The organism is uncultured Aquimarina sp. (assembly GCF_947495315.1).
Taxonomy (GTDB): Bacteria; Bacteroidota; Bacteroidia; order Flavobacteriales; family Flavobacteriaceae; genus Aquimarina.
The window spans coordinates 1-57,671 of the sequence record NZ_CANLYD010000025.1 but is presented as its reverse complement, the minus strand read 5'-3'; the positions used below and the strand labels follow the sequence as shown (position 1 = coordinate 57,671).

Genomic DNA, 57,671 nt, shown 5'->3' with positions numbered 1-57,671 from the left:
CATTATTAAAGATCGTAGAACTCCAGAAATATCAAATATAACAGATCCTACAACAGGTTTTGTTTTAGAAAAGTACACTAACGTAACAACTACTGGTGAAACCGGAACTGATGCTGGCAACGAATTTTCTGATGTAGATTTCCCTATGTTTAGATTAGCTGATGTGTATCTAATGTATGCGGAAGCAAATCTGAGAGGTGGTGGTGGTGATCCTAATACCGCTTTAGGATATATCAATGATCTTAGAAATAGAAGTAATGCTGCAACTGTTTCTTCCGCAGATGTTGATCTTGATTTTATCATTGACGAACGAGCAAGAGAATTGTATTGGGAAGGACACAGAAGACAAGATCTTGTGCGTTTTGGATTATTCTCTGGTGGTGGATACAACTGGGCACTTAAAGGAAATTCTCAAAATGGAATTGCGATTCCTGCATTTAGAGATCTATTTCCTGTTCCTGATGCAGCTAGAGCTGCCAATCAAAATCTAGGTCAAAATCCTGGTTATTAATTATTAAACTCAATTTTTAAAAATATAAGCAACATGAAAAAAATATCAATAATAGTGATGGCATTAGTAGCCTTAATTGGGTTCAATGCTTGTACTGACGACGACGCATTAGTATTTACAGCGCAAGACCCTGTAGAGGCAATTACATTTACAAATTCTGTTTCTTCAGAATATGTATTAACAATAGAAGCATCAAACAATACTGCAGAAAGATTTGTATGGCAATCTCCTGATTTTGGAGTAGACACTGCTATTACTTACGCCCTTCAAGGTTCTGGTGAATCTACATTCGAAACTTTTACTGGTTTAGGAACTACTGCTGCTAATGATATCCCTGTAACGGTACAACAATTATTTGACTTAGCAGCAACTGCTGGTCTTGATAATGACCCGTTGACCTCTCAGGTAGATGCAGATGGAAACCCAATTCTTGATAGTGATGGAGATCCTGTTCCTAATAATGCTGGTGAACTGTTTTTTAGATTAGTAGCTTCTGTGGGAACAACAGATGGTGGCCCTTCTACTATTTCTGACATACTACCTATTAATGTTTTCTTACCAGAACCTGTTATAGAGGAAGTAGAATTCCCTAAATTATATGTAGTTGGAAGCTTCTTAGAAGCAAGTGGATATGGTCCAAACTGGACTGCTTCTGAAAATGCGCCAGCTATTATGGCTAGAGATGAAGAAGATACACAATATGAAGGTTTTGTATTCTTTAATGATGCAGGTGCTAATTATAAATTCTTACCTACAACGACTAGTTTTGATGGAGATTATGGTGATGCTGGAGCTAGTGATGGATCTTACACTGAGATTTTAGTTCAAGAAGGAGAAGTAAACTGTGGTTTACCTGCCGGTTCTGTTGCTGGGTATTATTTAGTAAGAGCTAATCTTACTGATGTAGATAACATCACGTATAGTGTAGAACCTGCAGAATGGGCCTTAGTTGGTGGTGCTACTCCACTTGGATGGCCAGCTGGAGGAACTGAAGGTGTACCTGGAAACGATCACGATATGACATATGATGCTACAACGCAAGTATGGACGATCACCATTAATCTTACTGCTGGAGAATTTAAGTTTAGAGCAAATGATGATTGGGCATTAAACTTAGGAGGAGATGCTGGAAACGATGGATCTATGGACTTTAACGGACCTAATTTATCCGTGGATGCTGATGGTACGTATGTGGTTACTCTTGATTTGAGTAACCCAAGAGGATATTCTTATTCCGCAGTATTGCAATAATCAAAAATAAATACGAAAAGGCTGTTATATCTAATAACAGCCTTTTTACTTTAAATACATAACGTCATGAAAAAATTTACTTTAGTATTTGTGTTCTTTCTAGGACTGATGATGTCCTATGCACAGCAGCAAAATGCAACTTTTACCATTGACCCTCCAGCGTTTAATGAGGGTGATGAGATTACCATTACAGTATCTGGAGTGGATCTTAGTGTTTGGGGAGCAACAGACTTGTATCTATGGGCTTGGTACTTTGATAGTCCAACCGCTACTGCAGCTATCAATTCTCCTAATAATGGGGACTGGACAGACTCATCGAATAGTGCACAACCGCAGATCTTTACTGACAACGGAAATGGCACATACTCTATCACCCTAACACCTACAATCTTTTATGGTGCTACAGGGATTGACCGTATCGGTATGTTAGCCAAAGCTCAAGATGGTACAGGAGATAATAAAACTCAAGACAATATAGTCGACGTTGGTATCTTTCAGCTGGCTTTAGATGCACCTACAGAATCTGTAAGCATTATTGATAGTGGAAATGACTTAACAATTACTGCAACTACAACTTTAAATGCAGACTTCGAACTTTATGCTAATGGTGTTTCTGTTGACACACAAAACGGAATAACAAACTATACGACTAACTATACGATTACGGAAAGTATAGACTTCGAACTTGTAGCTACAGAATCAGGAACTTCTAATTCCTTATCCGAAACTTTCTCTGCTATTACAACTCCTGTGAACAATGAAGCGCCAGTACCTGCAGGAATGAAAGACGGATTAAATTTAGATGGTACTTCTGCCACTTTAGTGCTATATGCACCTGGAAAAAACTTTGTTCACGTAAAAGGAAATTTTAACGGAAATGACTGGGCTCTTGACAATACTTACTTGTTAAATAAAGATAGTGCTCAAGATCGATTCTGGATTACAATAGACAACTTACCAAATAATGCTGATATCTTATATCAATATGTGGTAGACGCATCCATCTCTGTTGCTGACCCCTACGCTACATTAATATTATCTGAATTTAACGATGGATTTATTGATGCTACTACTTTTCCAAATTTACCAAGCTATCCGGCAGGGAAAACGAATGATGCCGTATCTTGGTTTAAAACAAGTGAAGCTGAATATGTATGGCAAACAACCGATTTCCAGAGACCTGAAGTTACTGATTTAGTAATCTATGAGTTATTAATTAGAGATTTTGATGCATTACATTCTTTTGATTCAGTTAAAGCAAGACTTGATTATTTGCAAGACTTAGGAATTAATGCTATTGAATTGATGCCTGTTTCAGAATTTGATGGAAACAATAGCTGGGGGTATAACCCATCTTTCCATATGGCATTAGATAAATATTATGGTACTCCTACAGCATTTAAACAATTTGTAGATGAATGTCACGCCAGAGGAATCGCGATAATATTGGATGTTGTCTATAACCATGCTTCTGGTCAAAACCCATATTACAGAATGTGGAATACATCTGGTGGCGGTTATGGTGGGCAAGCAAGTGCAGATAGCCCATTCTTTAACCAGACAGCAACGCATTCTTTTAGTGTGTTTAATGATTTTGATCATAGTAAACAGGCTACACAAGATTATGTAAAAAGAACTGTTGAGTATTGGATTGAAGAATATAACATAGATGGTTTTAGATGGGACCTAACCAAAGGATTTACTCAAAACTGTACAGCCTCTGATGATTCTTGTACGAATGCTTTTCAGCAAGACAGAGTTGATATTCTAAAAGAATATGCTGATTATCAATGGGCTGTTAATCCTGATTTTTATGTCATTTTTGAACATTTAGGACGTATTACCGAAGAAAAGGAATGGGCTGATTACCGGGCTAATGAAGGTAAAGGTATATTACTTTGGAACAAACAAACCGATCCTTACAATGAATCTACAATGGGCTACCATGACGGTGGTAAATCCAATTTTTCAGGAGTATCCTATAAAGTAAAAGGTTTTGACGGTCCTTCTGCAATTTCTTATATGGAAAGTCACGATGAAGAGCGATTGATGTATAAAAATGTTCAATTTGGTAATGACACCAGTGCTCCTGCATATGATGTTACAGAATTATCAACCGCTTTAGATAGAGTAGAACTTGCCGGAGCATTTTACTTTACCATTCCAGGTCCAAAAATGATTTGGCAATTTGGTGAATTAGGATATGGTTTTAGTATCAACCGATGTGAGGACGGATCCATTGATAATGGATGTAGAACAAATCCTAAGCCTATTCGTTGGGATTATCTCAACGTTACTGACAGAACAGATGTCTATGATCTATATACTAAGTTAATTAGATTAAAGTTAAATGATAAAATATTCAAAACCGATAATTTCACCTTATCCGTTTCCTCAACTGCAGATAAGAAAATTCATTTAACCGATGATACCGCAACCGGAGATGAGATAAAACATGTAACTATCATTGGTAATTTTGATGTTGATCCGTTAGATATTGATCCAGAATTTCAAGAAATAGGTACTTGGTATGATTTATTAAGTGATACTGGAGAAACAATTGATGTAACAGATGTAAACGCTCTTATCACATTACAGCCGGGTGAGTTTAAGATATTCGGAAATCAAGAATCTGTTACTTTAGGTATCGAAGATGTTATTAAAGGTGCTAGTTTTGATGCATATCCTAATCCAGCACAAACAGCTTTTAGTATTAATGAATCGGTACAAAAAGTATCTGTGTACACCATTACAGGAGCATTAGCCAAAAAATTCGAAGGTGATTTCCAACCAGGAACAAGTTTCGAAATTGGAGAATTATCCAGAGGATTATACTTAGTACAAATCCAAAACGAAAAAGGAATAGCCACTACTAAACTTAGTTTAAACTAAAGTTCTAGAACTTTAGTTATTCTTATTTAAAGGGAGTTTCTGCGGAATACTCCCTTTTTATTTTTAGAAATTTTGAATTATTATATTAAATTTTATAGTATACAGTAAAACTCCTTACAATATAAATTTAAAGAAGAATGTTTGTTTTTTAAAACACTTAATAGAGTATTATTAATTCTAGTCATAAGTTTTAATTATATCTAAAACTACATTGAGGATTTATTCTTAAATAAAACACAAAAATATTGTTTTATCAACACTATAACGTTGTAGTTAGCACAATACCGATAATCAAATCTTTAGATTAACTATCTTATTAAAAATCTTAAAATCTTTATATAATGAAAAAAGACATTTTAAAAAACATTAGAAAAATTGTGCTAACGAAAAAGGAAAAACAAACAATTGTGGGTGGTTATGATGGCCCTTTTACAGGTAATTGCTCTTTTATTTGTTGTGGAGGCAGCCAAAATCAATTGAATCGGATTTCAAATCCTTGTGACTCTAGACCATTATATGTTTATAGACCTAATCCTAGTCTACATTGTGTATCTACCTGTTAAGGTAATTATTAATTAAAACGTATTAAAGGCTGTTTTCTAATAATCAGCCTTTTTTAATTCTTCCTTATGAGAATATAAATTTATACCAGTTGTCATTTGAATTTAATGTAAAAGCAAATTCAAACAACAGCTGGTATTATCGTTTCCAACACAATGATCATATATCGAAATATTCCAATTCGAATTATAAAAAGGAATCGTTACGAATTAATTTTCAACTATTCCGTCTAAGAGCCTACTTTATATGATATCCTTCCAGATTAAGTTCAAAATAATAGACTCGAAATCTTTCTATCTAAAAAAATACCGTCTATAAAGTATCCCCTTTCTTTCTTAAAACCTCAATATTATTAATCGCATGATAAGAACTTTTAAAAATTTATTCAATAAAAAAAAATATAACCCTATACAACCAAGTGATCTTATTATTGGAAATAATAACATCATCGAAAAACAAAGTGATTATCTATTTCATCTCAATATCACTATAAATGGCAATAATAATAAGATATTGATCAAAAATGATTGTAACATTTCGAATATTATTATCAATATTCAGGGAGACAATCATTACTTAGAAATAGGATCAGGATGTAGAATAAGTGGTGGGATGTTTTGGTTAGAGCATACTAATTGTAAAATTATCATAGGAGCAAAAACTACTATTGAATGGGCACATATAGCAGCTACAGAAGATGATAGCAGTATTGTAATTGGGGAAGATTGTATGTTCTCCGATAACATTTCTATACGTACAAGTGATTCTCATAGCATAATTGATCTAGAGAGCAACAAAAGGATTAATCAAGCAAAAAGCATTAACATTGGAAATCATGTATGGCTTGGAGCACATGTCAAAATTCTTAAAGGTGCTAACATAGGTAATAATAGTGTTATAAGCATGGGTGCAATAGTCACAAAACGTATTTCTAATAATTCAATAGCAGCAGGAATTCCTGCTAAAGTTATCAAATTAAACACCGATTGGATAAGAGATTTATTATAATTTTCTTAAAAAAATCATAAAGTGATATTTATTATCAACACTACAACGTTTACGTGATATTTCCCCACGTAACGTATTACCGTTTAATCGTATTATAGAGTAATAGTTTGTTATACAAATCATTATTAATTTAAAAAACAATGTAATTATGAAAAAAGACATTTTGAAAAAGATCAAAGCGTCAGTACTTTCTAAGAAAGAAACTAAAACTATCGTGGGAGGATATGACGGATCCTTTGGTGCTGGAAATTGTTCATTTATTATATGCGGAGGTTCACAAAACCAAGGAGCTCCAGCTTATAAGCCAGGTTGCCCAACTCTTAATCCAGGAACGGCTGGTCAGAGACTTTATGTTTATAGACCAAACCCTTCATTATTCTGTTGGGGATAATTAAAATGTATCAAAAAGCAAAGGCTCTTCTGTTGAGGGGTCTTTAGTTTTTAAAAAAGATAAAAGCGTACAAGCATCAGCAAGAAAATAAAAAAATGAAGGTAATACAAAGTTTCTGGTCAAAACCAAGTAATAACAAATCTGAAGATCCTAACTCAAGATATAAAGGTGGATGGCTTCATCAAAAATATGCCTTTTACAGTCAAGCTCTAAGCTGTCTTACTTTTAAACAATTTTATGATCAAGTAGAGTTGTATACCGATACAGACGGTAAACACCTATTGATAGATGTTTTAGACATTCCATATACCAATGTACATATCACTCTTAATCAAATAGATAAATACAATTCTAAATTATGGGCTTTAGGAAAAATATTTACATATGCAGAACAGAACGAACCGTTTATGCATTGTGATTCTGATGTGTTTATTTGGAAAAAATTACCCGAACTTCTTACTACTTCTCCGCTATTTGCTCAAAATGTTGAGATAAATTTTCCAGCGTATGAGGAAGCTCTCAATGATGTTTTTATCAATTTTGATTGGATTCCCACAGAGTTAATCAATTCATTATACAAAAATAAAGAAATACACGCGCTCAATGCGGGAATAATTGGAGGGCAAGAAATTGACTTTTTTAAAAAACTAAAAGAACAAGTTCTTCAATTCATAGAAAAAAATGAACATTTACTTGATAAAATTGATGTAGGGATTTTCAATACTATATTTGAACAGCAATTGGGGTTCGCTATTGCTGAAAAAAACAATATTCCCGTGTCTTATTATTTAGAAAATGTTGATTCTGACTTTTCAAAAGTGATTAATTTCCATACAGTCCCTTTTCAATCTCAATATGTACATTGTATCGGATACGCTAAAAAATCATTTTTTGCTTGTGAACAAGTTGAGGCTAGATTAAAATATCATTTCCCAGAATTTTATAGAGCACTTAATAATAGACTCGCTGCATATTTTGATAAAAACTCCTTTGAGAGTGATATAAGTCCCAGAAGAATGGATTTTCTATTTAATATGTATGATTGGTTGTCTAATAAATCTATTGATGATATTAGCAATACAAATTTTAAACTGAATCCTTCTTGTAAAATAATTGAAGAAAATAACGCCTATTTTCTAGAACATATAATACCACAAACAAATAATCTGCAGCGACAAGAACTTAAAGATTGGAATATCATCTTGTTGTATTTTGAAGAACCTACAACTATTAATCAGTTATATAAAGACTTGTCTGAAGATGAATCTTTTCTTGAAAATACTAATAAAGAAGAATTGAAAGATAAACTTATTTCCTTTATTATGGATAAAACAATGTTATTAGAAATTCTACAGCCCATAATCTAAGTATCCACAAATTCAAACTCTTTCCATTTTGAAAGACTCCGTAATACATCTATTATAAAAGCGCTTAAAAAGCATAAAACATTAATTGATGAAGCCAAATCTTCCAGCTCCGAAAAACGAGTCTTATTTGTTAAAATTTTGTGAATTAGATCTATTACAAACTACAATTTATCAACACGAAAACGTAATAGTGAGGTGATGCCATAAAAAAAGCAGGTTGTTCTTATATTTTTCTCATAATTTCAAGTAACAAACAGAAAAAATCCCAGTTTTTATAAAACTATCACCACACAATCCGTAATATTTTATGAGTAAAATTAAATAATAATCATTTGGCATTCAATTTAGTTTGTAGTTGCAAATGCAAATTGATAAGAATAATAAATGTTTAGGTTGCGCAACCGCAGACCGATTGAGGGTTAATGTCTGAAAATTATGACTTCTCATCAAACAAAAAGCGGATACCGAAAAGCTAATGAGTAGGTGAACAATTAAATTTTATCAAAATGAAAAAAAAGTTTTTATCAAAAATCAAAGATGCTCGATTATTGAGTAAAGAAGAAAGCAAATCAATCTCTGGAGGGTATGGTGGTTATGAAATTGTGACCTGTGGATTACCTCGATGCGTTCATGGATGGTATCCCTTAAATATAGGTTGCGATATTCCTGCCTATATGGGATCAATTGGTGGAGGTAGATATGGAAAATGTCTTTCATATTAAGTCAACATTTTAAATACATATGAGCATAAAAATCATTCAAAGTTTTTGGTCTAAACCTTTTTTAGAACAAAACTATGACGAAAGTGCTAGATTTAAGGCGGGTTGGTCCAGTACCAACCTGTTTTTTTATAGCACGCTATTGAGTTGTTTGACTTTTAAAAAACAATATGGAAATGTAGTAATGTATACCGATGACTACGGAAACGAATTATTGAAAGAAAAACTACAAATCCCATATACATCAGTTAGCACAAAATTAGAGCGTTTACATCATTATCCCGCTGGTCTATGGGCATTAGGTAAGATCTTATCATACTCCATGCAGGATCAACCGTTTCTTCATGTCGATACCGATGTGTTTATATGGAACCGTTTTCCTGAATCATTTGTTAGCAAAGATATTTGTTTTCAGAATTTGGAGTTTAATTTTCCAAGATACAAAGAGGTGTTAGATGTAATATTGCATGAATTTGTAAATGTACCCAATACCTTGAGTAAAGAATACCTGAAAAACGGAAATATCAATGCATTTAATGCAGGGGTGATCGGAGGGAACAATACCTCCTTTTTTAAGGAACTTTCAAAAATAGTTTTCTCATTTATTGATGATAATCGGTCGAACTTAAGCAAAATAGATCTCGGTATTTTTAATATGGTTTATGAGCAAATGCTAGGAATGAATCTAGCTATTGAAAATAATTTAAGCACCAATGCTCTTTATGATGAAATGAATGCTTCTTTTTCTAAAGTAATGAGATTTCAGCTTATCCCAGAAAAAGAATATTATATTCATACCGTGGGACATGGCAAAAAGTCACCTGTGACCCAAGAACAAATTGAAGCGAGGCTTCGATATGAATTTCCTGACGAGTTTCATAAACTAAACGAATCCTTAAAAAGGAACGGGTTATTTGATGGCGAATATAAAGGTATTAGTGAAAAACGTTTCTGCTATCTGGAAAAGAACTTCGATTGGTTAAAAAACGCATCCTGGGATGAGAAAATGAATACTAAATTTATCATAAACAAGAGTGTTACCTTTAAAGAAAATGAAAATAACGATGTAATATTATATTACAATTCTCCTCAAGACTTAAAAAACACCTCCATTAAAGTGGAGGATTGGGACTTTTTCCTTTTCTACTTCGAAGAAGAGAATACCATTAAAGATGCCGCGTCCGAAGCCTACGCAGAAGAATCTATTTCTTCTCAAATGGATAAAAAAGAGCTAGAAGAACGATTATTTTCTCTGGTTATGGATCGATGTATGTACAATGAAATCCTATTGCCTGAATTTGTATAACAAACACTTAATCAAATTTCACAACCAATACTATTATAATTAATTCGCTTTAATGAAAGATTCTGTTATCTACTTATTATACAAACTCTTAAAAAAGAACAAAATTGCTATAGATGAAGAAGAGGTTAAGTTTCAACTATTAAGTCATCCCACCTACCCAAGCCTGCATTCAATTACGGGGGTTCTCGATCATTTTGCTATAGAAAATATTGCAGCCAAGATTCCTACAGATAGTGAAACCTTATCACAATTAAACTCGTATACTCTTACTCAAATTAGAAACGAAACTGGAGAGCATTTTGTTATTTTTATCAAGAAAAAAAATACAATCAATCTCATTTTTAGTAGAGAATATAAGCAAACACTTTCTATAGAAGAATTTCTAAAAGTCTGGACTGGCGTTATTCTTATTATTGATCCCAATGAAAATAGTAAAACTAATACCTCTAACAAAGAACCTAAATACCGTACCGCAGTAAGCTTTTTTTTAGTAATAATTTTACTGGGATCATTTCTCTTGTTAAAACCCGAATTAACAGCTTTCATCCATTATTTATTGTCATTTTCAGGTCTGCTATTTAGCGCATTAATAGTATCAAAAGAACTTGGTATACAATCTAGCACGGTTAATAAATTCTGTAATAAAGAGCAAAAAAACATCGACTGCGACGCTGTCTTAAATTCTAAAGGAGCTACTTTGTTTAATAAATTAAAACTTAGTGATATTTCGATAGTATATTTTGGCACCCTAATTATTTCTTCTTTATTAATATTGCTTAATGACAATAGTAGTATTGACCTTATATATTTAATTTCTATTAGCGCAATCCCATTTACAGTATATTCCATTTTTTATCAATATAAAATTATAAAAAACTGGTGTTTATTATGTATATCTATCTCTCTTATTTTATGGTTGCAAGCAATAACAATATATTTTACAAATTTTGATATTAAAGAACTAACATTTGATAGCTATTCTTTCGGCTTTACTTTAATATCTTTTTTATTAATCTCAACCGCATGGTCTTACGTAATACCATTACTAAAAAACGAGATAGCATCCAGAAAATTAAAAATCGAACATTTCAAGTTTAAAAGAAACTATACTCTTTTTAACACACTGCTTTCAGAATCCGAAATACTACCAACTAAATTAATAGATAAAAAAGAAATAATTCTGGGTAACAAAACCGAAAAACCGGAACTATCAATTACAGTAATCACAAATCCTTTGTGTGGTCATTGTAAAGAAGTCCACTTATTAATCGATAACATATTGAAAAACTATAAAAAAGAAGTTCAAATCATTGTACGTTTTAATATACCGAACATTCATTCAGAGAATGAAAGCACAAAAATAGCAGCACGTCTTACTGAATTATTTAACGATGAAGGAGAAGAAAGATGCAAACTTGCTATGAGCAAGATTTACCTGTCTAGTGCACCTAATGATTGGCTAAAAACGTATGGGAATTTCAGTAATGACAATTACCTAAACTTGCTTAAAAAACAGCATCAATGGTGCGTGAGTTATGATAAAAACTTTACTCCCGAAATATTATTAAACGGGAAATCTTATCCTAATGCGTATAATAGAAAAGAATTACTTTTCTTTGTAGAAGATCTCATTACACAAAATTAAAACTCTGAATGCCAAAATTTCCTTTTTATAAACAAGCTGAATCCAAAGATTGTGGACCCACTTGTATTAAAATCATAGCTAAACATTACGGAAAAGTACTGAATACGCAGAAGCTTAGATCCCTAAGTGAAACGACCAGAGAAGGGAGTTCCTTACTTGGCCTAAGCGAAGCTGTAGAAAGTATTGGATTTAGATCGTTAGGTGTAAAGCTATCTTTAAAACAATTATTAGAAGTCCCACTGCCTTGTATTGTTCATTGGAACAAAGTACATTATGTGGTAGTTTATAAAATCAAGACCACCAGGAAAGATGGTATGACGATTTATGTATCAGATCCAGCTCATGGTTTGATCACTTATACTAAGGAGGAATTTATAAAAGCCTGGATCGGTAATAATGCGGATCAAACTACAGAAGAAGGTGTTGCATTATTGGTAGAACCTACTCCAAAATTTTATAATGACAACCTAGATGAAAAAGATGAAGAATTTGGGTTTAAATTTATTTCTAAATACGTTTTTAAATACAAAAAGTTCATCTTTCAACTTATACTAGGTTTAACTGCTGGTAGTTTATTACAGCTTATTACGCCATTCCTAACCCAAAGTATTGTTGATGTAGGTATAGAAAATGAAGATATTGATTTCGTATATTTAGTATTAATTGCGCAACTATCATTGTTTATCGGACGAACATTAATTGATGTTTTAAGAAGCTGGATTCTATTGCATTTAAGTACCAGAATTAACATCTCACTGATTTCAGATTTTTTTATAAAATTAATGAACCTGCCTATCTCCTATTTTGACGTAAAAATGACTGGAGATTTATTACAGCGAATCAATGACCATAAAAGAATCGAGCAAATACTCACCATGTCTTCACTAAATGTGCTGTTTTCAATGGTGAACTTAATCGTATTTAGCATCGTTCTTATTTATTATAGTTTTTCCATATTTACCGTTTTTGCCATTGGTAGTTTGTTTTATTTTGCTTGGATTTTAATATTTTTCAAAAAACGTAAAAAACTTGATTATAAGCGTTTCTCTCAGATAAGTGAAGAACAAAGTAAAGTTATTGAATTAGTTAATGGTATGCAGGAGATTAAACTCCATAATGCAGAAAAAAGAAAGCGGTGGAATTGGGAGTTTGTACAGGCTAAACTTTTTAAAATATCAATAGAAAATCTTGCTTTAGAGCAATATCAGAGTGTAGGTTCTGCTTTTATCAATGAACTAAAAAATATATTGATCACTGTTCTTTCTGCGATACTAGTAATCGATGGAGAGATCACGCTAGGTATGATGTTAGCAATTACATCTATTGTAGGACAATTAAATGCTCCTATAACACAGTTGATTAACTTTCTTAGAGAATTACAAGATGCTCAGATCTCATTAGAACGTCTCGGAGAGATTCATAATAAAGAAGATGAAGAAAAGACGGGTGATGAAAAGCTTAGGGATATCCCGGAAAATTCTGGTTTTGATATCAAAAATCTAAGTTTTAGGTATGTAGGATCTGATAAGCCTGTATTACAAAATTTGGATTTATCGATTCCTGCGAACAAAATAACGGCAGTTGTTGGTGTCAGTGGTAGTGGAAAAACTACACTTATGAAACTGTTGCTAAAGTTTTATGAACCTGATGAAGGACAGATATTCATCAGTTCTCATGATTTACAGAATGTATCACAAAAAGCTTGGAGAGATCAATTTGGAGTTGTTATGCAAGAAGGATATATCTTTAATGATACGATTGCTAATAACATTGCAGTAGGAGAAGACTATGTGGACAAGAAAAAATTAGCTCATGCAGTGGATGTCGCCAACATTAAGGAATTTGTTGAGTCACTGCCTTTGTCTTATAACACAAAAATAGGAATGGAAGGCGTAGGACTTAGTACAGGTCAGAAACAACGATTATTTATTGCTCGTGCGGTGTATAAAAACCCTAAATTCTTATTTTTCGATGAAGCTACATCTGCTCTGGATGCAAATAATGAAAAGGTAATCATGGAAAAATTGGATACCTTTTTTAAAGATAAAACGGTTATGGTAATAGCGCATCGGTTAAGTACCGTTAAAAATGCTGATCAGATTGTAGTATTAGATAAAGGAGAAATTATAGAAGTTGGAAATCACGAATCGTTGATTAAAGAAAAAGGAAGCTATTATAATTTGGTTAAAAATCAATTAGAACTTGGTAAGTAGTGAGTAGTGAGTAGTGAGTAGTGAGTAGTGAGTAGTGAAAATTAGATTATTTTATTGAAAACAAGCAGTAATTCATAATTCGTAATTACACAAAAAAAATGCCAGATAATTTAGACGATATACAATTAAGAAGCGAGGAAGTTCAGGAAATCTTAACTCGCGTACCACATTGGATGATTCGATGGGGAAACTTGTTAATATTAGTATTAATATTGTTATTACTGTTTCTTTCTTGGATGCTTAAATACCCAGATACAATACCTGCAGAAGCCATTATAACAACAGAGGTTCCATTACAAAAAGAGCAAGCAAATGTTAGTGAAAAGATAGAGGCTATTTTAGTAAAAGAAGGTGATACAGTTCCAGAAGGAACTCCTTTAGCTATTCTTCGAAATACGGCAAACTATCTCGATGTATTTAGTCTTAAAAGAGTAATTGATACCATCACTCTTAATAATCGACAAATTGATTTTCCTTTTGATCAAATGCCACCAATACTGGCACTAGGAGATATACAAACAAGTTATGCTACTTTCGAGAATAGTTATATAGAATATAGTTTAAATAGAGAATTAAAACCATTTTCTGATGAAAACATCGCTAATCAGATATCCTTGTCAGAGCTATATAGAAGGCAAGAAGGTATCTTAAGTCAGAAAAAAATTGAAGGAAGTGCACTAAACTTCAAGAAAAAAGATTTTGCAAGACAACAGGAGTTATATGATAAAGGTAGTATTTCTCAACAAGAATTTGAACAAGCAAAAATTGAGTACTTGCAGTTTGAGAATAACTATAAAAACTATGACACACAACTTTCTCAGATTAAGGAGAGTATTAGTAATGCTCAGAAGACATCAAAGGGTACAGAATTTAATCAACAAAGAGAAGAAATAAGTTTACGTAATAAGGTGATACAATCTTTTGATCAATTGAAAAAAAGTATAAAAGATTGGGAATTAAGATATCTGTTACAATCCGATATAGAAGGAAGAGTTTCTTTTTCTAATTATCGTTTTGAAAATGAAAATGTAACTGCCGGCGATATTGTTTTTATAGTAATCCCAATTCAGGAATCTTCTTCATATGTTGCGAAGATAAAAGCACCAACTCAAAATTCCGGGAAAATAAAATTAGGACAAAAAGCCAATATCAAATTAGCAAATTTTCCAGATGATGAATTTGGAATGTTACAAGGAACGGTAAATTATATATCAATGTTACCAGATAAAGATGGATTATATCTGATCGACGTAAAGCTACCTAAAAAACTGATCACAACTTACAAAAAAGAAATCCCTTTTCAGCAAGAAATGAGAGGTTCTGTAGAAATTATAACTGAAGATCTAAGACTTATAGAAAGATTCTTTTATCAATTTAGGAGTTTAATGGATAAATAAAATTATGCAGCCTTAGGCAAAGAAATATAGAAAGTACTACCTTTTCCAAGGGTGCTTTCTACTTTTATTTCACCTTGATTAAGTTCTATTAATTCTTTACATATTCTAAGTCCAAGACCGGTGCCTGTTTCATTCTCCGTTCCATTAGTTGTAAATGTATCTTCTGCAAATAGTTTATTGAGATTAGATGGATCAATACCGACTCCAGTATCTTCAAAACAAATTTCGTAGTGATCTTCTTTTTCTCTGGATACTAAGGCTATAGAATCACCAGGATTACAAAACTTAATGGCATTAGCAATTAGATTCTGAGCCACAATCCCAAACATATCTTTATCCGCAAAAATCATAGTGGAATCCAACTTATTAATAAGCTTAATATCTTTTTTCTCAGCTTTGGGTTTAAAAAAAGTGAATTTATTACTGATTACTTCTGTTATATCAAAAGTAGTTGGCTTAGCATTTAACTCTCTCATTTGTGATTTTGACCAATTCAGTAAGTTATTCAACAAAATAGACGTTTGATGGGTTCTATTAGCTAATAATGGAACAATTTCTCTAAACTCTTCTGTAGAAATTACATCTTCCTTCATTAAGTTTAGACTACCTTCCAGTCCGTGTATTTCATTTTTTAGATCATGAGAAATAATAGAAAATAATTTATTTTTAACCTGATTTGATTCGTTAAGCTCTTTGATATACCTCTTTCTCTCTTTTCTGGTTTTGATAAACAGCATCATAAAAACCAGTATAACTGCTATTACGGTCAAACTAATAAAGGTAAATAATCTATACCTGAACAATTCTTCCTTGGTTCTTTGTTCTCTTTTTTCTTGCTCATCGATTAGCTTAAGCTGCTTTAATTCTGCTTCATATCTTGACTTCACATTTTCAACTTTCTGTGTAGTACTTTCATACATTTTCTTGTCCGAAAGTTGTTGATACTCTTTCTGCCATTTTATAGCATCTAGTAGATTACCTCTAGTAGAATCCAACTTAAAGGAATATTTATAGTTTTTTAATATTAATGATGTCACATTAGATTTTACAAGATTTTCTCTTGCTGCTTTTAATAATTTTTCGGCTTTTTTATACTGGCCTTCTTCTAATGCAATAATTCCCAACTGTTGTTTTGCATTTACAACTATTAGTTTATAATTAGCTTGACTACCAACACATAAGGTAGTGTCATAATATTTTTTTGCAGCCTCATATTCTTTACCATACATTGTGGCCTTCGCCATAATACTATATGATTGAGCAGTATGTTTTAAGTCATTTTCCGCTTTGTTAATTTTCATGGCTTCCTGTAGAATTTTCTTTGCTTCTGAAAGCTTCCCTCCTTCTGTATATAGCAAGGCTAGATTATTCATAACCATACCTACACCGTCTATTTTTAGATTTTTGCGGGTATCAATAGATTTTAAATAAAACTTTTCGGCATTTGGTATATCTTTAAGTTCTTTATAAATGATTGCTAGGTTGTTATAGATACCTGATAACCCAACACTATCATTTAATTGTTCCCTATATAGTTTAGCTTCCATAAGGTAAGCGGCTGCTTTCTCAAGATTTCCTTTATTTTGTTCGATTATAAATCTATCATTACTTACAGTCCCTAAACCATCTTTATCATCGATTTTTTTGAAATTATATATTGCTTTTTCGAAACTTTTACTGGATTCTATATTTCTTTGAGTCCGATCATAGATAACTCCCTTTAATCTGTAGACAAGACCTAATCCTCTTGTGTAACCAATATCGCTTGCCAACATTATGAGCTGATCCGCTATAGGTTCTACCCTGTCAAATTGGTCCTCATTCACGAACTGTTGTAAATCTCTAACTGATTTATTAAACAATGTTGTATCGTTTAATGTCCTTATTTTGGAAAGGTCAACTCCTGTTATTTGGCTTTGGGAAAAACCAAAGAAGCTCGTCCAACAGAGAACTAGTACTGTATAAATTGTTTTGTTCATATGCTTTATTTTGGGGATAAAAACAGATAAAAATCAAATATAATCCACAAAATACATTATTTCAATTAAAAAACAATCAAAAAGTAGTATTATTCTTACTTTTATTTATGGAATTACCATAAAAAACTCAATTCAGGGTATAAAAAAGCCTTTCTGGTGATGAAAGGCTCATAGTTTACTGTTACGAAATAAAAGCTCTGCCATTAAGAACTTTCTTCTTTCTTAGAGGAATTACTTTTTATTTCTACCCATTCATTCACTAGGTCTTCTAAAATGGTAAGTGGCACCGCTCCATTGGTTAAAATAACATCATGGAATTCTTTAATATCAAATAATTCATTACCAAGTTTTGATCTGGACGCTTCTCTTAATTCCAGAATCTTATTCATTCCTATTTTATAAGCTGTAGCCTGACCAGGAATTACGATATGCCTTTCTACCATTTTTATAGCGTCGCTCTCCGCATTTGGTGTATTATCCGTATAATATTTAATTCCTTCTTCTCTTGTCCACTTTTTAACATGGATACCCGTATCCACCACCAATCTACATGCTCTCCATAACTCCATCGCTAATCTCCCAAAATCCGAATACGGACTATTATAAAGTCCTATTTCTTTTGGTAAAAACTCATTATACAATCCCCACCCTTCTACATAAGCTTGATATCCTCCAAATTTTCTAAACTTTGGTATATCCTCTAGTTCTTGCGCGATAGAAATTTGCATATGGTGTCCTGGTATTCCCTCGTGATATGCCAGAGCTTCCATTTGATATTTTGGCATAGCCTTCATATCATACAAATTGGCATAATAGGTCCCTGGTCTAGAACCATCTGGAGTTCCTTTCTGATAAAAAGCTTTTCCAGCACTCTTCTCTCTAAAAGGTTCTACCGCTTTTACTATAATATCCGCCTTTGGTTTCGTGATGAAAAGCTCATCTATTCTGGATTTCATATTATCTATCAATCCTACAGCTCTTTTTAGATAGGCTGCCTTACCTTCTTCATCATTTGAATAATAAAACCTTTCATCTTCTTTCATAAACTTAAAGAAGTCTTGTAACGTACCTTCATATTTAAGCTCCGTCATAATATCCTTCATTTCCTTATGAATCCTAGTAACCTCATCAAGTCCTAATTGATGAATTTGTTCCGCAGTCATGTCGGTCGTTGTAGTACGCTTTAAGGCAGTATTATAAAATGCATTCCCTTTCGGGAATTTCCAAGCACCATCATCAACTGTAGCTCTTTGTTGTTGATCCTCCAGTATTTCGATTAATTTATCGTATCCTGGTTTTACAGCTTCCAGTAGTGCTTTTTCAGCCTGAGAAACCAATACTGTTTTTTCATCATCTGAAAGTTCTAGCTTTTCAACTTTACCTTTAAAATCAGATAATAATGTGCTCTCTTTATTAGATTCATCAAAAGGTTTTCCGGTTATTAAATTCCGGCTATCATTGAGTACTTTGGCAAAAACAAACTTGGGAGGAACAATACCATTCTTCTCTCTGATCTTTATATTTCCCACAAGTTGACCAAATAACTCATCCATTCCTTCTAATCTTGAAACATAGGCCTCAGCATCACTTTTACTTTCGATACGATGCATATTTATCAAAAACGCCGGAATCTCTGCCTGCATTCCGTGCATTTGATTTACAGGATAGTTATAAAAACGATATTGAAAATCTTCTATAGTATTTTCCAAATTAATTTTCATTAACTTAAAACTTAACAAAGTAGCTCTATTGAGCTTAGAAATATTCACAGAATCCTTTAGGTACCTCAGTCGCTTTTTTGCTTTTTCCAGATCTTGAACTTCCTTTTTTGATGAAATATTATCCCATTTACCATAATCTTCAGTTTTAACTCCTAAATAGGTCTGCGTCATAGGAGAATCAGCAACTTCTTCCTGAAACTGGGCTTCAAACCAATCATTAAGTTTCTTTGAATGTACTTCTATTTGTTCTTCATTAGAGATAACAGTTTCGCTTTTTTCATTCTCATTTTTACAACTAAAAAATATAAATAGAGAGAAAATAAATACGATGCTTAATTTTACATTATTCATCTTTTTCAGGGTATTAAGGTTCGTTAGTTTAGTTTATTTCAAAACAGAAATTTCGATTGATGAATCATCAAATACTTTATGAGTTTGTTTTTTAAAATCAGATGCTTTTGCTATAAAAATATTAGGGACAAACGTTTGTGGGTTTAAATCTATATAAGGAAACCAGGTACTCTGCACCTGAATTTGGATTTTATGTCCTTTCATAAACGTATGGTGCACATCCTGAAGTTTAATAGTCACATCTGTTTTCTGATTAGGCACAAAAGGTTCTGGGTTACTGAAACTATTTCTAAATCTCCCTCTTAGTACTTCACTTCGAACCATCATATGGTAATTAGACATTTTTAGATATGCCTGAGTTTCTTCTGTATCTTCTGCATCAGGAGGATACACATCGATCAATTTCACCACCCAATCAGCAGCTGTTCCCGTGGTAGCAACTTTTAATTTTGCCAAAACTTCACCAGAAAGCGTCATATCTTCTGTGAGTACAGAAGTTTCATACACCAATACATCGGGACGTCTTGCGGCAAAACGCTGATCATCTGTCATGTATTTTCTTGGTGTAAATACCATTTTTATATCCTCTGTGTATGGAACAGGCTTTTTTGGATCGCTAATAAATTCTGAAAACCCTTTCCCTGCACTTTCTGTTAAGTCATCACCTGACAAATACATTGTTTTCTTTTCTGCATTTTTTGGTGGCCAACTATCATAGGTATTCCATTCCTTTTTTCCTGTATCAAAAATCTGAATTTCAGAAAGCCCTGTGTTCTTACCACCATCTCCTTTTAGGAAATGATTAAAGAATTTTGTTTCTATATTTCTTTGGAAATTGAGTGAAATATCGTCTCCAAAATATACGTTCCCAATAGCCTGACGTTTTTTATTTCTTGCCCAATCTCCGTGACTCCAAGGTCCAAAGACCATGATGTTATAATTCTCACTATTGTTTTCTATTTTTTCATACGTTTCGAAAGGTCCATACAAGTCCTCTGCATCAAACAACCCTCCTACTACCATCACTGCTGGTTTAATATCTTTAAGATGCTGTATGATTCCTCTTTTTTGCCAAAAATCATCATAATTAGGATGTTCTTTTAATTGTGTCCAGAAAACATTATCCTCTTTATAATATTGATCCAACGTACTAAGCGGGCCGGCATCTAGGAAAAATTGATATTGGTCTTTAGTTTTTAGTTCTGGAAACGTGTACCAACTTTCTTTTACTGGTTCTGTTTTTTCATAACCAAATACTGCTGTAGCTCTCCAATAGCTTAATAAATATGCTCCATTATGATGAAAATCATCAAAAAAGAAATCTCCAATACAGGCTTGCGGAGAAACTGCTTTTAATGCAGGATGTGAATCTAATAAAGAATAGGTAGCATAAAAACCTGGATACGAAATACCCCAAACTCCTACTTTTCCATTCGTGTTTTCTACATTATTCACTAACCATTCGATAGTATCATACGTATCGCTTGCCTCATCAAACTGCTTATCTTTTTTATTAGGTATATAGGCTCTCATATTATCATACACTCCTTCACTCATCCAGCGTCCGCGTACATCTTGGTATACTATAATATTACCTTCTTTCATCAGAAACTCATTAGGGCCAATTTTAGATCGAAACTCGCCTTCTCCGTATGGACGAGAACTATAAGGAGTTCTTTGCATTAGGATGGGATACTCTTTACTGGTGTCTTTAGGAGAATAAATTGTAGTATGAAGTTTAGTTCCATCTCTCATTACAATATCCACTTCCTGTTTGGAATAATATTCTTTTACTTCGTAATCATCCTTTTCTTCAGTTGTTTTATCTGTTTTTTGAACCTCTGCTTTGGTAGCTATTTCTTCTTTTTTAGCACAAGATGTGAAAAAAATCGAAAAGCTAAAAAGAGATAATAATAGTATTCTAGTTGATCGCATTTGTTTGAGTTTAGTTGAATGCTGAAGATAAAAAAATGGAATGCTGACAAGCTTCCTTTTAAGGAGATTTTAACAATCTTGTGCTTGCATCTGACTATAACAAATGAACCTCCAGCGTTAACTGAAGGCTCATTGATGCTAAGAACTTACGATATCCCCAAATATAGAGTTCTTAGTGAATTATTGAGGTTGAAAATCAATCTCTATGATATTGTATCCTCCTCTAGAATCTCCAGACCAGGTTACACCAGGAGGACTACTAATTATTCCTTTTCCAAATTGTACGTCTTCTAAATCGGATACTCTTCTGATAACAGTATTCCCATCTGCACTTCCTGTATTTGGTCCCGATTGGTTCATTACTTGATCCATCCCAAATCCTACAGGTTGGTCTTCTTCAGTGCCCGCATCATACAAATAGGTTTTAGTACTTAAATCGGTACCTGAGTATGGAGTAGTTCCATCCTCTCCGAACAACGGTAATCCAGCGTTATTATAACTTACCACCCAGTCATTTGATTTTACAAACATGGTTCCAAATCCAAACTTATAATCCTGGTTTTTGGGTACTTCTATAGTAAAAGTTTGAGACCCACCAGGCATTATTGGCCCAGTTTCATTACTTAAAGCTACCGGAATACCAAAATCCTTTAAATAATTGTAGGCTATTGATCTATCACCATCCTCGGCAATTTCTTCTAAACCATTTGCTGCTTTAGTTTCTTCTCCTTGCGTAAACCAAGGATCTCTATCTGTATTAAAAGCATAAATAAAAGCTGGTGAAAAAGGTGTTAATGATGATGATAAACGTAACGGAGTTCCTTGAGATCCTGTTTCAGTAAACCAATCGTATAAAACTCCTGGCATACCATCTTCTGCAATACCTTCTAAGCCAACACCTCTATCTTCTTCGCCAATAGTAAACAATGGTTCTGCTTGTGCATGTAGTACAACGATGCCTGGAGTTATTACAAACCCATTGGTTGAACTTGGTACCATACCTGCATTAGGAGTATTTATTGCTGTAATGGTTAAGGTAAATGTTCCAGCAGAATTTCCATCTCCATTAACATAATCCAATATTGCGGTCATATAAATATCTCCAGTACCTCTGCCGTCTACTAAACGAACTAATGGATTTGCATCCGCAGGACCAACATTAGCTCCGGCTGGTGGAAAAGTAGCTGGATCATTATCCGCTTCTGTTCCAAGGTCATATAATGAAAGTTGACTAGCAATATCTACACTATTAAGCGCCTGACCATTAGGAAACAAATCTATTCCATCCAGATCTGTTGGCGCTAAGAACCAGTCATTACTATTCCCCATCATCGTAACTGGAGTAAACTTAGTACCTGGAACCGCTTTAAAAGACATTTGATATTGAGCGCCATTTGTTGTTAATGGTCCAGGAGTTGCAGCTCCAACTGGAGTAGTAAATGTATGTACATTTAAGTAATTAATTGTATTGCTAATTGTAACCGAAAAAGTAGTTGTTTCGATAGGTGTTGCATTTCCTAATCCGAAAGTTGGGTTAATGGTCTCATTCCAATCAGTTGCTGCATCTCCTTCTCCATCATACGCTATACTATAGCTAAGCAATCTTACTTCTGGCACAAAATCTCCAGCTGTCCAAATTCCTGCAGCCACTGCTATACTTTCTCTAGCACTTCCTGCAGATCCCCATTGTACAAAATCCATAATTGCATCAGCACTTGTAAATGAGTTGTTTGCATATAACCCCAACCCTTCACTGTTGGTTAACTCATCCCAATTTACAACTACAAACTCACCTGGATCTAAATTAGCATCTCCGCTGGTAATAGTAGCGTTTTGCAGCTGAACATATTGCCCAGGCCCCAAGCATAACCAATATGTTGAAATATCTACTGTAACTGTTCCATTGTTCCATAATTCAATCAGTTTATCCTCTCCATAATTCACTTCATTAATAACTATCGACCGCACATTGTTATCCGGTATCGTTAATACGTTTTCTTCCCCAAAAGTTACCGTTGTGGTTTCTGCCCAGTTTGCTGCTCCATTTCCATCTCCATCAAATACAATACTATTTTCAGTGTTAGTTATCGTAGGTACGAACTCTCCAGCAGTCCATATACCAGCAGCAACGGCGATATTCTCTCTTGCGCTTCCTCCTGCTCCATATTGAACAAAATCTACAATGGCATCTGCATCTGTAAAAGCATTAGAAGAATATAATCCCAGACCTCCTGAATTATCTGGCAAATCATAAGATAATATCAAATACCCTCCTGCCGGAGTCACAATACTACCACTCTCTGGTGTTAGATCACCTATTCTTTCATAAGTCCCTGGTCCTAAACATAACCAGTAATCACTCAAATCAGCTTCCTGATTTCCTTTGTTAAAGATCTCTATCAAGTCCGTTCCTTGATATCTAACTTCGTTAAAAACTACCTGATTAATTACTTCATCAGTTTCCCCATCTGGTTGTACTACAATATCATCATCATCACTACACGAGATGAATGTAAATAGTCCAACAATTAAATAAATTAATTTTTTTTTCATGATTTATACATTTTATTTGTTCATCAATATGAAGCAAATATATAATCACACGAAAGCTCTAAACGGTGACAAAAGTCACTCCTAAAAGTTAAAAAAATGTTATTTTAAACAACTGAATAACAGTGTTTTAAATTACGAACTACTAAACAATAACGCATCACAAAAACATCGAAAATTTTCGATGTTTTTGTGATGCGTTATTGTAGAATCTACTTAGTTTTTACAGTAAATTCCTTTCGTTAATTCGATATGTCGTTTATGTTGAATTAATAAATTAGAGGTTTGTAATTTCTTGGTTATTCTAGAAACAACTTCTCTAGAAGTACCCAAATCCGATGCTATTTGTTTATGAGACATTTGGATCATATTACAATTTTGAAGTTTGGCTTTTTCATTTAAATAGTTAACCAATCTATCTTCAATTTTATAACAGACTACTTGTTTGGTCGTATTGAGTAGATCTTCATAATTACGTTGAAAATCCTTTAGAATAATTTGTGTAAATGATGGATACTTTATAAACCACTCTTTTACTTTATTCATGGGTATGCATAATACCTTAGTATCTTCTTCTGTCTTAGCAGAGAAACGAACTGCTTCTTGATTAAACAGGTGATTAAAACTAAGGATACAACATTGATTGGGATGAATATAATACAGTAGAAATTCTACTTCATCTTCTTCCGCATACATTTTGATCAATCCGTCTAAAATAATTGGTAAAAAACTTAAGTAACTTCCTTGCTTAACTACATATTCTCCTTTCGGAATATTCTTAAATTCTCCAAAAGACATAATTTCATCTTTTAGATCTTTTTCAATAAATGGGAAACACTGAGATAAGTCGATTTTTTCCATAGACGTTGTTAGTTACTCTTTTATATGTTAAGGATAAAGTCGATAATTAAATCTGTCCTTACAACAACATTATAATAAAAACTTATACTTATATAAGGAATCTATTTTCTGGCAAAATTCTTTAATCCTTTTTTTAACCACTTTAGATATTCATTCTCATTAGGGGTATATGCAGTAGTCGTATTCAAAAGATTCATTTCAGAGTCTATTAGCACATAATATGGTTGGGAATTATTCTCGAAATTTAATGTTTGAAAAGTAGCCCATTTGTCACCAATAGTTTTAATCGATTTTATAGTACCAGAAGACTTAAGGAATTTAAATTGATCTCCTTCTGTAAGCTTTTCTCGATCATCCACATAAAGCGAGATCAAAATGTAATCATTTTTTAGAATTTTAGTAATCTCTGGATTACTCCAAACTTGTTCTTCCATTTTTCTACAATTAACACAAGCCCAACCAGTAAAATCGATCATTATTGGTTTATTTTCCTTCTTCGCTGCTTGTACTCCTTTTTCAAAGTCAGTGTACGCATTTAATCCTAAGGGGCCGTGTGTTTCCTTCTCGTAGATACTATAAAACAATGGAGGTGGAAAACCACTCAATAACTTTAGGTTTGCATGTGCTGTATTGGTAAGACCTGGAATTAAATAGATTACAAAAGCAAATGTTAGAATTCCAGTCGTGATCCTTACTTTACCTAACTTTTTAATCGGACTATCGTGTGGGAAACGAATTTTCCCGAAGAGATATAGTGTTAATCCTATTCCTATAACAATCCAAATTCCAATAAATATTTCACGTTTCAGAATTCCCCAATGTTCTACTAAATCCGCATTGGATAAGAATTTAAACGCCAATGCTAATTCAATAAATCCCAAAACCACTTTTACCGCATTAAGCCATCCTCCGCTTTTGGGTAGGTTATTTAACCAATTAGGAAATAAAGCGAAAAGCCCGAAAGGTAGTGCTAGTGCTAAACCAAATCCTCCCATTCCAAAACTTAATTGCATCGCTCCTCCATCACTACTTAGTGAACCTCCTAGTAAAGAACCTAAAATCGGACCTGTACAAGAAAATGACACTAGAGCCAAAGTCAATGCCATAAAGAATACTCCTAAAATTCCTCCTACACTTGTTGCCTTACTATCCATTTTATTACTCCAGGATGCCGGTAAGGTAATCTCAAAATATCCAAAAAAGGATATTGCAAATACTATAAATACTACAAAAAAGATAATATTCAGTGTTACATTCGTCGATATATTGTTAAGAATTTCTGGATCTAGAGAATCCAAAAGGTGAAACGGAAGACTTAATAACACATAAATCGCAAATATAAATAAGCCATAAAGTATCGCATTCATCATTCCTTTTTTACGATCCTTAGCTCCTTTTGTAAAAAAAGATACTGTAAGGGGAATCATTGGGAATACGCAGGGTGTTAACAATGCTATTAAACCACCTAAGAAGCCTAGCACAAATATTTTTAGATAGCTTTGACTTTGCACATCTTCTTTCGGAAACTCATCCCATCCTTTAATTCCAGCATCCAAAGCTTTAGACCTATTGATATCTTCTGGAGTAATCCCTGAGTCAGCAGCTGTTTCATTTACATTTCCACCAGATAATTTTAGATTAAACTCTACTATATCAGGTGCTAAGCATTTTTCATCATCACATACTCCAAAAAAAACTTCAGCTTTAATGGTCTCCAAAGAAGTATTCAATCGCTTTACTTTTTGAGTAAATACAACATTGTTTTCAAAATATTTGATATCCATTTCGAAAACTTTGTCAAACTTCTGAATCCCTTCAGGTTCTTCTGTTTCCCCAATTAGTTCATATGCTTTGTCTTCATTATAAAAAGTAAATTCCGTAGCTGTTGGTGCAATCTCATCCGTTTCTACTTCATGCTGAGAATATATGTGCCAACCTTTTTCTAAGGTTGCCTCAAAATATAGTGTATACACATTTTCTGATTCCTCCTTAACACTACTTTTCCATTTTATAGGTTCAAATATTTGTGAAAACAAAGTAGTGGAAAACAACAATGTTGTTACTAGTACTAGAATATTCCTCATTAGGTGATCGTTACTTTTAGTAATTGTTTTGTTTTGGGACTTATTTTAAATCTGTTATCTGCTCTGTAATTTATGATCCATACAATATCATTACCAGAACATAATAACCAGACCCTTTCTTTGGCCAGCAAAGATAGTTTTTCATCTTTAAAGTATTTACTCAACTTCTTTTTGCCTTTCATTCCTAAAGGATAAAAATAGTCGCCTTCTTTCCATTTTCTTACAATTAATGGATACTTTAACTTTTCTTTATCTACATAAATAGTCTTAAGATCAGTATTAGATAATTCAGAAACCTCTTTAAGCTTTATCATTCCTGAAGGGATTATAATCATGTTTTCCTCTTCAGGAATTTTATAAACACGATCAGAAACGTCTTCTATAATTGGACAAAGCAACAAATACCCTCTATTTTTCACCAATCTATGTGTGGGAGAAAAAACTTGCTTACCGGATTGCGCAGTTAGGATTTGTAAGATATCATCCCACGCAGTAAACCCATATTCCTTCAATAGAAAATATAAATATGTTTTTGGTTCATCGTATTGCTCTAACTTATCAATTGGTATTTTTATGGTATCTAGTTCTGAATATTCGAACACATCTTTTCTAACCCTATCTACTTGGTTTTTGATAAATGCACTGGTCTGTTTTAGATGATCTAAAGTCGTTTCAAAGTTTTGTAAAAACTGAGGATTTATTGCTAAAAGTTCTGGAATCACATCGTGTCTCAGTTTATTTCTAACATATTTTGTACTGCTATTACTACTATCTTCTCGCCAGTTAATAGTATTCTTTTTTGCAAATTCTAAAATTTGATTTCGAGAAAATGGTAATAATGGGCGTACATAAATATCATTTATTTCTGGGATACCTGTAAGCCCTTCAATTCCAGTACCTCGAGAAAGGTTTATCAAAAAGGTTTCTAAATTATCATCCTTATGATGAGCCGTTAGTACATAATCATATTGATATTCTAAAATTAGCTCCCGAAACCAATTATACCTCAACTCTCTCGCCGCCATCTGAATAGACAGTTTATGATTTTTTGCATATTGCTCTGTTTCGAAGTTTGTAACAAAAAAAGGAACTGTCATCTTATTAGCTAGTGCCGAAACGAACTCTTCATCTGCTTCACTTTCTGCTTTTCGTAATTTAAAATTACAATGTGCAATACCAAAATCTAAACCAAGTAAATGACACATATGTGTTAAAACAATACTATCCAGTCCTCCACTACAGGCAATAAGTAATTTCTTTTCTTTAAGAAAAGATAAATGATCCTCAATATGAGCTTTAAACTTCCGTATCAATGCTTTTAAATATTTGTCTTTACAGGTTTCAAATATACGATTTTGTAAAAGTAGACCAATCTTTCCGTTAGCAGTCTTTATGTTTTGATTTTCAGGTTTTTAACACAAAAATTAAATCCTTTTTGTTATTTTTAAGCAACTCTTAAAAATTTTGATATTATGAATGTGATAGATGAAAAGCCAAAACACCATGAAGATGATCATAAAAAAGAGTTCAGTAAAAAACTACTATCCGTAGTTCCTCATCTACACCCTTATGTTAAACATAGAATATATATTGCAGAAAGCACAGGTATTTTACCTCGAAATATGTATTGTTCTAATGGTATTATTGACGACGCCATTGTACAACTATATAATGAAGATCATTTGGATATAGATATGGACAAGCTATCTCTGGAATTAAAACTTTTTAGGATTGCAGATCATCTAATTGATGAATTATATATTAACGAAGGTTGGCATCAGCGATGTATAAGCACCAATTATTTTTTAAGTGAGGAATTAAATAAATTAGAAGAAAACTATACTTCTGAGGCGGATAACGAATTGATTATGAATGAAGATCTAAATGACATATCCTATCATCAAAACTCGGAAAAAAAACAATTATTCATTTATGATGATGCTGATTCCGCTATTCTTAAGGTTATTGAATCCGAAGAATCTTCGGAAAACAAAAAACAAAAACTACTAGGTAAATTTTATAGTTGGTTGCCTCTGGAAACTTCTAAAATTATAGATCTCTTTGTTTTCGGAAAATTAAATTTTGAAGAAATAGCAAGAATTAAAGATATCACTCCGCAAGAGGTAAAAGCAACCATTATTGATGTTAGAAAGAGTTTTAGAAAGAATCTTATTTGAACCTGGATTCATTGACATTGTTTCACTGCAAGACCTTAGAACTATCCTTGAATTTATTGAAAAGCTTTAAAGCTACAAAAAACTAATTATCAGTAAATTAAATCCCATATAGATGGAATCGTAAGACATTACTTCACTATAATATAAAATATGACATCTCCCAAGGTTTAGTCTTAGCACTCTAAGATTGTAGTCTTTATTTTTAATTGCACTTCGAAAAGCTAATGTAACAAAACAAATTTTTTAGCTTAATGTAACAATATTGATAAAATGGGTTAAAATTTTAGTGAAACGCTATATTTTGGAATGATCTCAAAACATTATAGATTTTCTAATTGATAAACTGGTTAAAACAAACGATATTAAAAAATAACAAAACCTAGCCAATAATAGATTTACTATCGGCTAGGCTCATAATTTATTTAATTATTAATCAACATATTATAAAAACACAGCTTACTGAATGATAATTGTTTTGGTAATTGCTTTTTTATCAGACGTAATCTTAATAAGATACATTCCAGCTTCTGGATTATTTAATGTAATTAGTTTCTCTTTATTAAATTGAGATAAATCCTCATCAAAGATTAACTTTCCTGTAAGATCAAATACTTGAATCTCTTTTAGCGTATTGCTACCACTATAGAATATACCAAAATTTCCATTATTAGGATTAGGAGATATTACCAAATCATCCCCCAATAATTCTGTTTCTTCTACAGACAAGCTATTCTCCGCAATCAATGAAACATTATCTATTAATGCTTTTGATGGCCCTGTAAAGGTATCAGGAATATTAGCGGTAAACCTCAGTATTACCTCTTGTCCCTCATAACTTAATAAATCCAATAATATATCTTTGCTAATGGAAGTATTAATATTTCCAACCGTAGGATTCATTCCAAAGGATTGTCGATCGATAGTAGTGATTAAATTATTAGATGTATCAAACATATCAACTTCTAAGGTTCTTTCTGCTGTAGCTGCTGTATTAGTAATACTATATTCTACCACAAAATCAAATGACGCAATAAGCGATGTGGCTGATGAAAGATTAGAGGGTAATACAATGGTTTGTTCTAGTATGTATACATCTCCTGCATTCCCATCAAAACTTGTAAAGGCTGCATATTGACCATCTGTAGGACTAATATTTGGTACGATAACGCATACATTAAAAGAATTTTCTAAGACGGTAAAATCATATTGACAGCTTGCATTAATGCCTGTTCCGATAGATCTCCAAGACCCCAAGTCACCGCACTCAAAACTCCCGTTCTGAACAAACTGATTGGTCTCATTAGAAATTGGATCGCAGGAGGTTCTAAAACTAAATGGTCCAGCCCAAATACTTGCTTCGTCAATTCCACAATTAGACCTAATATAGATATCATAATTGGTAGTTGGTGCCAAATCAAGAATATCCAAAGTATTAACTTCTGATGGAACCACAGTTCCATTACCTTGTATAAAACCACTTACTCCATATTCGATTTCCCAAAACTGTTCATTTCCACCTGTAAGATCCCAGGATATATTAGCACTTTGACCGGTAACTGAATTCACTACAAATCCCGAAGGAGCTGGACATGAAACTTCTGTTTTGAAGGTGATAGGTCCCACCACGTCACTAAATCCTCCATCATCGCAAATCGTCTTGATATATACATCATAAAAAGTATCTGCAGTAAGATTCGTAATTCGATACGGATTATCGGTTGTGTTAATTATTGTTCCTGAGCCTTGATCAAATCCTGTTACCCCATATTCTAGTTCCCAATTGGCATCAAGTCCAGAAGATGTCCAGAACAATTCTACATCATTCGCTAATATAAATGTAGTTACCGGATTAATCGGAGCGCTACAGTTAGGTTTAGGTTCGCAGAATACCCGTGCTTCCCAACCCGTTCGAGTTACGCTTCCATCTGATCTAAATACAAAAGTTAATGCTCCAGATTCGTGGGTAGAAACAATTTCTCCAGGTGAGTTATTATTAAATACTCCTATTAAAGGTGATGAACTATCAGGTCCATCATACACCGACAGGTTATCACAACAACTTTCTAGACTAAATAAGTCAAAAATAACGCGTACTCTGTCTCCCGTATCTTGAGGAGCTATCAATATTGTTTCATTTTCGTTATTAGAATAATTCCCATTCGATCCTCCGGAGTCATAAAAAAGATCTCCATTACAGTAATCTGGAATTGTACTAAAACTGAGAGGACCTATCCATTCACTAAAACCATCTGTATCACAGTTAGAACGCACATACACGTCGTATTCTGTACCAGAATTAAGATTGTTAATAATTTCAGTAGTATTAACCGTATCTACAAGTGTTCCTTCTCCAATAACAAAATCTTTTTCTCCAAATTGAATTTGCCAATTACTTTCATCTGCTGCTGCTGCCCAATTAATGGTAGCGCTATCGATACTTATTTCTGATACTGAAAGTGAATTTGGATTAAAACAAGAAGGTAATTCCCCTACTTTTACATCATCAATCAAAATATAATTAAACTCACTGCTATTCTGATTATCAACGATACCAAATCTTATTTTTATATTATCAGAAATTGTATATGATGACAAATCAAAATAATAATCTCTCCAAGCTTCTGTGGATTCGGCAAAAGTCAATAACAAATTCCAATTAACACCATCAAAAAATTCCACCGTAAGTGTATTGTAGTTTTCATTAGTAATCAAATTACTATATAATGAAAATTGTACGGATGGAATACTTAAGGAAGAAACATCTATAAAAGGAGTAAATAAATACGAAGGGGTCTGAGAATTATTAAAGCTGTTATACTTCCAGGTATAATTCGTATTCTCTCCTGATGTTCGATCTGGAATATTAATGTCTAAATTGAAATCATAAATTATTCCGTATGACCAAGAATTGTCAGTTCCTTCTTTCCAACATTCTGGTCTGCTGAAATTGAAAAAACTCTCTACAAATGGAACCTCAAAAGGATCACAATCCGTTGTAAAAGTGATTGGACCAATAAATTCACTATTATCTCCAATTCCACAAACAGCTCTTAAATACAATTCATAAGTTGTTGTAGGCTCTAATCCTGAAATTTCATATGGATTAGAAGTTACTATCTCATTAATTGCAGTTGCTGGAGTAAATCCTTGCAGTCCATATTGCAGTTCCCAGTTAGATTCATTGCCAGACGATATCCAAGATATGTCTACTGATCGTCCCTTAATATTAGAAACTTCTAATCTATATGGATTGAGGCAAGAAGGCATTTCATCCACCTTTATTTCATCAATCAAAATATCGTTATATTCAGGATTACCAGGGCTATTTTTTGTTACTGTAAATCTTACTTGTATTGGACCTGAGATTGTATAATTTTCTAAATTAATTGCAATATCTCTCCACCCACCAGTGTTTTCTTGCACTTCTAAAATAATATTCCAATTCATTCCATCGTAGAATTCAGCAACCAATGTATTATAGGTGTTATCAATTGTATTTTTACTGAAAACTGAAAACTGTATAGAAGGTTCTGTTAATGTAGATATATCTATTAAGGGTGTGTTTAGTATTGAAACTGCATTTTCTCCATTAGGAAAAGAGCCATCTACCCAAGCGTAGTTTGTATTTCTCAGAATATTACGATCTCCGGCCTGAGACGCATCATTATTCGCGAAAAGATTATAAGACCAAGAACCTGCAACTTCTTCTGACCAACACACAGGAGTTGTAAACTCTTCGAAACTTTCGATAAATGGAGCTGAGATAACTTCGCATAATGTTGTAAATGTCAATGGGCCTTCAATGTCACTGACACCACCTGCAGTACAATTACCTCTTATATAAACATCATAAGAAGTGATTGGATCTAAACCATTAATCGTAAAACTAGTTTCAGTACTGTTTACAATAGTTCCTGTACCTTCATCGAATCCACTTAAACCATACTCAAGATCCCAGGACGAAGATTCATTATCTGTATCCCAGCTGAGTATAGCACTTGTGGCATCTATATTGTTAACTCCAAAATTTTCTGGCTTATCACAATTAGGTTTAGGTTCACATATCACCTGTGCTTCCCATCCCTGTGCTGTTACACTCCCATCAGATCTAAATACAAAGGTAAGAGCACCCGACTCATTGGTTGATAGAATCATTCCCGGTGAAACACTGGAGAAAACACCAATTAAAGGTGCTGATGTATCCGTACCATCATAAACAGAAAGCGCATCACAACAGGATTCTAAAAGAAATGATTCAAAATTAACTCGTACACGATCTTGAGCAGTACTCGGACTAATTACAGTCGTTATATTTTCATTGTTAGAATAGTTACCTGTTTCACCTCCTGAATCATAAAAACGATCTCCAGAACAAAAATCTTCTGTGGTAGAAGCAGAAATAGGTCCTATCCATCTTCCCGTACTTCCATCAAAACATGTTGACCTAATGTAAAAATCATAATCAAATAATGAATTTAAATTATTTATCTCAAATGGATTCGATGTAGCTTCTACACTAATTCCATCACCCAATATAAATCCGGATGGTCCATATTCGATATCCCAAGTCAACGAATTATCATCAACCCAACCTAAATTCACAAATGAAGGTCCAATAGCGATATATCGAAACTCTTCTGGGTCTGCACATTGGGTAACAAATGTATTGATCGAAGAAAAAACATTCGGCCCACAAGGGTTTATATTTTGTACTCTCCAGAAATATGACGTACTATATTCTAAATTTTCTGGTGTATAATTATTTTCTGAAACAATCTTAGATTCTATAACAGTACTAAACCCCCCATCTGTAGCTATCTGGATTTCATAAGCTTCTGCATTGGTATCTTCTGACCAAGTAAAAGATTGATTCAATTCGAACCCTATTTCATTATCCGAAGGAGAAATTAATGTAGGGGTATTTATTTCATCGTTAAATACTAAAAGGGTAAGGTTTACTATTTTTTCAGAACCAGAAACAGAACTCCCTTTAATAGAAAAATCATATGCTCCTACTACAAGATTTTCTGTTCCAGAAATTGTAAGTTGAATTGGAATGCCTTCTAATTGATTTCCAATAATCGTTGAAGGTTCAAAAGTTGCGTTTAACCCAACCGGAAGATTCTCTGCGGATAAGACTACCTCTTCACTAAAATCTAAAAAAGTACGGTATTCAAGATTGTAAATTGCATTTTCAGGTTTACAAACAGAAACAGTACTTTCTGTAGTGTTTATAGCAAATTCTGAGGATTGTACTTCAAAATCAGTGTTATTTACAGCAAAAAAGATATTATTAGATGCCTTTATCATAATTCTGGCTGATGTTGAACTGTCTACATTTGGTAAAACAAATGTTTCTGATCCATCATTCGTTATATCATCTTGAATTACATATGGATATGTATATCCGCCATCCACAGAGAGTAAAATATCCACCGTATTTGCACTAACTGGTGCTTGATCTGTATTTGCTACATCCCAACTAACTGTAACTTCTTCTCCTACATTCCAAAGTTCCTCCGTATTTTGAGAAGTAACTATAAATGGTCCCGAATTATCAGCAACTGTCAGTAAAACTCCATCGGTATTACTTTGACCTCCCTGCAAAACGTTATCCCGGACGGTGAGTTCAAATCTCATGGTTCTTGCTACAGCTGGCAGTACTTCCCAAGTAGGTGTAATATTACCTGTTAGTACATCATCTAGTTTAGGAAAATACCTTTTACCTTCATCTTTTGGTAATAGGGATCTAAACAATGGACCATTAACCCAGTTAGGTTGAGGGGTATTTGAAGAAAAAGGATCTTCTGGATTATTTTGTTCCCAACAATATGTCAAACCTGTATCGCCATCTATATCGGTAGCCGTCCCTTCTAAAACAAATGGGGTAGATTTTGGAATTGTATAATCATTACCTGCATCTGCATCGGGAGCAGTATTACCAGTAGTTATAATTTCTGCGCAGTCGCTATTATCTATTGTCCAGATTGCAACATCTCTAATATCAACATAATTAAAATAATCATCTGGTTGATTTTGTACATTTGGTGAGCATATTCCAGCATAGCCCATAATTGTACTTCCACTACCCGGTTCTACTTCACTATTAAAACCACTTCTGCAATTCGGACTACTTTGCACATGAAATCCGCCAAATTGATGGCCAAATTCATGAGCTACGATTAGATTAAAATTATCCGAACTAGGGTCACTATGCACCGTAAAAGCACTTCCTTTTGATCCATCCGTGCAAACGCAAGCGATACAACCAGCGTTTCCGTAAATTGCATTTTCAAAATGAAATAAGTGTCCCACATCGTATCTGGCACTACCTACATTAGGATCTGTATCAAGTGTATTCTGTAATTCGTTATTGAGGCTATTTCCAGATAGATAAGGATCATTAGCAGCATCCAAGAATATCAAGGAGTCGTTTTCTGGAATGATCTGTAAAGTAACACCAAAATCTCTTTCAAAAATCCCATTCACCCTATTTATAGAAGCTACCATTGCAGCCATTACTTTCGTTTTTCTTTCTAAATCACTCACCTCAGTTCCATCAAGAAAAAATTGTGAATACTCTCCAGTGACTGATAATGCTAAACGATATCTTCTCAAATTTCCATCATTGGCATTTTTAGAATGTAATGCATTTTTATCATTCAATTTCTCAGAAAGAAGCCCATCAGTCTCGCAATTAAATGTGGATTCTATTTTTTCTTGTCCTGAGCTAAATAAAACGTGTACCTTTTTGTTTACTGGTTTTATAATCAATGTCTTTTTTCCTGGCCTCACTATATTTCCTTGCAACCCGACACCTGGGGAATAACTGAATCGTATGATCTCCTTAGGGTTATCAATTGCAACACCTACAAAAGATGAAATATTGGGATATTTTACAGCTAAATAAGGATGAAGAACTTCGGTTCTGAAAACTTCAAAACTCTTTATTTTATTAGCCTCTACCGGGAAATTGATAATATGCTTTTGGTTATTTTTTGAAAATCTAAAAGAGGTTCTTTTAATAACATCCTCAATACGGTCACTATTTATTTCAAAAACCAGCGTTTCATTATCAATATCTAATTTACTTTTAGAATATTGGTTAGTTGAAATTTCCCACCACAACTCTTGTGAGAATACTTTGGCAGGAAAGGATAATAAAAAAAATACGTAGAAACAATAAGTTAAAGTAATTTTACTCATATAATTTTAAATTTAAAAGCGGTGTTCTGTGTTATCGCTAACATTCAATATGTTTCTATTTAGTGTCATAAATGGAGGATTTGTTACCATATATTTTAAAAAAAATATCAAAACAGTAATAATTAACATTTCTATACCTGGTCATACAAATTATATTACCTATCCGCCATCTATCTGAGCGTCCTCTCCCTTTACATTAGAAAATCTATTCCGTGTCGAAACTATTGCAAAATATAACGTTTCACTACATTTTAAAGTTTTACCATAGTCCTTCGACTTGGTTCAGTATAAACTACTATGCTAAAACTTGGAAAATACTCCAACACTTCGTCTCGCCCAAAGCCATGTCAACACTCATAACGAAGTTCCAATTAATAATTCAGGTAAAAACGAAACAATTATTCATCTTAGAAAGAATTTTATTTAGTGGCAGTAAAAAGTTACAAACTACAATCCTTCTAGCACTTCTCTCATTGCCTTTGCCTTAATCAAACATTCTTCATATTCCTTATCAGGATCAGATTTAGCTGTGATTGCTCCACCCACCGTATAAGAAATATATTTCTTCCTCTCATTATACAAAATACTTCTGATCACCACATTAAAATCAAAATCTCCTTCTGGGGTAAAATATCCTACCGCTCCGCTATACAAACCTCTTTTAGACTCCTCTAAATCTTCTATAATTTTCATAGCAGAAATTTTAGGAGCACCAGTCATACTACCCATTGGAAATGTGGTTCTAATAACATCCACTGGTGAAATCTCTGGATCAATCTCCGAAACTACCGTAGATATCATCTGATGTACCTGTCTAAAAGTATACACCTTGCATAATTCTTCTACATTGACAGTACCTTTTAATGCAGTTCGGGAAAGATCATTTCTAACCAGATCCACAATCATCACATTTTCTGATTGTTCTTTTGGATCTTGTTCCAATGCAGAAACTAGTTTTTTATCATCCTCAATTATAGTTGATCGTTTTGCAGTTCCTTTTATGGGTTGAGAGATAATTTTGCTTCCTTCTTTTCTCAAATATCTTTCGGGAGATGCCGATAGCATATACTGATCATTCATTCTAAAAAATGAAGCAAATGGTGGTTTCGAAATTTGATTAAGATGATGATAGGTCTCTAAAGGTGCAATACAACTATTCTCTGCAAAAAACTCCTGACAGAAATTTGCTTCATAAATATCTCCCCGATGAATATGCGCAAGCATTTGTTGGATTTTTTCCTTGTATACATCCTTGGTTATTCGCAACCTTATTTTAACCTTACCACAGGGAGAATCTTCACTAGAAATCTCTATTGAGGATGGAAAAGTTTCAATAAACCGGTAATCTTCATCCATTTCATCATCTACCATTCTTAGATATTGAACTTCTAGTTTGTCATCCTTAAGAAGGAATATTTTCTTAGGTTGAAAAAAATACAAATCCGGAAAATCAAGGTTATCGGAATTTTCCGAAACCAATTTTTCTACATCATTTTTTAAATCATAAGATAAATACCCAAAAATCCAATCCGTAGTTTGTTCCTGATATTCTTTTAGTTTATCGAAAGAAGAATAATAGTCTGTTTTTATGGAGGTAAAAGCATCAACTGCTAGAATTGCATCATAGCTGGAATACTTCTGAGAATATGTATTGGAATCCAGCCACATAATGTCATCAAATTGTTGTGCCCATTGCAATAATCTGATTTTAAATTCTGAAGAATTATCTAAAGTATATATTTTGGTACTTCGCACGAGCTATTTAATCTGATGGGCAAAAGTACTTAGAACTTCCTTTAATCCCAACAAAAGTGTCTCATCCGTAACCGTTTTATCTTCTGAGGAAAAATTTGAATGAAACGAAGGAAAACTAAAACTCTCTATAATCTCTCCTCCAAATCTTGGTAATACATTTTTTGCAAATTCTAAAGAACCTAATCCACCTCGTTGACCAGGAGAAGTACTCATTAGCAATATCTTCTTACTTTCCAGAAAATTACGATCTAATCGAGATAACCAATCAATTACATTTTTAAAAAAAGCGCTCCACGTACCATTATGTTCATTAACTGAAATAATCAAAGCATCTGCTTCTGATATTTCTTGTTTTAAACCTAACGCCATCCCAGGAAAGCCATTCTCCTTTTCGGCATCTTCACTATACATTGGCATTTGGTAATTCGCCAATTTCAAAACTTTAATTTTATGATCCTTTATTTCTGAAGCAACATATTCTACAAGTTTATGATTAATAGAAGTGCTACTATTAGAACCAGCAAAGGCTAGAATGTTTTTCATTATGAATAATTTTACAGCCAAAAGTAACCAAAATCGAAACAGCTACAAAGAACACAGACGCTTTGATTAGAACAAACTTTTTAAATCAAAAAAAAGCTCAAACTATTCATAAGTACAGATTATTCTTTCTTTTTATCCGGTAATTGAACGCATAAATAATGACATAGGGCCTTTTTTAAAACGTTTACTCCAAAACCATGAAAACAATACTGAAACGAGGCAAAAAATTGAAGCATAGCAAAACGTAAATCCTGAGCTAACACTATGCGCTCCAAACATCACATAAATCCCTAAGATCCCAATAACGATATGTCCAATATAATGTGTAAATGCCATTTGGCCAGTGACCTCTAAGACACCTAAATAAGAATTATTCCTGAACTTTTCTGAAAGAATGATACACAATATAATGATTACAAAAGACAAACTCATGCCAGAAATCATATATAAAGGTAAGGGTGGCATAGGATTAGTACCAAAAATAAACATTGCATCTTCAGGTTGCATTTCACTAAACAACTCCGAGCCAACAATCAAAATCTGCGAACTTATCCGAACAAAAATAAAAATGCTTGTTGATACGAATAAAATTAGATTTCGGATACTTTTGTTTGACATATTCTGTCTACCAAGCCATAATCCAGAAAGCAAAAAAGCTACCCAAGGAATAACAGGATGAAAACCATTGATTAATAGATTACGAAAGAACCCCATCAGTGTCCAAAAACCAATATATTCTGTGGTTTTCCAATTCCATCCTGTTTCATAATCAATCATCAATAAAATAAAAGGGTAGATTGCTATCATACCTCCTATAGTTATCCATAATTTCTTAGAACATACCGCTATCGCTAAGGCACCTATAGAAATATAAAACCCATAATAATGTAAAATATCTGCAGGCCATAGAGGTAAATATATTAACCCAAAAACAAAAAGAAACACTGCTCTCTTGAATAATATCGATTTCTTTTTTTTCAGTTTTGAACGGTTCTTATCAAATAATGCTTTCTTAACCATCAATGACATTCCAACACCAGCCAAAACAATGAAAAGAGCAGCTCCTTTACCTTGTAATACATCTAAAAATCTTGATAAAACCCCGTCATCATTGGTTTTTGTTAACACTATATCAAAATTAACAAATACCATAATAAATACTGCGATGGCTCTTGCAATATCATATCCTTTGACTCTTTCTCTTTCTTCTAACATACTGATTTATATATCCTTATTATAACTATAATCAAATCTGAGGTAGCAAATACTTGTTGCATATAATTAGGAAACAAAGAATTCCTCACATTTTTATTGAAGAATTCTTTGCCATTAATGTTATCCTTAAAACCCAAAGGAAAGTGTAAACTGAAATACTGAATTTTTAACTTCACCAGTTGTTTTTGTAATATCTCTTAATCCCAAATAATACCGTGCTCCGATTTCTATATTTTCGATAATATGAAACCCAACTCCTACTGCTAATCCATAATCTAATTTTCTATAATCTTCTGTACGAAGATTTCCTCCTTTCTTGCTAACCAGTATCCCAAACTGAGGTCCGGCTTCAATATTAACCCTCTTCACTGGGCTAAACCTAGCCATTGCAGGAAGTAAGCTTACATAGTTTAATTTTATTTTCTCTATATTTCCTTTAGCTTTTACTCCTTGAACAGAAAATAAAGCTTCTGAACGCAATGAGAATTTATCAGTAAATCCGTATTGGGTAAAAACTCCCGCTGTTAATCCTATTTTTGCTTTTCCATCAATATTTTTCAAATTCGAAAGGTTAACTCCTCCTTTTACTCCATATTGCATTCCAGCTCCATTCTTAGATTGTGCATTAGCAGCTACAATTCCCATTAATAAAAAAGCAACAACTAATTTTGTTTTCTTAAATGTTTTCATTTTTTCGTTTTAAATTGTTTTTAGTAATTTTTGTTTTTCAATTATGGGAGCAAATGTATTTTGAGCATTTGCTAAAAGTGTTTTTCCCTATAATACCAAACAAAAAAAAGTGTCTTCAATCATCGGGAAGACACTTTTTAAACACTAAAAACCTTAAAATAAAATAGTTACAACTAATTACTTTTTTTATGAAGTTTTTTAAATTCTGTTGGAGTTTGCTGCGTATTTTTTTTGAAAGCGTTGTAAAAAGCAGCTTTACTATTAAAACCAACGTCTAAGGAAATTACATAAATCGTTTCCGGATTAGGTTTTAATAGCATCTTTTTGGCTTCTTTTATCCTAAATTGATTGATATAATCCGAAAAACTCATCTGAGCATTTTCATTAATAGCCTGCGAGATATGATGTATGGACTGATCGAGTTTCTCAGCTAGCGTATTCAATTTAATATCATAATCAAGATAGAGCTTTTCTTCTTGAACATTATCTTGTATCAACCGAAATAATTTCGCAGAATCTGACAATGAAGAATTTGCGTATTTTTTCTTGACGGTTTCCGGCAGATCTTCAAATGACCCTGTGAAAGCAAATACAGGAAAATGCATCATTGAATATGCCAGAATAAAGAAGAAAATTACAAATAATAGTGTTTCTAGTTTCAAGTAAAATTCAAAACTTTCAATATCATTAGTGTTTAATATGGCATTTATAAAACTACCTATTTGTAATACAATATTTAATACTATAATAATTTTAATCCACTGATAATGTATTTGCTGGGTTTCATTTAATGTAATTGATAGTGGTGTTCGTTTCAGTTTTAAAAATCCAAAAACCAATAAAATGATATTTAATAAACTAGTGAGAAGGTATTCTATCTCGATTAAAGGCAATATATCAAATACATAATTTCCTTGCAATAACTCTTTTAAATTTTCATATTCCAGCAATGGTATAAAAAGTGTCCACCTAAGAAGTGTATACACAATTATTATCAAAACCCATTTTTTTATATTGATTTCCGATCTTGTAAATAATACAATGAAGTAATAAAACAAAAAACCAATCACATGATAGAAAAGGTATGAACTACCAGAATATTCATTATTACCATTAATCTCTAAATAATAATCAAACGAGGTATATGTATACAAGAATACCAAACTACTAAGAACCACCCGTATTTTTTTGTTTTTACCTAAACCAGATTTTCTGAATAGGATAAAAACACCTAAAAATAAACCAATGATGGTGCTAAATAAAGGAGATACATCTAATATATTCATACAAGGTAAGTCTAACGAATGCAAAAATATAGTTGTTACTTGTACTAATCAAGAATCAAGATTATCTTTTTTAAGCATTGATAAAATAAGTAACCAAATACTTTCTAAAACTGCAAACTCAATTAAAACTATACATTCTAAGAATTTTTGATTAATCAAAAGTAACTAGATTTAAAACAGCTACATAAATCATATATCCTATGATTATTATAGTATAAAAATTATACAACATCATCTAATGTAAAAATATGCTTATCATTTTTTATATTTGAAACATAACTTCAATATTATTTTTATGGATATACAATCTCAACTATTATTCTTTTTTAGTGCTCTTGGAGCGTTTAATGGAATAATAGTTGGATTGTTTTTCCTTTTTTATGTGAAACCTTCGCACAAGAGCCATGTATTTCTTGGTTTATTATTACTCGCCTTAAGTATTCGTATTGGTAAATCTGTATTCTTTTATTTTAATAGCGATTTAGCAGATGTTTATATCCAAATAGGATTATTTGCGTGTTGGTTTATTGGTCCTTTGCTGTATTTTTATGTTAAAACTGCATTAGAGGTTATTGATTCCTTAAACAAAAAACTCAAACTCCATTTTGTCATTTTAACTCTCATTGCACTCATCCTATTTTTAGTTTTTCCAAGAAGCATTTATGAAGAAGCCTGGGTGACGGTATTTATCTATTTTATATATACTCAATGGGCAATTTATGTAATAGTTTCTGGGCAAATAATTTATAAAAATTACAAAAAAATAAAGCAAGTTAAAAAAGGAGCGACAACGTTTAGGTTATGGTTTTTAAGTATTTATATTGGTAACACCATAATTTGTCTTGCATTTATAACAGGAAATTATACATCTTATATAGTTGGAGCATTATCCTTTTCATTTGTTTTCTATTTACTTGTTTTGTTGCTGCTGTTTACAAAAAAACGGAACGAACTTATCTTTTTAAATCCACCCCGATACCGTGAAAAGCGAATTGATGAAGATAAAGCTGAATTGCTTATCAGCGATCTTGAAAAATTAATAACAGAAAACGAGTTGTATAAAAATTCGGATATTACTTTATCCAAAATTGCAAAAAGACTGAACATACTTCCTAATAAATTGTCACTATTACTAAATGATAATATGAAAATAAGTTTCTCTGACTACTTAAATGGGAAACGTATAGAAGCTGCGAAGAAAATGATCCAGAGTAAGCTCAATTATTCTTTTGAAGCTATAGGTTATGATTGTGGGTTTAGTTCAAAATCTGCTTTTTATGTTGCCTTCAAAAAGCATACAGGAACTACTCCTTTAAAATACAGTAAATCCATTAGTGACTAACGATTTTAAATTCCTGATTAATAATTCAACACTCCTGATTTATTACCTAAAATCTTTTTGAGACATACAAAGTGTAGCATTGTATAAAGTTTTAATCATGAAAAAAGTTGTACAATGTATTCTTACAATAATTATAATGAGCTGTCAAGCTCCTATTGATAAAAAAGACAGTACTAAAGCAACAAATACTCAAAAATTATCAAACAAAAAACGAATACTATTTGTTACAAGTAATGCTCATTTTTATGGAGATTCAGATATTGAATCTACGAATCACTTTCCCGAAATCATTTTTGCTTATGAAGAATTTATAAAGGAAGAATTTCTGGTCGATTTTGTAAGTCCAAAAGGAGGAGAAATAGCTGTAGGGTACATATATAGTTCTGATGCTATCACCAAAAAGTATTTGTATGATGCTGACTTCATGAATAAATTACAACATACCAAATCCCCTATCCAAATTGATTATAAGAAGTACGCTGCGGTTTATTACACTGGCGGCGGAAGTGCCATGTTCACAGTACCTGAATCAAAAGAAATTCAGGAAATCTCGATGAATATCTACGAAAAAAACAAAGGCATAATATCCTCTATCTGTCATGGCACTGCTGGTATTACCAATCTCAAGAAAGAAGATGGAACTTTTCTTATTTCTAACAAAAAAATAACTGGATTTCCAGATGCTTTCGAAGATAAGAAAGCAAACTACTATCAAGAATTCCCATTTTCTATTCAAGAAAAAGTCGTTGAAAATGGAGGAGATTTTAAATTCTCCAAAAATGGTTGGGATAATTATTATTTACAGGACGGCAGAATAATTACCGGACAAGATCCCACAAGTGCCACTATTGTGGCCAAAAAAGTTATCGAAATGATACATAACCAAAATATGAATTAAATATCAAATTTACCATGAGAATACTAAAATTAGTATACAGTTTCATCCTACTATTAACATTTGAAACCTATGCTCAACATCAATCTATTATTCCCCAAGATATAGAGGAAACGATTGATAGTTTATTTAATCCATGGAAGCAATCAAACAGTCCTGGAGTCTCATTTGCGATCATCAAAGATGGAAAAGTAATTTCTAAAAAAAATTATGGCCTCTCCGATATCGAAAATAAAACACCCATCACATCACAAACTCGTTTTAATTTAGGACAGAGCTCGGCGCATTATACAGCCTACGCGCTTTTAAAGTTAGTTACTGAGGGTAAAATCTCTTTGGGTGATGATGTTCGTAAACATATAAAAGAACTTCAAAATATAAAACAAATAATAACTGTAAAAGATCTAATATATGGTACTAGTGGAATCTATGATTATCAAATTCTTAAATCAATTTGCGGATGGAATTACATAGAGAATTTTTCTCAAAAAGATGTTTTAAGATTAGTAGCATTACAAAAAAAACTGGCTTTTAATCCGGGTACTGACTACTCAGAAGCCGATATTAACTTTGCTTTACTAGCAGAATTAATAGGAAATGTGAGCGGTAAGTCCTTTAAAGATTATATGGAAGAAGATATTTTTAAACCTATTGGAATGACTAATACATTTATCAAAACTAATTTAACCACAATGCATCAAAATGTAGCACACTCTTATAGATCAGAAGATGATAAAACTATTCTTAATACTTCAGGTAATACTGTATTAGGAATTAATAATATGTATTCCTCTATAGATGACTTGATCTTATGGGAACATCATATAAACAATGCTTCCGGGAATGATCAAAAAATTGTCCAACAAATGGATAGCATTATAAAATTAAACAACGGTAGAACGAATAGTACGAGTTCTGGTGAGCTTACTTTAGGGCAATTATATGGACACAAAGAAAGAGGTTTATTTTCTACCTATATCTTGGGAAGCAGCAGTGGACATGATAGTTCTATTTTTAAATTTCCTACTCAAAACTATACAGCTATTGCTCTAAGTAATACCGGAGATGGATACAATGGTTACTTAGGAGTAATAGCTGCACATAACATCCTTGAAGAACATTTTACAGAACCAGAAACAACCAATTTTAATACTATAAAAACAAAATCATTATCAAAGAAACAACTGCAACAATTTGAAGGGCATTATTGGGATCAATTAGGAGAATTAAGCAGAGATATTAAAGTAATCAATGATACCTTGCGATATGTAAGAACCAATGGTAACACTAATGCTTTAATCCCGCTGGAAAATAACAAGTTTCAAATGAAAGTTCAATTTGATGATAAAATTTATATCGAATTTCCTGAAAATGAAACTGGGGTTATGGAGTTTCAATATCTAGGAGCAGAACCGATTCAATTTGAAAAGTATATTCCGAAAGCGTATAATATGCAGGAACTTAGTAATCTCTTTGATGGAGTTTATATGAACACTGAATATAATATTGTGTATAAGGCTAAGGCCGATAATAACAAACTGAAGCTAAGCAATGTAAAAAATGGAGATATCGACTTTATTCCTATTTCATCCATATTGTTTTCTAGCGATAGTTGGTTTTTAAGGAGTATTGAATTTACAAAAGATAAAAATCAAAACATAAATGGATTCTTTGTAAAAAACAACGCTATTCGAAATCTGTGGTTTGAAAAGGTCGTAGTTAATTAATAATAAACGTGTTATTATTAACGACAACTTCTAGAACTTGATTTCTTCAAACAATAATTTTAAAACCTCTTCGTCTCCCTCAAACTGTTTTTCTAAATTATATTCAACAAATTTATATGGATTATAACCAAGTTCTACCAATTTTTTATTGCGATATTCATTTACAAATCTATATACCATAAATTGACGTTCACCTTTAGTGTCCTTTAGGTATTGTTGTATTTTTTCCGATAGCGGTTTGCGCCATTGCATGGATAACAAAAGGTCATCACGGGTCAATTTATCTAAACCTGGTGCTTTCTTTAATTGCTCTATTTGTTTTTCGGTATACCAATCTTTCTCGGTTAAGTTTATCCAATTTGGTGTTTTATTTTCCTTGAAACTTTTTTCTACTGAATTTATTGATATTCCTTTTACAATTGGCGCCATTTTTAGGATAGATTTACCTGTCTTTATAACTTGTATTATTGCATAAGGTGGCTTCTTGTCATCGTTGCGTACAATCATATGCCGATCATCTAGTCTTTTTTCTATAAATACAGTAGAAATGCTTTTCTCGTTATTAGAATCTAATGGAGACTTAAATATAATTTTATCTTCAAAAATGGTGCAACTTCCTAGTTCGCCAGAAGCGTTATATGCATACCACGTCTTTATACTATTCTTTTTGTTGTAATGCTTTATTTCTTCTTGTGCTTCACTTAATGAAATAAAGGATATTACAAAAACCAAAACTATGTATCTTAATCTATTCATTATTCAAAATGTTTTTTCACTTTACTTATTAATTAAGTAACTCTATTTATCCATTAGTCTAAAAAAAGCTGACAGGTAAACAATCGATTTTATTTTTCTGAGTACATTTAACGTAATTTGAATTTTGTGATTCTATAAATAACATTTTGATCTCATGCTATTTTCAGGGCAGGACATATTTTAAAAAGTGTTGTTTAGTCTTTTTACAAATTATGACGCTATTATGAGAACTATTTTTCATCAATACAGGGTCGAAAGAATTTATACTAATATTCGTATGTTTTAGCTCCTTTGCTAGTAAAACTGTTAGCATATCCAAAGCTGCTTTTGCTGTAGAGTATGCAGTCATTTGATAGTCCGTATAACAAAAAGTTTTGTCTTTCATTTTTACTTGTGAACCTAAGGCACTTGTAATATTTACAATATTAGCACTTTGACTTTTCAGTAATAAAGGATACAACGTTTTAATAACTCGTATTACCGAAAATAAATTTTCCTCATATAATTCTTTTACCTCCTTAAGATTAATGTATTCTATTTTTTGTCCGAATCCATTTGCTATCTCCGCATTATTTACCAATACATCTAGACGACCATATATTTGATATATGTGCGTTTTTAATTTCTCTACGCTTGCATCCGAAGTGAAATCAGTTTCGATCAAGTTAAATTCATCCCTGTAATCAGAGGACTTGACAAGTTCTTTATAGCTTTCACTTTTGGCAGCTAGAATTACTTCTAGGCCTTCATTACATAGAATATTGGCAAAGGTTTTTCCCAAACCATTACCAGTTTCTGTAACTAAGGCTATTCTCTTCTTATTCATAATGCAATCTTTTAATATTACATTATAAATTTCGGAATAAATACAGCGAAGAAATAACCATTTTCTACTGCAAAATGACCTAAATAATGACTATCGTGTTTGTCTGAATTTATTAGGTGTAGTTCCGCTTAATTTTTTGAAAAAACGTGTAAAATGTGTTGCCTCTTGAAAATTGAGTTGGTATGCGATCTCGGCAATATCTAGCGATGAAAAAGCGAGCATATTTTTACTTTCCAAAAACACACGTTCTTGAATCACATCTTTGGCTGTCTTTCCTGTAATTTGTTTAACAGTAGTGGTTAAGTAATTAGGTGTTACGTTCAACTGCTCAGCATAATCTCTTACACTTTTTGAGTCGATATAAAGTTTATTGACCAGTTGTTGAAAGCGTTGTAAAAGTACCTGCCCACGAGATAGGTGACTCTCAGTAGTTTTGTAATGTTCATAAATCGACTTACAGTTGTAGAGCACGGAAATCAACATTCCTTCTAGCATTTTTTCTTGATAGGGATGTGGATTTTGAAAAACAGAATGCATACGTTGTATATCCAACTGAAGTGATAATTGCTCTTCTGGTGTCATTAAAAACACGCTATTTTCTGATAGTTTTAAGAACGGGAAATCTTCGGTGAGATTAGGGATGGTTTTTGAAATGAATTCTTTTCTAAATTGGATATGATGACCAGCGGTTTTTTCATCTCTTACCCAGGAAAACACCTGTCCAGGAACCACGAACCATAGCGGTAATTGCTCTAACTTGACTTTATTTGTATTGAGGTTAATTTGACTGTTCCCCGTATTATTTAGTATGCCTATTTGATAAAACCCTTGTCGATAAGGTGGCATAGATTTGGTACAAGAAGGGTCTAATGATTCTAAAGTAAAAATATCAAACCCAGGTATATGCGAGCGATGATCATATCCTGTCGCTTCATGCAGATCGTTACTGTTCTCAAATATTGGAATTTCTTTTTTGGCCATTTCTCAAATTTAGAAAAAATGTCGTTATGAAATGACCAAAATCTTATATTTTAAGAAGGTTTCTGCCTTTTAATTCCTTTAGTTGCAGTTCTGTGAAGTACTCTAAGTGTATTACTGTGCGTTGGTTTTGCATAATGAGCCAATGCATAATTATCAGCAATTACCAAATCACCAAAATTCCATTTATGCTCATAATATGTATTCTCTTCCCAAAGGTGCTTGTTGAAGAATTTATATAACTCTTCATTTTCTTTTTGACTGAATAGTTTTCCTGTGACTTTATCTCTAAAACCATCGCTAAATCCTTCATTTATATGTAAGACTTTTTTTGAGGTAATGGGATGTTCCCAAATGACAGCATGTGGTTTATACATTTTGCCAAAAAGTGCTTCTGTATTGTTCAGTTTTTCGGCTAAGTTTTTTGGTAATCTTTCTAACGCATTGTGTAAACTGCTAAAATATGTTGAAGCACCGTCTTTTGGAATCTCGCCGATTGAAAAAACACTTAGATACATAGATCTATTGTAAATGGACCCATCAGAATGCCAAGCTTGACCGGCATTTGCAAAACCATTTCCTTTTTGGTTGGTCACTTTGAACACTTCTGGATAATCCTTGTATTGCCCAGGAATATAATCATATACCCAAGGTTCTCCCAGTTGTTTTGTAAGTGTAACTTGATTTTCAAGGGCTATAGGTTCTGGACTTTTAAGAAATATAAGATGATATTTATTAATAGCTGTCTTTAAATCATTAATCGCTTCTTCATTCAATGGTAAATTAGGATTTACATTTGTTACCCTAATACCCAAAGTATCTGTAATAATATCTCCTTCTAAAGAGTTGATTTTTATCGTTTTCATTATTTATATTCTTAATAATCCACTAATACTTTATTTCTAGTTTGTGATAGTTTGTAGAACTCTTTACCTATATCGGACGGATTGTATTTTTTATCTTTTTCATTCACCATTCCGTTTACACTTACAGATCCTACGTAAATGCCTTCGGCTTTTAGTTCTTCGTGTAATTGTTTAGAAAGGTTTTTTATTCCTGCTTTTGCAATAGATATGGAACCATATGCCGCCATAGGATATTCGGCAAAACCGCCTCCTGTTAGTAATATGGTACCATTATTAGCTTTCAAATCGTTACGCAATTCTTGAACAGTAGTTACTGCACCTATAATACCCACATTTAAATCGTTCAATAGCTCTTGAGGACTATTGTTTAATACATTTAGTGGTCTCAAAACCGCTGCGTTGTAATGCACAATTTTTATGTTAGGCAATGTTTTACGTAAAGATTGTATTGCAATTTTTAATTCTTTTGGATTTCCTGCATCAGCTTTCGCGAAAGCGGAATGAATTCCTTTTTCTGAGAGTTCATTTTGAAGGTTTTTTAATTTTTCTTCTGTACGACTTATGAGTCCTACTGAATAGCCCTCTTTGCCAAATTTTTCTGCTACGCCCATTGCAATTCCTGGACCTGCACCTACTATTATTATTGATTTTGTGTTCATTATATCTTCTTTTATGCGTTACTAATGTTATTCTTCTGTTTAACTTTTATATTATCCGTTCCAAGTTCCCATTCGCTCTCCTCCATCGACATCTATTACGGTTGATGTAACAGCTGGATTTGATATTATTGCAAAGATCATATTTGCAATATCTTCAACGTTTCCTCGATGTTCGGTCAGCTGCCTATCTGTATTAATCCCTATCCCACCAGGAGATACTGCATTCACTCTAAATGGTGCAATGTCAATCGATGCTTGCTTAACTAAAGTATTTAAACTGCCGTGCAAAGTTCCCCAGACTCCATATCCTTTCAAAGGCGTCTTACCGCTACTTCCTGAAATTAATGTTACAGAACCATTTCTATTCAAAACCTGTGATGCAAAGTGAAGAACATTGTAGCTAATCCAAAATCTTTGAAATGCTTGTTTTGCATTTTCCTCTGATGTAGTTTTTATGTCACTAGCATTTGCTCTCACAGAAACTGCGACGACCATATGGTCTATTTTTGGTAATTCAGTGAGCTTATTCCTTAACTCAACTGTATTTGAAGCATCCATAACCACATAAGAAGAGTTTGGTCCTAATTGGTTCGAAATATCGATTAGCTTTGCTTCTGTTCTTCCTGAAACAATAATTTCATAATCGTTCTTGATTAAAACTTTTGCTGTTGCAAGTCCCATTCCGCCGCTCCCACCTATTATTAAAACTCTTTCTCTTTTCATCTTTTATATTTTTTAATTGTTACTTTTTTATTGTGTTAATATAGTTTTCCCAACTCCCATCTGGTTTAACCATAATCTTTTGCAAAATGAACAGTATTCGCTATTACTACTGATTTTGTGTTTATTAAATTTTAGTTTATCTGTTTTTCAAAATCTATAAGTGTCAAAGGTTTGTTCCAAATGTTACTACCAGGATCTTGAGGTCTAGAATCTTTAAGTTTACCCAAATCGTAAGGTGAAAATCCAGCGTCTTCAATAAGCTGACTAACACTATCTTTTGCATCAGCATTATCACCAGAAACTGGCATTATCAATAGTTCATCAGCACGGAATGCTTCTTTTCTTAAATACTCAGACCAAAGTGTGGTAAAAGATTTAATGAGTTTGGTTTTCGGAAGTTTTTTTGCCATAAATTCTCCGGCAGTTATACCTTCGGGAATCATTCTATAGAGTTTGCCTTCATTATCATATCCAAGAGGATTTGTAGCATCAATAACAATTTTATTGTCCAGTCGATTGCCGATACTTTGCAAAGCTTCATCTACACTTTTATAGTTGACTGCCATTAGGATGATATCGCCAAATTCTGCTGCTTCTTGTACTGAACCCACTTTTACATTGTTTCCTATTTCATTTGCTAGCGGTTTCAGTTTCTCTGGATTTCTAGAACTCAATAGTATATTGTGCCCTGCATTTGCCCAAAATTTTCCGAGTAAACCACCGATGCTTCCTGAACCGATGATTCCGATATTGAATGTTTTTTTCATTTGAATTTATTTTAATATTTCTTTATCACAATAGCCCAATCAGAATTAGTAGTATGCCATCAAGTCTTTCCAATTAAGAGATTAAATTACAAAACCCATAAGACCAAAATGATCAAAAATGATAGCCATAATTAACTAACCGATCATTCAGTTCTTGTAGATGTTGCTGAATTTGCTGCTATAATTAAGATTTGATTTTTCATTTTAAGTTTCATTATTTATTTAGAAATTGAAGTACTGCTTTATTGTATTCTTCTGGTGCATTTCTGGCGATAAAGTGTCCTGAACCTTCAATTCTTTTGTACTCAACCCGACTATCAATGTATTGACTTCCTAATGCCAATTGTTCTCTATCAAGATAAGCATCATTATTTGAGTAAATAATCAGTACAGGAATATTTACATTAGGTAAAGGTTCTCCTTGTTTTTTGTTATCTGGGTTTGCGTTTGCACGGTACCAATTAAGTACCGCACCTTTAAAACCATTTGGTCTTTCAAAATTCTTTATCCAATGACTCACATCTGGATGATATTCCATCCACGCTTTGAACATTGCCCAGTTATCTGCCTTAAATGATTCTTCCGCAATATCAAACTGGGTAAAGAGCATATACCAAGACAGTTTGCTCTGAGCAATTCCCTGACTAAAGAACCCGTTTAAATGACTTAAATTTTCGCTTATTAGTTTTTCCACTCGTTCAGGGTTAAAAGCAGCAATGAACCAGGCTGGTAACGAACCTCTATCTCCACCGATGATGTTGAACTTCTCAATATTTAATGCATCCATAATACCTAAAATGTGTTCATAATCCTTCGCACCAGTATAATGCTCAATACCTTCTGGCCTATCAGATTCTCCAGCTCCTAATAAATCTGGAACTATGGTACGATAACCAGTTTCTCTAAATGCTGGTACATTTAATCTGTATTCTTCTGAAAATCCTGGTTGCCCATGAATCATTAGGATTACAGGTTGGTCTTCGTCCCCTTCATCATATACATTGAAGTTAAAACCATTTACCTTGATTTGTTTAAAATTTTCTTTTTTTAATGGTGTGTCTGCTATCGTTTTCATTTTATTATATTTCTAAATTGATTCGTATATTATTTTCTGCCTTGTGCTACAGCATAGGTATTTTCGTAGAATTGTCCTCCTGCTATTTTTCCGTTTTTCATATTGAAAAGTCCAACAAAATCACTGTCTGCTATTTTTTGAGTCTTATAATGTTTGAACTTGAAATGCCCTATCATAATGACTTTATCCTGTACTTCGTAGAATTCTTTGGTATCAAACTCTAATGCTTCGTATTCGCCAAAGAGCTGACTTGTTAAGTTTTTGTATCCTTTTAATCCTTTATGTGTCATTCCAGCCCAAGGAATAGCGGTTGTTAATTCGTTATTATTAGCACTAGATACGATCCATTCAAAACTAGAATCTGCATAATTAGCAAATGCTTCTTCGATCTTTCCTTCGTACTGTAGTGTTAAAAATTTTTGTACTACTTCTATGTTTGTTATAGTTTTCATTTTCAATATTTTTAGATTTTGTTATTTATGTTTGGCACTACAAAGTTATTATAGGAAGCTATGTTTCGGTTAACCAGAATCTTTTAGAAAATGATCAAAATTTAATGAAGTCAATTACCTCTCAAGAATACTAAACCCAAAATTTGGATTGTTGCTATTTATCCTTCCTTGATAGATCCAAACCATTGCCATAGGTTCTAAAAAGCGCGCCATAAATAAATCTCCAGTATCAAAAGGCTGAAAACCAAAAGACTCAATAATACGTGCCACAGCTTGTTTTGATTTTTTGTCATTGCCTGCGTAAGGCATTGCCAGTTTTCCGTTTTGATAACTAGAATCTGCCATATTTTCCCAACCAGTCGTATTAAATGCTTTTACGATTTGAGCGTTAGGTAACCATTCGCTTATTTTTTCTGCTCCAGAACTTGTATTTCCTACGCTCATACTTTTCATATCCGATGCTATAGGATTTGTTGCATCGATGACTATTGTTTCTGGTTGTATTGTTAGTCCGCTAAAAATTGACTGAACTGCTTCGAAAGGTACCGCAAGCACAATTAGTTTTGTTTCACCAACTACCGCTTGTAAATTTGTTGCAAAATGGTTTTTAGTAAAACCTTCTGGTATTTTACCAGACGCATTGTATAATTTAACTTGGTGATTGTTTTCTTGAAATTTCTGAGCTAAAGTTTTGCCCACATTTCCCGTTCCTATAATTAATGTATTCATCTTTGTATTATTTTTTGTTAAATTGAAGAAGGCTAGAACCTTTAGAATTAATGATTCATTGGTCTTCTCTCTATTCCTTTAATAAGTGGTTCTGGATGCATTCCCATACGAACTGGAAATCCAGATTCTTTCATATAAGTCACTAAGTCTAATGATAAATCAGCAGCTCTTATTTCACTTATTTTTCCATCTTTGATTTTATAAATAAGATATTCAACTGAAGTGCCTTCTCTTCCAGTAGGTGGCATCCCAAAGAAATCACCAACGTGCTTCCAGTTAAGATTTACGGCAATAAAGCCTCTATTTTTTGTTTCTAATTCATCCACTAAATCAACTCTGGCAGAGAAAGCAGTCAAGAATCCTTTTGCCCAAGTTTTAAGAGCCTCTATTCCATTTGCATTCTGATAAGATCCCGAGGATATGGTTACAACATCCTGATGAATTATATGATCAAACTTATCAAAATCACCTTTTTGAAATGCGTCATAGAATTGACGGCCTATACTATTATTATTTTGAGCACTACCAGAAAATGATATCATTATAAGTGATACGATTACTATTTTTGAAATTGTTTTTAAAGTTTTCATAATTGTAATTTTTAAAATGTTATTATTTGATGGTACAAAGATATTTGACACACACACCTTACTGTTAACCAAAATCTTTTGAGGAATGACCAAAATTTAATGTTACAGTATCACTTTCGCAGAAGCACAAAAAAAGCGACTACAAAGTTGTAATCACTGTTTGAGATATTTCATTTTTAATTATAGCTATTTGGTAAATACTTCTCTACAAAAAGTTTTAGACCCAATCCTCGATTTTTGTTTTTCATCCCACTAACACTTTCCGTTGTGCCAGAAAGGAACATTACATTACAGATTCAAAATCGTGAATCAAGTCCGATTTTAATCGGAAAGTCAAAGCCTTTGTTGTTTTCGAGAAGAAGTTAACATAAATCCAACCATAGATTAAGAATTTGGGCTTCGTTCAATAGTTCCTACCCATTTAAGGTTCTTGCCGATTCTAATTGTCAAACAAGTGAGGAGCAAAAAGTCTGGGGCACCTAGCAAGTTGATTGGTTTGGCTTTATAGACCCTAGCAGACATATTGTATTTTTTTGGATTAAATAATAAATAAAAGTATAATCCATTAGATTATTTCCCCAAGAGCCATTGAATGATTTCCTGCATAAACTCTCGGCATTGATAGTCATTAACCTCTCTCCATTCTGTCATGTACAAAGAGGCCATGGCGTCGCCTAATACAACCATCCTGCCTCCTTTCTCAAGTTGCTTATAGACTCCGAAAGGTTCATGCGTCTGGACATTGTATGCGAAGGGTACTCCACCTTCTATTGAACGACCCAGTTCATAGGTTACCTTTAGTTTCTGCGGCATGAGAGTTCCTTTTTTCGTATATCCTCCGGTGAGTGTATCCCGGCTTTGTGAGCCGTACTTAATACCATGGTCGGCAATGATGTCATTTACATTGGTCTTGTCCAAATCTGTCCAGTAATCTGCTTCCATGACCAAAAGCAGCGCACCGCCATTCTTTAGGTAGCGTTTGATTCCCTTCAGTTCTCTTTGGGTATAACGACTAGAGGGAACGTGCAAAATTAGCAGGCTTCCATTTTTAATATTATTATAGCGGATTTCCTTTTTGAGAAAGGAGATTCTTGCATTATGAGGTTTGAGGGATTTGGTCAGTTCCTCGTTCATGTACTTTATTCGGGCACTATCTTCAAAACCGATACCCAGAACAGGATGCTTATTATCGTTCCACATCCGTTGTCCGTGTACCAAGTCCATGTACACTATTTTATCAATTTCTTGGGCATCGGAAGCAGACAAGGTCAATATTACCATTAAACAGACTGTAAGTAGTTTTTTCATATTCATGTTGTTCATTTTTCGAATTGCTCTTTTCATTTTGGTTTTTCAATATCGATAAAGCCTTGGTGCACTCCAATCGCTTCAGCAATTTTGTAGATGACATGATTTCCGTTCGAACCATTGGACATCGCTACCAACCCTGATTTTTTTGAAGGGCTGAATACGGCCAAGGTCCGTTCTCCCATGTTGGCCCCTGTATGCCCAATTACATTTTCATCATCAAATGCATAAAGATACCAGCCAAGCCCGAATCCAAGCTGTTTGGGGCACGCTTCGGGAACTGTGGCGGATTGAATGCACCTTTGGTACTGGTTCAGGGAAATTTTGAATTGTTCTTTCCTTAAATCGGCACTGACTTTTTCGTCATTCAGAATACTCAATATGAATCTGGCATAATCTGCAGTGGTCGTGCGCAGACCACCTGCCCCAAATGCTTTTTCCACAGGAAAGGGCTCCATCCATTGACCTTTTGGAAAATAAGGCCATGCCAAACGTCCTTTGTACCAATCTTGGTCTTGTAATGCTGAGTTTTCCATATTCTCAGGTTCGAATAGCACGTCATAAGCAATATCGTTGAAAGGGCGACCAAGTTTTTTTTCGATGAATCGTACCAAGTATTGAAGCCCTTCCCCTGAATAGCCCATTTCAACTCCTGGTGCTCGCTCAAAACGCAATACTCCATCGGTCATTCTTCGCCAATTCTTGAATCCGGACTGGTGGGTCAGCACATGGCGTGGAGTAAGCTGTTGGGCACGAGGGTCTCCGGCAATATCTGGGTCGAGCCAATGGTTGGCCATGGGTTCGTCGAGAGAAACCTTTCCCAACGATGCAAGGCGCAGGAAAATTTCTGCGGTCAATGGTTTGGCTATGGAAGCACTCAGGTAAAGTGTACTGTCGTTTGCCACGGTATTTTCATCTTGTAGACCAAAAACTTCTGACCACACCAGCTTGCCTTCTTCGATTACTGAAAACGAAATGCTTGGGACATCATGGGCTTCCATCCATTTAGGAATGTCGTTGGAAAGCTTTTCAAATCTATCGTTATAGGCTTGACTTGTAGATTTTTGATTTTCCTTTTTTTCAGCGCAGCTTAGCGTCAGAAACAGGGAAATGGTGACAAGTATTGGTTTTGGCATTGGTATGTTTTCTTTTAAGGACAAACACATCTCAAAAATGTTACACTTTTGAAGATGGTTTCTATGCGGTGATATCAAAATACCGTCTTTGGATGTGATGGTAGTAGAAATTGAAGGGGTACTATATCTGGACCATTTTACGGTATTATATTAAAAAGCCACTAGACTCATTTTACAAGTGTCCATTTGTGGAATCTTTTAGCGGTTTCGTTAATTCACTTTTTACGTAACCAACATTTAAGAGTGTTTTTAATAATAAAACCTGCACTTTTTAATCTAGTTCACTATAAATTGTGTCAAGAAGAATAATCCGTTTTTATAAGCCGTTCAGCACATTTCCCTTCATTTCGTTGCTCTACATTTCGGAAAAAGAGCTTCTCTACAAAAGGTCTTAGACCTAATCCCCGTTTTTGGTTTTCCACTTCGCTACCTCTTCCCGCCGTACTGGGAAGGTTAGTCCGTACTGAGCGAAGTCGAAGGGCTACATTCCCAAGCCAAAACCGTGAATCAAGTCCTCTTTTAAGATATTGCCGATTCTTACCATTAAACATGTGAGGAGCAAAAAGTTCGGCAGTTGATGCTAAAATGTGTAGGTTCTAATCCTGTTTCCCAGCCAAACCTTTTACAAAGTATGTTTGTTTTCAACAAGTAAGAAATGTTGAATCAATTAGTTATCCGAATTGTTGACCTTACCACGGTGTTTTAATTGGTCTTGATCCGTTTTAACATAAAAAAGAGAGTTTTTCGGAAGTTTTTAAAATAAAAAAATCCTGATAATCGATCGATTACCAGGATTAAAATGTTAAAGTCGGGGTGGCAGGATTCGAACCTGCGACCTCCGCGTCCCAAACGCGGCGCGATAACCGGGCTACGCTACACCCCGAAATGGTTATCTAAAAATCGTTTTGCACCTCTCTTCTTTATTTTTTTCTCCAAAATCATTGCTTCAGATCTTGAAGATGTTTTAAGTTGCAAAACTAACTTCCAAGGAGCACCACTTTTTGTAGATGGAACTATCCCTGAATTGTGTCTTTTCAATCTTTTATCGATATCAGCAGTTTGACCAACGTAATATCTTGAACTTTTATCGCTATATAATATATAAACGAACATTTTTTAATTTTTAGGGGGTGGTCACGCCTCAAGCGTGACGACCTCCGCGTCCCAAACGCGGCGCGATAACCGGGCTACGCTACACCCCGAAATGGTTATCTAAAAATCGTTTTGC

Annotated in this window: 43 protein-coding genes and 1 tRNA gene (1 of these 44 running past the window's edge); 16 read left to right on the top strand and 28 right to left on the bottom strand. The window is 33.3% G+C overall.

What is annotated here, in order from left to right; genetic code table 11:
• From Q0910_RS27605 to Q0910_RS27550, 12 genes are all read left to right on the top strand, one after another.
• On the top strand, positions 1–511 hold the 3' end of the coding sequence (locus tag Q0910_RS27605; protein ID WP_366142706.1) for a RagB/SusD family nutrient uptake outer membrane protein. The gene continues 1,109 nt to the left of window position 1, outside the view; the window shows 511 of its 1,620 coding nt (coding positions 1,110–1,620); its start codon lies beyond the left edge, outside the window; its stop codon occupies positions 509–511.
• A gap of 33 nt (positions 512–544) precedes the next feature.
• The gene (locus tag Q0910_RS27600; protein WP_299223780.1) at positions 545–1,762 is read left to right on the top strand and encodes a SusE domain-containing protein; all 1,218 of its coding nucleotides are present in this window, start codon (positions 545–547) and stop codon (positions 1,760–1,762) included.
• Between the two features lie 66 nt (positions 1,763–1,828).
• Positions 1,829–4,654, top strand: a complete 2,826-nt coding sequence (locus tag Q0910_RS27595) for an alpha-amylase family glycosyl hydrolase (protein ID WP_299223778.1) — start codon at positions 1,829–1,831, stop codon at positions 4,652–4,654.
• A gap of 341 nt (positions 4,655–4,995) precedes the next feature.
• Complete coding sequence (locus Q0910_RS27590; RefSeq protein ID WP_299223776.1) at positions 4,996–5,217, top strand: hypothetical protein; 222 nt, start codon at positions 4,996–4,998, stop codon at positions 5,215–5,217.
• Between the two features lie 358 nt (positions 5,218–5,575).
• Positions 5,576–6,223, top strand: coding sequence for an acyltransferase (locus tag Q0910_RS27585; RefSeq protein WP_299223774.1), 648 nt, complete (start codon positions 5,576–5,578; stop codon positions 6,221–6,223).
• A gap of 148 nt (positions 6,224–6,371) precedes the next feature.
• The gene (locus tag Q0910_RS27580) at positions 6,372–6,614 is read left to right on the top strand and encodes a hypothetical protein (RefSeq protein WP_299223772.1); all 243 of its coding nucleotides are present in this window, start codon (positions 6,372–6,374) and stop codon (positions 6,612–6,614) included.
• 95 nt (positions 6,615–6,709) lie between these two features.
• The gene (locus Q0910_RS27575; protein WP_299223770.1) at positions 6,710–7,981 is read left to right on the top strand and encodes a DUF6734 family protein; all 1,272 of its coding nucleotides are present in this window, start codon (positions 6,710–6,712) and stop codon (positions 7,979–7,981) included.
• 506 nt (positions 7,982–8,487) lie between these two features.
• Entirely contained in the window at positions 8,488–8,703 is a 216-nt protein-coding gene (locus tag Q0910_RS27570; protein WP_299223768.1) for a hypothetical protein, read from the top strand.
• A 19-nt stretch (positions 8,704–8,722) separates the two neighbouring features.
• Positions 8,723–10,006, top strand: coding sequence for a DUF6734 family protein (locus tag Q0910_RS27565; RefSeq protein WP_299223766.1), 1,284 nt, complete (start codon positions 8,723–8,725; stop codon positions 10,004–10,006).
• Positions 10,007–10,058: 52 nt separating this feature from the next.
• Entirely contained in the window at positions 10,059–11,651 is a 1,593-nt protein-coding gene (locus tag Q0910_RS27560; protein WP_299223764.1) for a vitamin K epoxide reductase family protein, read from the top strand.
• An 8-nt stretch (positions 11,652–11,659) separates the two neighbouring features.
• Positions 11,660–13,864, top strand: a complete 2,205-nt coding sequence (locus tag Q0910_RS27555; protein WP_299223762.1) for a peptidase domain-containing ABC transporter — start codon at positions 11,660–11,662, stop codon at positions 13,862–13,864.
• Positions 13,865–13,962: 98 nt separating this feature from the next.
• Positions 13,963–15,261, top strand: a complete 1,299-nt coding sequence (locus Q0910_RS27550; RefSeq protein ID WP_299223760.1) for an HlyD family efflux transporter periplasmic adaptor subunit — start codon at positions 13,963–13,965, stop codon at positions 15,259–15,261.
• Between the two features lie 2 nt (positions 15,262–15,263).
• Here Q0910_RS27550 and Q0910_RS27545 read toward each other — a convergent pair whose 3' ends face one another.
• From Q0910_RS27545 to tilS, 7 genes are all read right to left on the bottom strand, one after another.
• Positions 15,264–17,240 carry an ATP-binding protein gene (locus Q0910_RS27545; protein WP_299223757.1) on the bottom strand — a complete coding sequence of 659 codons (1,977 nt, stop codon included), beginning with the start codon at positions 17,238–17,240 and terminating at the stop codon, positions 15,264–15,266.
• Positions 17,241–17,443: 203 nt separating this feature from the next.
• Positions 17,444–19,312 (bottom strand): DUF885 family protein, encoded by a 1,869-nt coding sequence (locus Q0910_RS27540; protein ID WP_299223755.1) that lies wholly within the window; start codon positions 19,310–19,312, stop codon positions 17,444–17,446.
• 33 nt (positions 19,313–19,345) lie between these two features.
• Positions 19,346–21,247 carry a CocE/NonD family hydrolase gene (locus tag Q0910_RS27535; protein ID WP_299223753.1) on the bottom strand — a complete coding sequence of 634 codons (1,902 nt, stop codon included), beginning with the start codon at positions 21,245–21,247 and terminating at the stop codon, positions 19,346–19,348.
• A gap of 180 nt (positions 21,248–21,427) precedes the next feature.
• Entirely contained in the window at positions 21,428–23,800 is a 2,373-nt protein-coding gene (locus tag Q0910_RS27530) for a spondin domain-containing protein (RefSeq protein ID WP_299223751.1), read from the bottom strand.
• A 213-nt stretch (positions 23,801–24,013) separates the two neighbouring features.
• On the bottom strand, positions 24,014–24,658 hold the full coding sequence (locus Q0910_RS27525) for a Crp/Fnr family transcriptional regulator (RefSeq protein WP_299223749.1): 645 nt from the start codon (positions 24,656–24,658) through the stop codon (positions 24,014–24,016).
• Between the two features lie 101 nt (positions 24,659–24,759).
• Entirely contained in the window at positions 24,760–26,742 is a 1,983-nt protein-coding gene (locus Q0910_RS27520) for a thioredoxin family protein (protein ID WP_299223747.1), read from the bottom strand.
• Entirely contained in the window at positions 26,742–28,055 is a 1,314-nt protein-coding gene (tilS, locus tag Q0910_RS27515; protein ID WP_299223745.1) for a tRNA lysidine(34) synthetase TilS, read from the bottom strand. Before tilS ends, Q0910_RS27520 begins: the two co-directional genes overlap by 1 nt.
• 159 nt (positions 28,056–28,214) lie before the next feature.
• On the opposite strand from tilS, the gene Q0910_RS27510 reads away from it, so the two are divergent.
• The gene (locus Q0910_RS27510) at positions 28,215–28,919 is read left to right on the top strand and encodes a hypothetical protein (protein WP_299223743.1); all 705 of its coding nucleotides are present in this window, start codon (positions 28,215–28,217) and stop codon (positions 28,917–28,919) included.
• 456 nt (positions 28,920–29,375) lie between these two features.
• Here Q0910_RS27510 and Q0910_RS27505 read toward each other — a convergent pair whose 3' ends face one another.
• The 6 genes from Q0910_RS27505 to Q0910_RS27480 form a co-directional block, all read right to left on the bottom strand.
• Positions 29,376–36,125, bottom strand: coding sequence for a fibronectin type III domain-containing protein (locus Q0910_RS27505; RefSeq protein ID WP_299223741.1), 6,750 nt, complete (start codon positions 36,123–36,125; stop codon positions 29,376–29,378).
• Positions 36,126–36,572: 447 nt separating this feature from the next.
• A complete protein-coding gene (gene pabB / locus Q0910_RS27500) occupies positions 36,573–37,880 on the bottom strand; it encodes an aminodeoxychorismate synthase component I (RefSeq protein ID WP_299223739.1) in 1,308 nt (435 codons plus the stop codon).
• 3 nt (positions 37,881–37,883) lie between these two features.
• The gene (locus tag Q0910_RS27495; RefSeq protein WP_299223737.1) at positions 37,884–38,423 is read right to left on the bottom strand and encodes an NAD(P)H-dependent oxidoreductase; all 540 of its coding nucleotides are present in this window, start codon (positions 38,421–38,423) and stop codon (positions 37,884–37,886) included.
• Positions 38,424–38,555: 132 nt separating this feature from the next.
• Positions 38,556–39,638 (bottom strand): DUF418 domain-containing protein, encoded by a 1,083-nt coding sequence (locus Q0910_RS27490; RefSeq protein WP_299223735.1) that lies wholly within the window; start codon positions 39,636–39,638, stop codon positions 38,556–38,558.
• 126 nt (positions 39,639–39,764) lie between these two features.
• On the bottom strand, positions 39,765–40,328 hold the full coding sequence (locus Q0910_RS27485) for a porin family protein (protein ID WP_299223733.1): 564 nt from the start codon (positions 40,326–40,328) through the stop codon (positions 39,765–39,767).
• A gap of 173 nt (positions 40,329–40,501) precedes the next feature.
• Positions 40,502–41,614, bottom strand: coding sequence for a helix-turn-helix domain-containing protein (locus Q0910_RS27480; RefSeq protein ID WP_299223731.1), 1,113 nt, complete (start codon positions 41,612–41,614; stop codon positions 40,502–40,504).
• A 295-nt stretch (positions 41,615–41,909) separates the two neighbouring features.
• Between Q0910_RS27480 and Q0910_RS27475 the strand changes: the two genes are divergently transcribed.
• From Q0910_RS27475 to Q0910_RS27465, 3 genes are all read left to right on the top strand, one after another.
• Positions 41,910–42,956 (top strand): helix-turn-helix transcriptional regulator, encoded by a 1,047-nt coding sequence (locus Q0910_RS27475; RefSeq protein WP_299223729.1) that lies wholly within the window; start codon positions 41,910–41,912, stop codon positions 42,954–42,956.
• 97 nt (positions 42,957–43,053) lie between these two features.
• The gene (locus Q0910_RS27470) at positions 43,054–43,854 is read left to right on the top strand and encodes a type 1 glutamine amidotransferase domain-containing protein (RefSeq protein ID WP_299223727.1); all 801 of its coding nucleotides are present in this window, start codon (positions 43,054–43,056) and stop codon (positions 43,852–43,854) included.
• Positions 43,855–43,868: 14 nt separating this feature from the next.
• Complete coding sequence (locus Q0910_RS27465; protein WP_299223725.1) at positions 43,869–45,578, top strand: serine hydrolase domain-containing protein; 1,710 nt, start codon at positions 43,869–43,871, stop codon at positions 45,576–45,578.
• A gap of 30 nt (positions 45,579–45,608) precedes the next feature.
• Here the strand turns inward: Q0910_RS27465 and Q0910_RS27460 are convergent, their stop codons facing one another.
• The 15 genes from Q0910_RS27460 to Q0910_RS27390 form a co-directional block, all read right to left on the bottom strand.
• Positions 45,609–46,334, bottom strand: a complete 726-nt coding sequence (locus Q0910_RS27460; protein WP_299223723.1) for a hypothetical protein — start codon at positions 46,332–46,334, stop codon at positions 45,609–45,611.
• Between the two features lie 163 nt (positions 46,335–46,497).
• Positions 46,498–47,160: an SDR family NAD(P)-dependent oxidoreductase gene (locus Q0910_RS27455; RefSeq protein WP_299223721.1), complete on the bottom strand. Its 663-nt coding sequence runs from the start codon at positions 47,158–47,160 to the stop codon at positions 46,498–46,500.
• A 90-nt stretch (positions 47,161–47,250) separates the two neighbouring features.
• A complete protein-coding gene (locus Q0910_RS27450; protein WP_299223719.1) occupies positions 47,251–48,141 on the bottom strand; it encodes a helix-turn-helix domain-containing protein in 891 nt (296 codons plus the stop codon).
• Positions 48,142–48,191: 50 nt separating this feature from the next.
• Positions 48,192–49,004 carry a TauD/TfdA family dioxygenase gene (locus Q0910_RS27445; protein WP_299223717.1) on the bottom strand — a complete coding sequence of 271 codons (813 nt, stop codon included), beginning with the start codon at positions 49,002–49,004 and terminating at the stop codon, positions 48,192–48,194.
• A gap of 11 nt (positions 49,005–49,015) precedes the next feature.
• Positions 49,016–49,663: an SDR family oxidoreductase gene (locus Q0910_RS27440; protein ID WP_299223715.1), complete on the bottom strand. Its 648-nt coding sequence runs from the start codon at positions 49,661–49,663 to the stop codon at positions 49,016–49,018.
• A gap of 51 nt (positions 49,664–49,714) precedes the next feature.
• Complete coding sequence (locus Q0910_RS27435; protein WP_299223713.1) at positions 49,715–50,386, bottom strand: SDR family oxidoreductase; 672 nt, start codon at positions 50,384–50,386, stop codon at positions 49,715–49,717.
• Between the two features lie 131 nt (positions 50,387–50,517).
• Positions 50,518–51,153 (bottom strand): NAD(P)-binding domain-containing protein, encoded by a 636-nt coding sequence (locus Q0910_RS27430; RefSeq protein ID WP_299223710.1) that lies wholly within the window; start codon positions 51,151–51,153, stop codon positions 50,518–50,520.
• 214 nt (positions 51,154–51,367) lie between these two features.
• Positions 51,368–52,228: an alpha/beta hydrolase gene (locus Q0910_RS27425; protein ID WP_299223708.1), complete on the bottom strand. Its 861-nt coding sequence runs from the start codon at positions 52,226–52,228 to the stop codon at positions 51,368–51,370.
• A gap of 29 nt (positions 52,229–52,257) precedes the next feature.
• Positions 52,258–52,680, bottom strand: a complete 423-nt coding sequence (locus Q0910_RS27420) for a hypothetical protein (RefSeq protein WP_299223706.1) — start codon at positions 52,678–52,680, stop codon at positions 52,258–52,260.
• A gap of 114 nt (positions 52,681–52,794) precedes the next feature.
• Entirely contained in the window at positions 52,795–53,409 is a 615-nt protein-coding gene (locus Q0910_RS27415; RefSeq protein WP_299223704.1) for an NAD(P)-binding domain-containing protein, read from the bottom strand.
• Between the two features lie 47 nt (positions 53,410–53,456).
• Positions 53,457–53,999, bottom strand: coding sequence for an ester cyclase (locus Q0910_RS27410; protein ID WP_299223703.1), 543 nt, complete (start codon positions 53,997–53,999; stop codon positions 53,457–53,459).
• Between the two features lie 570 nt (positions 54,000–54,569).
• Entirely contained in the window at positions 54,570–55,343 is a 774-nt protein-coding gene (locus tag Q0910_RS27405) for a hypothetical protein (protein ID WP_299223701.1), read from the bottom strand.
• The gene (locus Q0910_RS27400) at positions 55,340–56,443 is read right to left on the bottom strand and encodes a serine hydrolase domain-containing protein (RefSeq protein ID WP_299223699.1); all 1,104 of its coding nucleotides are present in this window, start codon (positions 56,441–56,443) and stop codon (positions 55,340–55,342) included. The genes Q0910_RS27405 and Q0910_RS27400 overlap by 4 nt, the downstream gene beginning before the upstream one ends.
• Positions 56,444–57,251: 808 nt before the next feature.
• Positions 57,252–57,326 (bottom strand) — tRNA-Pro (locus Q0910_RS27395).
• On the bottom strand, positions 57,317–57,556 hold the full coding sequence (locus Q0910_RS27390; protein WP_298547615.1) for a GIY-YIG nuclease family protein: 240 nt from the start codon (positions 57,554–57,556) through the stop codon (positions 57,317–57,319). The genes Q0910_RS27395 and Q0910_RS27390 overlap by 10 nt, the downstream gene beginning before the upstream one ends.
• Positions 57,557–57,671 lie beyond the last annotated feature (115 nt).

Bases quoted from the DNA above. Each gene is read 5' to 3' on its own strand.
- Q0910_RS27600 (WP_299223780.1), top strand. From the start codon at position 545: ATGAAAAAAATATCAATAATAGTGATGGCATTAGTAGCCTTAATTGGG.
- Q0910_RS27520 (WP_299223747.1), bottom strand. From the start codon at position 26,742: ATGAGGAATATTCTAGTACTAGTAACAACATTGTTGTTTTCCACTACT.
- Q0910_RS27535 (WP_299223753.1), bottom strand. From the start codon at position 21,247: ATGCGATCAACTAGAATACTATTATTATCTCTTTTTAGCTTTTCGATT.
- Q0910_RS27585 (WP_299223774.1), top strand. From the start codon at position 5,576: ATGATAAGAACTTTTAAAAATTTATTCAATAAAAAAAAATATAACCCT.
- Q0910_RS27420 (WP_299223706.1), bottom strand. From the start codon at position 52,680: ATGAAAACTATAACAAACATAGAAGTAGTACAAAAATTTTTAACACTA.
- Q0910_RS27425 (WP_299223708.1), bottom strand. From the start codon at position 52,228: ATGAAAACGATAGCAGACACACCATTAAAAAAAGAAAATTTTAAACAA.
- Q0910_RS27445 (WP_299223717.1), bottom strand. From the start codon at position 49,004: ATGAAAACGATAAAAATCAACTCTTTAGAAGGAGATATTATTACAGAT.
- Q0910_RS27540 (WP_299223755.1), bottom strand. From the start codon at position 19,312: ATGAATAATGTAAAATTAAGCATCGTATTTATTTTCTCTCTATTTATA.
- Q0910_RS27530 (WP_299223751.1), bottom strand. From the start codon at position 23,800: ATGAAAAAAAAATTAATTTATTTAATTGTTGGACTATTTACATTCATC.
- Q0910_RS27430 (WP_299223710.1), bottom strand. From the start codon at position 51,153: ATGAAAAAAACATTCAATATCGGAATCATCGGTTCAGGAAGCATCGGT.
- Q0910_RS27435 (WP_299223713.1), bottom strand. From the start codon at position 50,386: ATGAAAAGAGAAAGAGTTTTAATAATAGGTGGGAGCGGCGGAATGGGA.
- Q0910_RS27595 (WP_299223778.1), top strand. From the start codon at position 1,829: ATGAAAAAATTTACTTTAGTATTTGTGTTCTTTCTAGGACTGATGATG.
- Q0910_RS27455 (WP_299223721.1), bottom strand. From the start codon at position 47,160: ATGAATAAGAAGAGAATAGCCTTAGTTACAGAAACTGGTAATGGTTTG.
- Q0910_RS27475 (WP_299223729.1), top strand. From the start codon at position 41,910: ATGGATATACAATCTCAACTATTATTCTTTTTTAGTGCTCTTGGAGCG.
- Q0910_RS27550 (WP_299223760.1), top strand. From the start codon at position 13,963: ATGCCAGATAATTTAGACGATATACAATTAAGAAGCGAGGAAGTTCAG.
- Q0910_RS27415 (WP_299223704.1), bottom strand. From the start codon at position 53,409: ATGAATACATTAATTATAGGAACGGGAAATGTGGGCAAAACTTTAGCT.
- Q0910_RS27565 (WP_299223766.1), top strand. From the start codon at position 8,723: ATGAGCATAAAAATCATTCAAAGTTTTTGGTCTAAACCTTTTTTAGAA.
- Q0910_RS27405 (WP_299223701.1), bottom strand. From the start codon at position 55,343: ATGAAAAGAGCAATTCGAAAAATGAACAACATGAATATGAAAAAACTA.
- Q0910_RS27470 (WP_299223727.1), top strand. From the start codon at position 43,054: ATGAAAAAAGTTGTACAATGTATTCTTACAATAATTATAATGAGCTGT.
- Q0910_RS27570 (WP_299223768.1), top strand. From the start codon at position 8,488: ATGAAAAAAAAGTTTTTATCAAAAATCAAAGATGCTCGATTATTGAGT.
- Q0910_RS27510 (WP_299223743.1), top strand. From the start codon at position 28,215: ATGAATGTGATAGATGAAAAGCCAAAACACCATGAAGATGATCATAAA.
- Q0910_RS27575 (WP_299223770.1), top strand. From the start codon at position 6,710: ATGAAGGTAATACAAAGTTTCTGGTCAAAACCAAGTAATAACAAATCT.
- Q0910_RS27560 (WP_299223764.1), top strand. From the start codon at position 10,059: ATGAAAGATTCTGTTATCTACTTATTATACAAACTCTTAAAAAAGAAC.
- Q0910_RS27505 (WP_299223741.1), bottom strand. From the start codon at position 36,125: ATGAGTAAAATTACTTTAACTTATTGTTTCTACGTATTTTTTTTATTA.
- Q0910_RS27410 (WP_299223703.1), bottom strand. From the start codon at position 53,999: ATGAAAACTTTAAAAACAATTTCAAAAATAGTAATCGTATCACTTATA.
- Q0910_RS27590 (WP_299223776.1), top strand. From the start codon at position 4,996: ATGAAAAAAGACATTTTAAAAAACATTAGAAAAATTGTGCTAACGAAA.
- Q0910_RS27390 (WP_298547615.1), bottom strand. From the start codon at position 57,556: ATGTTCGTTTATATATTATATAGCGATAAAAGTTCAAGATATTACGTT.
- Q0910_RS27485 (WP_299223733.1), bottom strand. From the start codon at position 40,328: ATGAAAACATTTAAGAAAACAAAATTAGTTGTTGCTTTTTTATTAATG.
- Q0910_RS27400 (WP_299223699.1), bottom strand. From the start codon at position 56,443: ATGCCAAAACCAATACTTGTCACCATTTCCCTGTTTCTGACGCTAAGC.
- Q0910_RS27465 (WP_299223725.1), top strand. From the start codon at position 43,869: ATGAGAATACTAAAATTAGTATACAGTTTCATCCTACTATTAACATTT.
- Q0910_RS27545 (WP_299223757.1), bottom strand. From the start codon at position 17,240: ATGAACAAAACAATTTATACAGTACTAGTTCTCTGTTGGACGAGCTTC.
- Q0910_RS27580 (WP_299223772.1), top strand. From the start codon at position 6,372: ATGAAAAAAGACATTTTGAAAAAGATCAAAGCGTCAGTACTTTCTAAG.
- Q0910_RS27440 (WP_299223715.1), bottom strand. From the start codon at position 49,663: ATGAACACAAAATCAATAATAATAGTAGGTGCAGGTCCAGGAATTGCA.
- Q0910_RS27480 (WP_299223731.1), bottom strand. From the start codon at position 41,614: ATGAATATATTAGATGTATCTCCTTTATTTAGCACCATCATTGGTTTA.
- Q0910_RS27495 (WP_299223737.1), bottom strand. From the start codon at position 38,423: ATGAAAAACATTCTAGCCTTTGCTGGTTCTAATAGTAGCACTTCTATT.
- Q0910_RS27555 (WP_299223762.1), top strand. From the start codon at position 11,660: ATGCCAAAATTTCCTTTTTATAAACAAGCTGAATCCAAAGATTGTGGA.
- Q0910_RS27490 (WP_299223735.1), bottom strand. From the start codon at position 39,638: ATGTTAGAAGAAAGAGAAAGAGTCAAAGGATATGATATTGCAAGAGCC.
- Q0910_RS27460 (WP_299223723.1), bottom strand. From the start codon at position 46,334: ATGAATAGATTAAGATACATAGTTTTGGTTTTTGTAATATCCTTTATT.
- Q0910_RS27450 (WP_299223719.1), bottom strand. From the start codon at position 48,141: ATGGCCAAAAAAGAAATTCCAATATTTGAGAACAGTAACGATCTGCAT.
- Q0910_RS27525 (WP_299223749.1), bottom strand. From the start codon at position 24,658: ATGGAAAAAATCGACTTATCTCAGTGTTTCCCATTTATTGAAAAAGAT.